Origin of the sequence: Curtobacterium sp. CFBP9011 (genome assembly GCF_034045095.1) — a bacterium.
Lineage (GTDB): Bacteria > Actinomycetota > Actinomycetes > Actinomycetales > Microbacteriaceae > Curtobacterium.
The window spans coordinates 112,490-167,408 of record NZ_JAXCWN010000003.1 but is presented as its reverse complement, the minus strand read 5'-3'; the positions used below and the strand labels follow the sequence as shown (position 1 = coordinate 167,408).

Annotated in this window: 60 protein-coding genes (2 of these 60 cut by a window edge); 26 read left to right on the top strand and 34 right to left on the bottom strand. The window is 71.9% G+C overall.

Going from position 1 to position 54,919, the window contains the following annotated elements:
- A protein-coding gene (locus SOM35_RS08085; protein ID WP_320515025.1) for a 2'-5' RNA ligase family protein crosses the window boundary here: on the bottom strand, positions 1-318 show its 5' portion. It extends 180 nt beyond the left edge of the window; only the first 318 of its 498 coding nucleotides appear in the window; its start codon is at positions 316-318; the stop codon falls past the left edge of the window.
- Between the two features lie 211 nt (positions 319-529).
- Between SOM35_RS08085 and SOM35_RS08080 the strand changes: the two genes are divergently transcribed.
- The 3 genes from SOM35_RS08080 to SOM35_RS08070 are packed head-to-tail and all read left to right on the top strand — an operon-like array spanning position 530 to position 3,197.
- Entirely contained in the window at positions 530-1,492 is a 963-nt protein-coding gene (locus SOM35_RS08080) for a MetQ/NlpA family ABC transporter substrate-binding protein (protein WP_320515024.1), read from the top strand.
- On the top strand, positions 1,492-2,529 hold the full coding sequence (locus tag SOM35_RS08075; protein ID WP_320515023.1) for a methionine ABC transporter ATP-binding protein: 1,038 nt from the start codon (positions 1,492-1,494) through the stop codon (positions 2,527-2,529). Before SOM35_RS08080 ends, SOM35_RS08075 begins: the two co-directional genes overlap by 1 nt.
- Complete coding sequence (locus tag SOM35_RS08070; protein WP_111074671.1) at positions 2,526-3,197, top strand: methionine ABC transporter permease; 672 nt, start codon at positions 2,526-2,528, stop codon at positions 3,195-3,197. Before SOM35_RS08075 ends, SOM35_RS08070 begins: the two co-directional genes overlap by 4 nt.
- A 359-nt stretch (positions 3,198-3,556) precedes the next feature.
- On the opposite strand, the gene SOM35_RS08065 is transcribed toward SOM35_RS08070, so the two are convergent.
- Together SOM35_RS08065 and SOM35_RS08060 are read right to left on the bottom strand one after the other, a co-directional pair.
- Entirely contained in the window at positions 3,557-4,264 is a 708-nt protein-coding gene (locus SOM35_RS08065; protein ID WP_258376697.1) for an endonuclease/exonuclease/phosphatase family protein, read from the bottom strand.
- A gap of 211 nt (positions 4,265-4,475) precedes the next feature.
- On the bottom strand, positions 4,476-5,927 hold the full coding sequence (locus SOM35_RS08060; protein ID WP_320515022.1) for an MFS transporter: 1,452 nt from the start codon (positions 5,925-5,927) through the stop codon (positions 4,476-4,478).
- A gap of 187 nt (positions 5,928-6,114) precedes the next feature.
- Here SOM35_RS08060 and SOM35_RS08055 point away from each other — a divergent pair, with 187 nt between their 5' ends.
- Positions 6,115-7,356, top strand: a complete 1,242-nt coding sequence (locus SOM35_RS08055) for a hypothetical protein (protein ID WP_320515021.1) — start codon at positions 6,115-6,117, stop codon at positions 7,354-7,356.
- An 89-nt stretch (positions 7,357-7,445) separates the two neighbouring features.
- Here SOM35_RS08055 and SOM35_RS08050 read toward each other — a convergent pair whose 3' ends face one another.
- From SOM35_RS08050 to SOM35_RS08040, 3 genes are all read right to left on the bottom strand, one after another.
- A complete protein-coding gene (locus tag SOM35_RS08050; protein ID WP_181439222.1) occupies positions 7,446-7,937 on the bottom strand; it encodes a pyridoxamine 5'-phosphate oxidase family protein in 492 nt (163 codons plus the stop codon).
- Positions 7,938-8,447: 510 nt separating this feature from the next.
- Positions 8,448-9,074, bottom strand: a complete 627-nt coding sequence (locus SOM35_RS08045; protein WP_320515020.1) for a hypothetical protein — start codon at positions 9,072-9,074, stop codon at positions 8,448-8,450.
- Positions 9,075-9,280: 206 nt separating this feature from the next.
- Entirely contained in the window at positions 9,281-10,390 is a 1,110-nt protein-coding gene (locus SOM35_RS08040) for an LLM class flavin-dependent oxidoreductase (RefSeq protein ID WP_320515019.1), read from the bottom strand.
- A gap of 101 nt (positions 10,391-10,491) precedes the next feature.
- Between SOM35_RS08040 and SOM35_RS08035 the strand changes: the two genes are divergently transcribed.
- On the top strand, positions 10,492-11,409 hold the full coding sequence (locus SOM35_RS08035) for an SDR family oxidoreductase (protein ID WP_320515018.1): 918 nt from the start codon (positions 10,492-10,494) through the stop codon (positions 11,407-11,409).
- Between the two features lie 137 nt (positions 11,410-11,546).
- On the opposite strand, the gene SOM35_RS08030 is transcribed toward SOM35_RS08035, so the two are convergent.
- The 3 genes from SOM35_RS08030 to SOM35_RS08020 all read right to left on the bottom strand — a co-directional run bounded on the left by SOM35_RS08030 (position 11,547) and on the right by SOM35_RS08020 (position 13,112).
- Complete coding sequence (locus tag SOM35_RS08030) at positions 11,547-11,855, bottom strand: transcriptional regulator (protein WP_111074679.1); 309 nt, start codon at positions 11,853-11,855, stop codon at positions 11,547-11,549.
- A complete protein-coding gene (locus tag SOM35_RS08025; RefSeq protein WP_320515017.1) occupies positions 11,852-12,283 on the bottom strand; it encodes a chemotaxis protein CheY in 432 nt (143 codons plus the stop codon). Before SOM35_RS08025 ends, SOM35_RS08030 begins: the two co-directional genes overlap by 4 nt.
- A gap of 70 nt (positions 12,284-12,353) precedes the next feature.
- Complete coding sequence (locus tag SOM35_RS08020) at positions 12,354-13,112, bottom strand: NRDE family protein (protein WP_320515016.1); 759 nt, start codon at positions 13,110-13,112, stop codon at positions 12,354-12,356.
- A gap of 74 nt (positions 13,113-13,186) precedes the next feature.
- Here SOM35_RS08020 and SOM35_RS08015 point away from each other — a divergent pair, with 74 nt between their 5' ends.
- The 7 genes from SOM35_RS08015 (at position 13,187) to SOM35_RS07985 (ending at position 18,888) form a co-directional block, all read left to right on the top strand.
- Complete coding sequence (locus tag SOM35_RS08015) at positions 13,187-14,506, top strand: bifunctional phosphopantothenoylcysteine decarboxylase/phosphopantothenate synthase (RefSeq protein ID WP_320515015.1); 1,320 nt, start codon at positions 13,187-13,189, stop codon at positions 14,504-14,506.
- A 71-nt stretch (positions 14,507-14,577) separates the two neighbouring features.
- Positions 14,578-14,979: a DoxX family protein gene (locus SOM35_RS08010; protein ID WP_320515014.1), complete on the top strand. Its 402-nt coding sequence runs from the start codon at positions 14,578-14,580 to the stop codon at positions 14,977-14,979.
- Entirely contained in the window at positions 14,976-15,800 is an 825-nt protein-coding gene (locus SOM35_RS08005; RefSeq protein WP_320515013.1) for a YqjF family protein, read from the top strand. The genes SOM35_RS08010 and SOM35_RS08005 overlap by 4 nt, the downstream gene beginning before the upstream one ends.
- Positions 15,797-16,264, top strand: coding sequence for a DUF1810 domain-containing protein (locus SOM35_RS08000; RefSeq protein ID WP_320515012.1), 468 nt, complete (start codon positions 15,797-15,799; stop codon positions 16,262-16,264). Before SOM35_RS08005 ends, SOM35_RS08000 begins: the two co-directional genes overlap by 4 nt.
- Before the next feature lie 80 nt (positions 16,265-16,344).
- Positions 16,345-16,995, top strand: coding sequence for a GntR family transcriptional regulator (locus tag SOM35_RS07995; protein ID WP_301222884.1), 651 nt, complete (start codon positions 16,345-16,347; stop codon positions 16,993-16,995).
- Positions 16,996-17,183: 188 nt separating this feature from the next.
- Positions 17,184-17,639, top strand: coding sequence for a MarR family winged helix-turn-helix transcriptional regulator (locus tag SOM35_RS07990; protein ID WP_146248127.1), 456 nt, complete (start codon positions 17,184-17,186; stop codon positions 17,637-17,639).
- A 364-nt stretch (positions 17,640-18,003) separates the two neighbouring features.
- On the top strand, positions 18,004-18,888 hold the full coding sequence (locus SOM35_RS07985) for an aggregation-promoting factor C-terminal-like domain-containing protein (protein ID WP_181439223.1): 885 nt from the start codon (positions 18,004-18,006) through the stop codon (positions 18,886-18,888).
- A gap of 76 nt (positions 18,889-18,964) precedes the next feature.
- Here SOM35_RS07985 and SOM35_RS07980 read toward each other — a convergent pair whose 3' ends face one another.
- From SOM35_RS07980 to SOM35_RS07970, 3 genes are read right to left on the bottom strand one after another with little or no spacing between them, the layout of a single operon-like run.
- Positions 18,965-19,333 carry a hypothetical protein gene (locus tag SOM35_RS07980; RefSeq protein ID WP_320515011.1) on the bottom strand — a complete coding sequence of 123 codons (369 nt, stop codon included), beginning with the start codon at positions 19,331-19,333 and terminating at the stop codon, positions 18,965-18,967.
- Positions 19,330-20,022, bottom strand: a complete 693-nt coding sequence (locus tag SOM35_RS07975) for an Asp23/Gls24 family envelope stress response protein (protein WP_320515010.1) — start codon at positions 20,020-20,022, stop codon at positions 19,330-19,332. The genes SOM35_RS07980 and SOM35_RS07975 overlap by 4 nt, the downstream gene beginning before the upstream one ends.
- Complete coding sequence (locus SOM35_RS07970) at positions 20,019-20,585, bottom strand: RNA polymerase sigma factor (protein WP_320515009.1); 567 nt, start codon at positions 20,583-20,585, stop codon at positions 20,019-20,021. The genes SOM35_RS07975 and SOM35_RS07970 overlap by 4 nt, the downstream gene beginning before the upstream one ends.
- A gap of 153 nt (positions 20,586-20,738) precedes the next feature.
- Here SOM35_RS07970 and SOM35_RS07965 point away from each other — a divergent pair, with 153 nt between their 5' ends.
- A complete protein-coding gene (locus SOM35_RS07965; protein ID WP_320515008.1) occupies positions 20,739-21,374 on the top strand; it encodes an MOSC domain-containing protein in 636 nt (211 codons plus the stop codon).
- A 26-nt stretch (positions 21,375-21,400) separates the two neighbouring features.
- Here SOM35_RS07965 and SOM35_RS07960 read toward each other — a convergent pair whose 3' ends face one another.
- On the bottom strand, positions 21,401-21,784 hold the full coding sequence (locus SOM35_RS07960; protein ID WP_221850233.1) for an MmcQ/YjbR family DNA-binding protein: 384 nt from the start codon (positions 21,782-21,784) through the stop codon (positions 21,401-21,403).
- Positions 21,785-21,909: 125 nt separating this feature from the next.
- Here SOM35_RS07960 and SOM35_RS07955 point away from each other — a divergent pair, with 125 nt between their 5' ends.
- Positions 21,910-22,209: an excalibur calcium-binding domain-containing protein gene (locus SOM35_RS07955; protein ID WP_221850234.1), complete on the top strand. Its 300-nt coding sequence runs from the start codon at positions 21,910-21,912 to the stop codon at positions 22,207-22,209.
- A 27-nt stretch (positions 22,210-22,236) separates the two neighbouring features.
- On the opposite strand, the gene epsC is transcribed toward SOM35_RS07955, so the two are convergent.
- The 4 genes from epsC to SOM35_RS07935 all read right to left on the bottom strand — a co-directional run bounded on the left by epsC (position 22,237) and on the right by SOM35_RS07935 (position 26,225).
- A complete protein-coding gene (epsC, locus tag SOM35_RS07950) occupies positions 22,237-22,821 on the bottom strand; it encodes a serine O-acetyltransferase EpsC (RefSeq protein WP_308118792.1) in 585 nt (194 codons plus the stop codon).
- Positions 22,818-23,756: a cysteine synthase A gene (gene cysK, locus SOM35_RS07945; RefSeq protein WP_111074694.1), complete on the bottom strand. Its 939-nt coding sequence runs from the start codon at positions 23,754-23,756 to the stop codon at positions 22,818-22,820. Before cysK ends, epsC begins: the two co-directional genes overlap by 4 nt.
- A 198-nt stretch (positions 23,757-23,954) precedes the next feature.
- On the bottom strand, positions 23,955-24,992 hold the full coding sequence (locus SOM35_RS07940) for a dipeptidase (protein ID WP_320515007.1): 1,038 nt from the start codon (positions 24,990-24,992) through the stop codon (positions 23,955-23,957).
- Between the two features lie 123 nt (positions 24,993-25,115).
- Positions 25,116-26,225 carry a YeiH family protein gene (locus tag SOM35_RS07935; RefSeq protein WP_320515006.1) on the bottom strand — a complete coding sequence of 370 codons (1,110 nt, stop codon included), beginning with the start codon at positions 26,223-26,225 and terminating at the stop codon, positions 25,116-25,118.
- A gap of 36 nt (positions 26,226-26,261) precedes the next feature.
- Between SOM35_RS07935 and SOM35_RS07930 the strand changes: the two genes are divergently transcribed.
- Positions 26,262-26,801: an SRPBCC family protein gene (locus SOM35_RS07930; RefSeq protein ID WP_320515005.1), complete on the top strand. Its 540-nt coding sequence runs from the start codon at positions 26,262-26,264 to the stop codon at positions 26,799-26,801.
- On the opposite strand, the gene SOM35_RS07925 is transcribed toward SOM35_RS07930, so the two are convergent.
- The 8 genes from SOM35_RS07925 to SOM35_RS07890 all read right to left on the bottom strand — a co-directional run bounded on the left by SOM35_RS07925 (position 26,768) and on the right by SOM35_RS07890 (position 36,648).
- On the bottom strand, positions 26,768-27,595 hold the full coding sequence (locus SOM35_RS07925) for a MurR/RpiR family transcriptional regulator (protein ID WP_111074697.1): 828 nt from the start codon (positions 27,593-27,595) through the stop codon (positions 26,768-26,770). The two genes, SOM35_RS07930 and SOM35_RS07925, sit on opposite strands and share 34 nt — an antisense overlap.
- Entirely contained in the window at positions 27,592-28,908 is a 1,317-nt protein-coding gene (locus SOM35_RS07920; protein WP_320515004.1) for an allantoate amidohydrolase, read from the bottom strand. The genes SOM35_RS07925 and SOM35_RS07920 overlap by 4 nt, the downstream gene beginning before the upstream one ends.
- A complete protein-coding gene (locus tag SOM35_RS07915) occupies positions 28,905-30,161 on the bottom strand; it encodes a pyridoxal-phosphate-dependent aminotransferase family protein (RefSeq protein ID WP_320515003.1) in 1,257 nt (418 codons plus the stop codon). Before SOM35_RS07915 ends, SOM35_RS07920 begins: the two co-directional genes overlap by 4 nt.
- Positions 30,162-30,204: 43 nt before the next feature.
- Complete coding sequence (locus SOM35_RS07910; RefSeq protein ID WP_320515002.1) at positions 30,205-31,761, bottom strand: AtzH-like domain-containing protein; 1,557 nt, start codon at positions 31,759-31,761, stop codon at positions 30,205-30,207.
- Positions 31,752-32,822, bottom strand: a complete 1,071-nt coding sequence (locus tag SOM35_RS07905) for an acetamidase/formamidase family protein (protein ID WP_320515001.1) — start codon at positions 32,820-32,822, stop codon at positions 31,752-31,754. The genes SOM35_RS07910 and SOM35_RS07905 overlap by 10 nt, the downstream gene beginning before the upstream one ends.
- On the bottom strand, positions 32,815-34,194 hold the full coding sequence (allB, locus tag SOM35_RS07900; RefSeq protein WP_320515000.1) for an allantoinase AllB: 1,380 nt from the start codon (positions 34,192-34,194) through the stop codon (positions 32,815-32,817). The genes SOM35_RS07905 and allB overlap by 8 nt, the downstream gene beginning before the upstream one ends.
- The gene (locus tag SOM35_RS07895; RefSeq protein ID WP_320514999.1) at positions 34,191-34,952 is read right to left on the bottom strand and encodes an aspartate/glutamate racemase family protein; all 762 of its coding nucleotides are present in this window, start codon (positions 34,950-34,952) and stop codon (positions 34,191-34,193) included. Before SOM35_RS07895 ends, allB begins: the two co-directional genes overlap by 4 nt.
- 136 nt (positions 34,953-35,088) lie before the next feature.
- The gene (locus SOM35_RS07890; protein ID WP_320514998.1) at positions 35,089-36,648 is read right to left on the bottom strand and encodes an NCS1 family nucleobase:cation symporter-1; all 1,560 of its coding nucleotides are present in this window, start codon (positions 36,646-36,648) and stop codon (positions 35,089-35,091) included.
- Positions 36,649-37,012: 364 nt separating this feature from the next.
- Here SOM35_RS07890 and SOM35_RS07885 point away from each other — a divergent pair, with 364 nt between their 5' ends.
- Positions 37,013-37,942: an ABC transporter ATP-binding protein gene (locus tag SOM35_RS07885; protein WP_111074703.1), complete on the top strand. Its 930-nt coding sequence runs from the start codon at positions 37,013-37,015 to the stop codon at positions 37,940-37,942.
- Complete coding sequence (locus SOM35_RS07880) at positions 37,939-38,817, top strand: ABC transporter permease (RefSeq protein WP_320514997.1); 879 nt, start codon at positions 37,939-37,941, stop codon at positions 38,815-38,817. Before SOM35_RS07885 ends, SOM35_RS07880 begins: the two co-directional genes overlap by 4 nt.
- A gap of 181 nt (positions 38,818-38,998) precedes the next feature.
- On the opposite strand, the gene SOM35_RS07875 is transcribed toward SOM35_RS07880, so the two are convergent.
- Positions 38,999-39,736, bottom strand: a complete 738-nt coding sequence (locus SOM35_RS07875) for a FadR/GntR family transcriptional regulator (RefSeq protein ID WP_320514996.1) — start codon at positions 39,734-39,736, stop codon at positions 38,999-39,001.
- A 115-nt stretch (positions 39,737-39,851) separates the two neighbouring features.
- Between SOM35_RS07875 and SOM35_RS07870 the strand changes: the two genes are divergently transcribed.
- The 3 genes from SOM35_RS07870 to SOM35_RS07860 all read left to right on the top strand — a co-directional run bounded on the left by SOM35_RS07870 (position 39,852) and on the right by SOM35_RS07860 (position 43,319).
- Positions 39,852-40,766: a proline iminopeptidase-family hydrolase gene (locus SOM35_RS07870; RefSeq protein ID WP_253463945.1), complete on the top strand. Its 915-nt coding sequence runs from the start codon at positions 39,852-39,854 to the stop codon at positions 40,764-40,766.
- 127 nt (positions 40,767-40,893) lie between these two features.
- A complete protein-coding gene (locus SOM35_RS07865) occupies positions 40,894-42,381 on the top strand; it encodes an APC family permease (protein ID WP_320514995.1) in 1,488 nt (495 codons plus the stop codon).
- On the top strand, positions 42,378-43,319 hold the full coding sequence (locus SOM35_RS07860) for an acetamidase/formamidase family protein (RefSeq protein WP_320514994.1): 942 nt from the start codon (positions 42,378-42,380) through the stop codon (positions 43,317-43,319). Before SOM35_RS07865 ends, SOM35_RS07860 begins: the two co-directional genes overlap by 4 nt.
- A gap of 102 nt (positions 43,320-43,421) precedes the next feature.
- Here SOM35_RS07860 and SOM35_RS07855 read toward each other — a convergent pair whose 3' ends face one another.
- Complete coding sequence (locus tag SOM35_RS07855) at positions 43,422-44,144, bottom strand: VIT1/CCC1 transporter family protein (protein WP_301223418.1); 723 nt, start codon at positions 44,142-44,144, stop codon at positions 43,422-43,424.
- A gap of 151 nt (positions 44,145-44,295) precedes the next feature.
- Between SOM35_RS07855 and SOM35_RS07850 the strand changes: the two genes are divergently transcribed.
- Positions 44,296-45,102, top strand: a complete 807-nt coding sequence (locus SOM35_RS07850) for an SGNH/GDSL hydrolase family protein (RefSeq protein WP_320514993.1) — start codon at positions 44,296-44,298, stop codon at positions 45,100-45,102.
- Positions 45,103-45,129: 27 nt separating this feature from the next.
- Here the strand turns inward: SOM35_RS07850 and SOM35_RS07845 are convergent, their stop codons facing one another.
- The 4 genes from SOM35_RS07845 to SOM35_RS07830 all read right to left on the bottom strand — a co-directional run bounded on the left by SOM35_RS07845 (position 45,130) and on the right by SOM35_RS07830 (position 51,021).
- Positions 45,130-45,654 (bottom strand): GNAT family N-acetyltransferase, encoded by a 525-nt coding sequence (locus SOM35_RS07845; RefSeq protein ID WP_320514992.1) that lies wholly within the window; start codon positions 45,652-45,654, stop codon positions 45,130-45,132.
- A gap of 30 nt (positions 45,655-45,684) precedes the next feature.
- Complete coding sequence (locus SOM35_RS07840) at positions 45,685-47,091, bottom strand: LLM class flavin-dependent oxidoreductase (RefSeq protein WP_308118796.1); 1,407 nt, start codon at positions 47,089-47,091, stop codon at positions 45,685-45,687.
- 131 nt (positions 47,092-47,222) lie between these two features.
- The gene (locus SOM35_RS07835; RefSeq protein ID WP_320514991.1) at positions 47,223-49,694 is read right to left on the bottom strand and encodes a glycoside hydrolase family 3 protein; all 2,472 of its coding nucleotides are present in this window, start codon (positions 49,692-49,694) and stop codon (positions 47,223-47,225) included.
- Positions 49,695-49,752: 58 nt separating this feature from the next.
- Complete coding sequence (locus tag SOM35_RS07830) at positions 49,753-51,021, bottom strand: MFS transporter (protein ID WP_320514990.1); 1,269 nt, start codon at positions 51,019-51,021, stop codon at positions 49,753-49,755.
- Positions 51,022-51,151: 130 nt separating this feature from the next.
- Between SOM35_RS07830 and SOM35_RS07825 the strand changes: the two genes are divergently transcribed.
- From SOM35_RS07825 to SOM35_RS07815, 3 genes are all read left to right on the top strand, one after another.
- On the top strand, positions 51,152-51,742 hold the full coding sequence (locus SOM35_RS07825) for a TetR/AcrR family transcriptional regulator (protein WP_320514989.1): 591 nt from the start codon (positions 51,152-51,154) through the stop codon (positions 51,740-51,742).
- 120 nt (positions 51,743-51,862) lie between these two features.
- Entirely contained in the window at positions 51,863-52,363 is a 501-nt protein-coding gene (locus SOM35_RS07820; protein ID WP_320514988.1) for a GNAT family N-acetyltransferase, read from the top strand.
- A 251-nt stretch (positions 52,364-52,614) separates the two neighbouring features.
- Complete coding sequence (locus SOM35_RS07815; protein WP_320514987.1) at positions 52,615-52,821, top strand: hypothetical protein; 207 nt, start codon at positions 52,615-52,617, stop codon at positions 52,819-52,821.
- Positions 52,822-52,951: 130 nt separating this feature from the next.
- Here SOM35_RS07815 and SOM35_RS07810 read toward each other — a convergent pair whose 3' ends face one another.
- Positions 52,952-53,278 (bottom strand): hypothetical protein, encoded by a 327-nt coding sequence (locus SOM35_RS07810; protein ID WP_320514986.1) that lies wholly within the window; start codon positions 53,276-53,278, stop codon positions 52,952-52,954.
- 61 nt (positions 53,279-53,339) lie between these two features.
- Positions 53,340-53,735, bottom strand: coding sequence for a hypothetical protein (locus SOM35_RS07805; protein ID WP_221850255.1), 396 nt, complete (start codon positions 53,733-53,735; stop codon positions 53,340-53,342).
- A 208-nt stretch (positions 53,736-53,943) separates the two neighbouring features.
- Here SOM35_RS07805 and SOM35_RS07800 point away from each other — a divergent pair, with 208 nt between their 5' ends.
- Together SOM35_RS07800 and SOM35_RS07795 are read left to right on the top strand one after the other, a co-directional pair.
- The gene (locus SOM35_RS07800) at positions 53,944-54,045 is read left to right on the top strand and encodes an Lsr2 family DNA-binding protein (RefSeq protein ID WP_422653318.1); all 102 of its coding nucleotides are present in this window, start codon (positions 53,944-53,946) and stop codon (positions 54,043-54,045) included.
- Entirely contained in the window at positions 54,023-54,178 is a 156-nt protein-coding gene (locus SOM35_RS07795; protein ID WP_414648561.1) for an Lsr2 family DNA-binding protein, read from the top strand. The genes SOM35_RS07800 and SOM35_RS07795 overlap by 23 nt, the downstream gene beginning before the upstream one ends.
- Positions 54,179-54,311: 133 nt before the next feature.
- Here SOM35_RS07795 and SOM35_RS07790 read toward each other — a convergent pair whose 3' ends face one another.
- On the bottom strand, positions 54,312-54,919 hold the 3' portion of the coding sequence (locus SOM35_RS07790; protein ID WP_320514985.1) for a hypothetical protein. 691 nt of this gene lie beyond the right edge of the window; the window shows 608 of its 1,299 coding nt (coding positions 692-1,299); the start codon falls outside the window, past its right edge; the stop codon is at positions 54,312-54,314.

The window sequence follows — 54,919 nt, the reverse complement described above, 5'->3', positions numbered from 1 at the left end:
GCCGCCGGGCGCAGCGCGGTGCACGGCCTCGTGGAACGCGGCGAGCGCGCGGTCGACCACGACGGAGACCCCCAGCACGTGGCGCCCCGGACCGGCCGGGAACAGCAGCAGGCCCGCGGGGCGGATCGCCCTCGGCAGCGGCGCGTCGAAGCCGGACGGCACGGGCAGCGTCTCGCCCGCCGCCAGCGTCACGTGCGGAGCGTTGGTCTCGGACGTGTGTCGGCCCATGCTCGGCAGGTCGGCGGCGACCAGGGCCTCCCAGGCGTCGCGGACCGCCCGTTCGGCATCCGGGTCGAGGAGGAGTTCGATGCTGCGCACGTCTCGAGCCTGCCCGACGGCGAGCGCCGGCGTCACGCGGCGACACCGGCCTGTCATGCAGCGACGCCGGTCGTAACACGACGGAACGTGAATCGACCCGGTCCGTGGCTGCCGGGCACACTCGTGGCTGTCCCCGCCGGGTGACCCCCAGCGTCGGGACCCCCACAGCACCGTCCCTGCCAGCAGGGCGACCCCTTCACGAGGAGCAGCCATGTCCGCGTCCCCCGTCCTGCCCGACCGTCCGCGGCGCAAGCGCCCTCTCGGGTGGATCATCGCCGCGGCCGTCGTCGTCCTCGCGATCATCGTCGCCGTCGTGGTCGTCGCCGTCCGCGGTGGTGGCTCCGACCAGGCCGGAGCCGCCGTCAGCGGTTCGGACCGCAAGGCCCAGACCGTCACGATCGGTGTCGCGGACAAGGCGCTGCCGTACTGGAAGACCTACACGGCACTCGCGAAGGAGCGCCTGAACGTCACCGTCAAGCTGACCAACTTCGCCGACTACTCGCTGCCGAACCCCGCGCTCAAGGACGGGCAGGTCGACATCAACCAGTTCCAGCACATCCAGTACCTGGCGAACTACAACGTCACCGCGAAGGACGACCTGCAGCCGATCGGCTCCACCGCCGTCTACCCGCTCCCCCTCTATGCAACGAAGTACGACAAGACGTCCGCGATCCCCGAGGGCGCGAAGGTCGCGATCCCGAACGACGCCATCAACGAGGCCCGGGCACTGCTCGTCCTGCAGTCCGCGAAGCTCATCGAGCTGCAGGACGGCGGCAGCGCGTTCTCGACCACCGACGACATCACGTCGCACAAGGTCGACGTGCAGCCGCTCGACGCCTCGCAGACCGCGAACGCGCTGCAGCAGGGCTCGGTCGCCGCGGCCGTCGTGAACAACAACTTCGCCACCGCCGCCGGGCTGCCCGCCTCGTCTAAGGTCTTCACCGACGACCCGTCCAGCTCCTCCGCCGCCCCGTACGTCAACGTCTTCGCGGTCCGGAACGAGGACAAGGACAACGCCACCTACCTGGACCTCGCGAAGCTGTTCCAGGACAGTGCCGTGCAGAAGGACTTCACCAAAGACTACCCCGACGCCGTCGCGCGGGACGAGAAGGCGTCCGCCCTGCAGGACGAGCTCGCCACCGTCGAGCGTGACGCGAAGGCAGCAGCCGAGTAGTGGCTGCCCTCGTCGAACTCCGCGGTGTCACCAAGAGCTACCGCCGCGCCGACACCGGAGAGACCGTCACCGCGGTCGAGGGTGTCGACCTCGACGTCCACCAGGGCGAGGTCCTCGGGGTGATCGGGTACTCCGGTGCCGGCAAGTCCACCCTGGTGCGACTCGTCAACGCCCTCGAGCTGCCCACCTCGGGCACGGTCACCGTGGCCGGGCAGGAACTGACGGCGATCCCCGAGCGGGACCGCCGTCAGGCTCGCCGCCGGATCGGGATGGTGTTCCAGCAGTTCAACCTGTTCCGCTCCCGCACGATCGCCGGCAACGTGGCGTACCCGCTCAAGGTCGCCGGTGTCGCGAAGGCCGAACGGGACCGCCGGGTCGCCGAACTACTCGACTTCGTCGGGCTGCTCGACCGGGCGTACGCCTACCCCGAGCAGCTGTCCGGCGGGCAGAAGCAGCGCGTCGGCATCGCCCGGGCGCTCGCGTCGAACCCCGAACTGCTGCTCGCCGACGAGGCGACCAGTGCCCTGGACCCGGAGACGACGTCGGAGGTCCTCGCGCTCCTCCGTCGCGTCAACCGCGAGCTCGGCGTCACGATCATCGTCATCACCCACGAGATGGACGCCGTCCGCCGGATCGCCGACCGCGTCGCCGTGATGGAGCAGGGCCGCGTGGTCGAGGTCGGCGACGTCTACGACGTGTTCTCCGCCCCCACCACCGAGGCCGCACAGCGCTTCGTCCGCACCGCCCTGCACGACCGCCCCTCGCCCGAGACCGTCGCCCGTCTGCACGAGCGCCACCCCGGCCGGATCGTGTCCGTCCGGATCACCGACGAGGCCGGGCTGCAGGGTCGCATCGACCAGGCGTTCCGCGACACCGCGGTCACCGCCGAGCTCGTCTTCGGCGGGGTCAGCGAGATCCGCGAGCGCCGGATCGGGTCGCTCACGTACGAGCTCGGTGGGCGTGACGCCGACGTCGACCGGTCGGTCGGTGCGCTGCGCGCCGCTGGCATCACCGTCGTCGAGGAGGCCCGCGCATGAACAACTCGTTCCAGAGCGTGATCGACACGTTCGACGTGTTCCTGGCCGCGACCCGGGACACGATCGTCATGTCCCTGGTGTCGCTCGTCATCGCCGGCGTCATCGGCCTGGCCCTCGGGCTGCTGCTCTACGCCACCCGGCCGGGCAACCTGCTGTCGAACCGCACGGCGTACACGGTCATCAACCTGGTCGTGAACCTGGTGCGTCCGATCCCGTTCGTGATCTTCCTCGCCGCGATCGCACCGCTGTCGCGTGTCGCCGTGCAGACCACGATCGGCGTCCCGGCTGTCACGTTCGCGATCTCGCTCGCCGCGGCGTTCGCGGTGTCGCGGATCGTGGAGCAGAACCTGCTCGCCATCGATCCGGGCGTCGTCGAGGCGGCACGGGCCTCCGGGGCGCACCCGGTGTCGATCCTGCTGACCGTGCTCATCCCCGAGGGGCTCGGTCCGCTGATCCTCGGCTACACGTTCATCTACATCGGCATCGTCGACATGACCGCGCAGGGCGCACTGGTCGGCGGTGGCGGGCTCGGCGAGTACGCGATCACCTACGGCTCGCAGCGGTACGACTGGTGGGTGGTCTACGTGTCGGTCGCCGCGATCGTGGTCATCGTGCAGCTCGGTCAATTCGTCGGCAACCGCCTGGCGCGGGCGACGCTCCGCCGCTGACGCCCGGCCCGGGTGCCGCCCGCCTCCCCTGCCGCCGCCCCCGGGTGCTGCCCGCCGAGCGGTCACGAATCGTCGTTCCCGGCACGCCGGAACGACGGTCTGTGACCGCTCGGCGGAGCACATGCGGGGTGTCGTGACCGGTGGGGAGTCGGGGTGCCGGCACGCGCCTCCCGTCCGTCCGGACGCACCCGCAGACGCAGGCGCAGACGCGCCCGGCTGCAGTCCGCCGACTGGCCACGAATCGTCGCTCCGGGCACGCCAGAACGACGGTTCGCGACCGCTCGGCGGAGTGCGCGCGGCGCGCCGGACGGGAGGCCCGGGGCGGGCCCGGCACGCCGCCTCCGGCCGGCAGGCGGCCGTCAGGCGACCGCGGACGCCGTCCCGGCAGCCTCGGCAGGCGCCTCGTAGCTCGCGCGCACCAGGATCGGACGGTGGTCGGAGATGCCCGCAGGCAGGGTCTCGACGCCGGCGATGTGCAGCCCGACGCTCGTGGCGAAGTCGAAGTGCCCGGTGAACTTGCGGTAGCGCAGGTACGTCGGCTGGTCCGAGAGGGACAGCGCGAACCCGGACTCCTCGATCTTCCGGCGCAGGTTCGTCTGGAACCACGGGTAGTTGAAGTCGCCGACCATGATCGCCGGGGCCTCGCTCGACAGGTCACGGACGAAGTCGTGCGCGGCCTCGATCTGCTTGCGGCGCAGGGAGTTGGTGGCGGTGAGGGGCGAAGCGTGGAACGAGGCGACGATGACCTCGGCCTCGGCTTCCTTGTCGTAGAGGTGCATGGCGATGAGTCGCTCGTGCGCTGGGGACAGGACCCGGTCGTGCAGGGACTTCTGCAGCGAGTGGATGCCGAAGTCCTGCACGTCGAAACGGTCGTCACGCTTGTAGATCGCGAGGCCGAGTCGGTTCGCCTGGGTCGACGCGGCCAGGGTCAGGCCGCCGACGGAGGTGGCGAGGTCGGTGCTGTCGCACTCCTGCACGCAGAGCACGTCGGCCTGCGACGCCTCGGCCAGGGCGGCGAGCTCGCTGTTCGCGGTGTGCTCGCGGAGGTTGTAGCTCACGACACGCAAGGACCTCTGCCCGACTGCGGTGGTCGGTTCGGTCGATCCCTGCTCGTGTGGCGCCGCCATGCTGCCTTCCGTCCTGGGCCCTGAACGGCCCGCTCTCCTGCCGCGGTCACGGTACTCGGGGATGGCAGCAGGTTGCTGAGACTGTAGCGCGCTGCGCATCCCGGACACGTGACCTGCGGGTGCACGATCGGTGACGAGCCGTGGCCTCCGATCAGCGCGGCGACGCACCCTCCGGCGCAGGTGCCGCCGCGGCCGGCGCACGTCGCGCCGGACGGACCGTCTCCCCCGCGGTCCGGCTCATCAGGAGCCCTTCGACGCAGGCGACGACGAGCAGCACCGCGATGACGACGAACGCCACGGCGTAGGGACCGGAGCCCGCGAGCCCCTGCCCGCCGACCCCGGCGGCGGCCCGCAGCACGACGGCCGCGACGGCGACGCCGAACCCGGCCGCGGTCTGCTGCAGCGTCGAGGACAGCGTGTTCGCCGCGGTCATGTCGGGCTGCTCGACGTCGGCGAACGCGATGGTGTTGTACGCGGTGAACCCGACCGACCGTGCGGCTCCGCTGACGACGAGGAGCCCGACGAGCAGCCAGAACGGGGTCGACGGCGTGAGGAACACCATCGCCACGACGGACAGTGCGGCGACGGCGGAGGACACGACGATCACCGGGCGGTACCCCCACCAGCGGAGGAACGGCGTCGTCGCGGGCTTGATGCCGAGGTTGCCGACGAAGACCCAGAGCACGGCGGACCCGGCCTCGAGCGCCGTCCACCCCCAGGCGTCCTGGAACAGCAGCGGCAGCACGAACGGCACCGCGGAGACGGCCAGGCGGAACAGGCTGCCGCCGGCGTGGGACACGCGGAACGTCTCGAGCCGGAACGCCCCGAGCCCCATGATCGGGTGCCTGGCCCGGAGGAAGTGCCGGATCGCGAGCCAGGTGCAGAGCGCCCCGACGACGCCCGCCAGCACGGCCGGCACGACCGGCACGGTGTCGAGTGCGAGCAGCGACGCCATCACCACGAGGGCACCGAGCCCGAGGCACGCCAGCAGCGACCCGAGCCAGTCGAACGGCACCCGCTCCGGAGCCCGCTCCTGCGGCACGAGCAGGAGCGCCGCGACGAGGGCGATCACCCCGAGGGGGATGTTGACGAGGAAGATCCAGTGCCACGACAGCGTGTCGACCAGGACGCCGCCGAGGAACGGGGCGATGACGGGGGCGGCGAGCGCCGGCCAGGTGAGGATCGCGATGGCCGTGACGAGCTGGTCGCGACCGGCGCTGCGGAGGACCACGAGCCTCCCGACCGGCACCATCAGCGCACCGCCGAGGCCCTGCAGGATCCGCCACAGCGTCAGCTCCACGAGACCGGAGGACGCGGCGCACAGCGCGGACGCGATCGTGAACAGCGCGATCGCGCCGACGAAGACGGTGCGGGAGCCGACCCGGTCGGTGATCCAGCCGCTGACCGGGATGAACACGGCGAGCGTGACGAGGTACGCGGTGATCGCGACACCGACGGCCGCGGAGTCGACCCCCAGGTCCCGGCCCATCGCGGGCGCCGCGGTGGCCAGGATCGTGCCGTCCAGGAGCTCCATGAAGTAGGTGCCGGCCACGAGCACGGCGACCGCCGTGCTGCTCGTCCGTCGTGCCGTCGTCGTCGTCATCGCCTTGGATGCTAGCCCGGCTCACGTCCTGGCCGACGCAGTCCCGTCGCCGACGTGGACCGGACAGCCGGGAGGCCCGGATCACCTCCCCGGGGCGCCACGACGTGGCACGTCCCCTTTCTCCAGGGATCGCCGACTACCGTGGGGCCGTGCAGTCTGTCGTACCCGACCTCCGCGGACCGCGCGCGTGAGCCGCCTGGACAGTGTCCTGACGGGCTCGGTCGCCGCGGGCCGTCGCCGCGTGGTCGACACGGTCGTCAGCATGCCGGCGTGGGCCGCTGTCCTGCTCCTGTGGGCCGTCGGGCGTTTCGTGTCCACGATGTGGCTGATGGCCGCCTACCCGCTGATGGCGCGCGTCCAGCCCGCCAACGCACTGTGGGGCAACGACCAGGGGTTCACGGCGTTCCTGACGTCGTGGGACGGCCAGTACTACGAGGCGATCTCGCTGCACGGCTACCCCTCGGCGCTGCCGCTCGACGCCACCGGACACGTCGCCCAGAACGCGTGGGCGTTCCTGCCGGCGTTCCCCTTCACGATCCGTCTGCTGACGGTCTCCACAGGTCTGCCGTTCACGATCGGCGGGCCGGCCGTCGCCGTCATCGCCGGGCTCATCGCGACGTTCCTGCTGCACCGACTCGTCCAGGAGCACGCCGGCAACACGGCAGCGCTCTGGGCGGTCTTCTTCTTCACGTGCGGTCCGCTGTCGTTCCTGCTGCAGGTCGGGTACGCCGAGACCGCGTTCCTGGCGCTGACGTTCGGCGCGCTGCTCGCGATGGAACGGCGACGGTACGGGCTGCTCACCGTGCTCGGGGTCGTCGCCGCGTTCACCCGGCCGGGCGCGCTCGCGATCCCGCTGACCCTGGGCGTCATCGCCCTCGTGCGCTACGTCGGCGCCCGCCGTTCGGGTGTCCGCACCCTCGACGAGTTCCCGGTCCTGGAGCGCGTCAAGGTCGTCGTCGCCGGACTCGTGATGGCCGCCGCCGGAGCCGCGTGGCCGGTGATCGCGGGCTGGGCCACCGGTCGACCCGACGCCTACCTGGCCACCGAGATGTCCTGGTGGGTGAACTTCATCGGCCGGGTGCACTTCGTCCCGCTGTCGCCGTGGTTCCTGACCACCGCCAAGTGGCTCGGCGTCGGCGGCGTGCTCATGGTCGTGGTGCTGCTCGTGCTCTACCCGATGTGGTTGGCACGCCGGTCGACCCGGAAGCTCGGGACGACGACGATCGTGTTCGCCGCCGGGTACGCGCTCTACGTGTTCGCGGTGTCGCTGCCGATGGCGTCGACCCCGCGTCTGCTCATGCCGTTGGCGCCGCTGATGGGCTCGCCGGGGATCGTCGCGAAGCCCGCGATGCGGTGGACCCTGGTCACCGGAGCGCTGGTGTTGCAGCCGGTGTTCGTCGCGGTGCTCTGGCTGCTCGGACCGCCCTGACGACCTGACGCTCGGCTGACCCGGCGTCTCGCCTCCCGTTGGCGAGGGCGCCGACGCCCGGGCTGGTCGGCCCGGGTGTCGGCGCCCGACTAGACCTCGAGCGTGCCGTGGCTGCCGAGGTCCGGCTGCGACTGGTGCCCGAGCGCGGCCTTGAGGGTCTGCACGAGCGAGCCGACCGGCCCGGTGTCCTGCGTCCAGTACTCGACCGAGACGCCCTCGACGGTCAGCAGGCGGATCGACGGGTCGTCGCGGCCGTCGGGGAACCACGCCTCGGCGAACGGCGACCACAGCTCGTCGATGACGGCACGGTCCTCGCTGACCGTGGCCGTGCCGGCGATGGACAGGTAGCCGCCCTGGGACTCGATCGCGACGTTGACGTGCGGGTTCCGGGCGATGTCCTCGACCTTCTCGCTGCCGTCCTGCACGAGGAACCGCAGGCTGCCGTGGAAGGACTTGTCCTGCACGGCGAGGGGCCGGGCGTGCAGCTGGCCGTCCTCGCTCACCGTCGTGAGGAGGGCCGTGCGGGCACCGTGGACGATGTCGGAGATGGCAGCACGGTGGTCGGTCTGGGTGTCGGTCATGATGCTCCTTTGCGTCGTGCGCCCCGGCCCCGCTGACACGTCAGCCGGGCACCGGGCGCGAACCGTTCCGACCAGTGTGCCCCCGCTCACTGGACGCGCGCGCGGTGCCGGCGCCGGGCCTCCCGTCCGGTGCGCGGGTGCGCGCCGAGGGCCGCCGCGCGCCGAGCCTCGGCTGGACGGACACTCTGCGGCGCCCGGACGGCGCAACCTGTCCGCCAGGCCGAGGCTCGGCCAGCGGCGGCGGCCGCCAGCCGGGCGGCATCGCGCACCGCGCGCTGGCCGCCGAGGCTCGGCTGGGCAGACACTCTGCGGCATCCGGACGGCGCAACCTGCCCGCCAGGCCGAGGCTCGGCCAGCGGCGGCGGCCGCGGCGCCGCCAGTGCGAGCGGCGGCCGCCACGCGTCGCGCACCGCGCGCCGAGGCTCGGCTGGGCGGGCACTCTGCGGCATCCGGACGGCGCAAGCTGTCCGCCAGGGCGAGGCTCGGCGCGAGCGGGCGCCCGCCGACGCGTCAGGCGCGCTCGCGGATCGTGGTCTCGACGTCGACGACCTGCGGGATCCGCGGCAGCGAGGCGAAGCCGAACCGCACCGGCGGGTCGAGCGGCGCGAGCTCGCCGAGCGGCTCCCCCGCCCAGCTGCCTCGGACGCCCACGACGTCGTGCGCGCCGGTGACGCCGTAGTACTCGCGGCGGCCGTTGCCCGCGGTGCCCGCGGTCCCGGCACCCGGGGCGACGAGCTTCGCGACCGGGTCGATCACGGTGAGCCAGCGGGGGTCACGGGCGATGCGCTTGGGGACGATGCGCAGGACCCGGCCGAGCGGCGAGATCCCGCCGACGTCGACCGAGGCGACGAGCGGACCGGCGTCGAGCTCCAGGCCGCGGGTGGTGCGGCGGGCGTCGATGTCGACCACGGACACGGCGTCGAAGCGGTAGGTGCCGGAGACGTAGGCGGCGACGATCTCGTCCGGTGCGAGCAGGACGCTCGAGCCGTCGGGCAGCTCCACGAAGACGTCGGTGAACGCACCGAACGGCGAGGACTCCCACATGCCGACGACGAACCGGACGCCGGAGGTGCTCCCGGCGCCGAGGATCCGCCCGCGGAACCGTCGTTCGGTGGTCTCGTTGCTGCTCGGCGACATGCGCCCGACGCTACCCGCGTCGCCCCGGGAGCAGCCGGGCGGGCGTGCCCCGAGCCTCCCGGCCGTGCGGACGCGACCACGCGGACGGATGCAGAACACCGGTGTTCGTCTGCCGCGCCGCGTGATGACGCGGCGTGACGGACGAACACCGGTGTTTCGCGGCCCCGACCGCGGCCCCGACCGCGACCACGGCCGGGAGGCGCGACTCAGGGAACCGGGACCGGCTCGGCCAGCAGCTCGCGCACCCGCGGCGCGACGCGCGTCCCGTAGAGCTCGATCGACCGCATCATGTCCGCGTGCGGCAGGTGCCCGGTCGCGTACCGCATGTCGAACCGCGAGACGCCGAGGATCCGCATGTTGCGCGCGACCTTCCGGGCCACGGTCTCCGGCGACCCGACGTACAGCGAGCCGCCGGCGGAGAGCCCGGCGCGGTAGCCCGCCTGGTCGATGGGCGGCCAGCCGCGCTCCCGGCCCAGCTGGTCGGTGACGGCCTTGTGGTACGGCCAGTAGCGCTCGGCCGCTTCCTCGTCGGTCTCGGCGATGAAGCCCGGCGAGTGCATGGCGATCGGCTGCTGCGGGAGCTCGAGCTGGTCGAGCGCCTGGCGGTAGAGCCGCGCGAACGGGGCGAACTGCGCGGGCTGCCCACCGATGATCGCGAGGAACAGCGGCATGCCGTACGACGCCGCCCGGATCACGGACTGCGGGGAGCCGCCGACGCCGATCCAGGTCGGGATCGGGCCGTGCTCGAGCTTCGGGAAGACGTCCTGCTCGACGAGTGAGGCGCGCTTGGTGCCCTGCCAGGTGACGGTGTCGCCGCCGCGGAGGGCGCTCCAGAGCTGCAGCTTCTCCTCGAACAGCACCTCGTAGTCGTGCAGGTCGAAGCCGAACAGCGGGAAGGACTCGGTGAAGGACCCGCGGCCGAGGATGACCTCGGCGCGGCCGTTCGAGATCGCGTCGACGGTGGCGAAGCGCTCGTACACACGGACCGGGTCGTCGGAGGACAGCACGGTGACGGCGGACCCCAACCGGATGCGCGACGTGCGGGCGGCGATCGCGGCGAGGACGACCTCGGGGGCACTGACGGAGTAGTCGGCGCGGTGGTGCTCGCCGACGCCGATGAAGTCGATGCCGACCTGGTCGGCCAGGACGGCTTCGTCGATCAGGTCACGGAGGGTGGCGGCGTGGGTCTGCACGCCCCCGTCGGCGGACTCGGTGACGTCGCCGAACGTGTCGAGGCCGAGCTGCACGGGGCCGACGCGGTCCGGTGCGGGGGGCGGGACGTCCGAGGGTCGGTCGGTACCGAAGGCGTTGCTCATGTGACCCTCCCGGATCTCGCAGTCGATCAATGCGAACGCATGAAAACTAGCACGATCCGCACGCCGCCGCACCCCCAGCCCCGCTGTGTACGGTCCGACGCATGGTGCAGTCCTCGAACCTCCCCGACCAGACCGGCCGACGCATCGTCGTCACCGGGTCGAACAGCGGTACCGGCAAGGAGGCCACCCGTCGTCTGGCGGGAGCCGGCGCGAGCGTCGTCATCGCCGTCCGCACGGTGCCGAAGGGCGAGGCCGCCGCCGCCGAGATCCGCCACGAGCACCCCGACGCCGACCTCGAGGTGCGCGAGCTCGACCTCGCCGACCAGTCGAGCGTGCACCGCTTCGCCGACGGCATCATCGCCGACGACCGTCCCCTCGACGTGCTCGTCAACAACGCCGGCGTGATGGCCCCCCGCGAGCGCTTCGAGACCGTGGACGGCTTCGAACTGCAGTTCGCGACGAACTACCTCGGCCCGTTCGCGCTGACGAACCTGCTGCTGCCGACCCTGCTCCGTGCCGAGTCCCCCCGGGTCACGACGATGTCGAGCATCGCCGCGGTGCCCGGCAAGATCCACTTCGACGACCTGCAGTGGCAGACCGGGTACCAGCCGTGGCTCGCCTACGCCCAGTCGAAGCTCGCCGACCTGCTCCTCGGTCTGCACCTGCATCAGGTCGCGGTCACCCGCGGCTGGGAGCTGTCGTCGACGTTGGCCCACCCCGGCTACACCCGCACGAACCTGCAGTCGGCGGGGCGCTCGCTGGGCCGCGACCGTCCGGTGCAGTCGAGCCACCGGGCGATGCCGTTCACGCAGGACGTCGAGCAGGGCACCGAGCCGCTGCTCTACGCCGCCGTCGGCGGGAACGCCGCCTCGGGCGCCTACTACGGACCGGCCGGCCCGTTCGGCCTGGTCGGGCCGGCGACCCTCGCGTCGATCCCCCGCTCGGCGCGTGGCGTCGACCTCGCACGCTCGCTGTGGGCCGTGGCCGAGGACCTCACGGGCACGCGCCTGCCGGACTGACACGGACGGGCCTCCCGACCGGTCGGCACACGCCGCTCCGGCCGGGAGGCCCGCCACACCCCCGTCCCGCTCCCCCGGTCCGGCAGCCGGTCACTCCCGGCGACCAGACCGTGCCGCCGGGCAGTCCGACCTGGCAGTCAGTCCGTCCCGGCGATCTGGCGGAGCGCCGCGAGGTGCGAGCGCCAGGCGGCCCGCCCCGAGCGGCTGAGTACCAGGGTCGTCCGCGGCACCTTGCCGACGAAGCCCTTCTGCACGTCGACGATGCCTGCGGCCTCGAGCGCCGACACCTGCTTGCTGAGCACGGAGTCGCTGACCTCGACCGCGTCCCGCACCTCGGCGAACCCGAGCTTCTCGGCCTTGTCGAGCGCGGCGACGATCGAGAACCGCACCGGGTGCTGCAGGACGTCGACCAGGCGGTGTCGCGGGTGCACCTGCTCCGCGGTCACCGACGGGCCTCGACGGCGGCGCACACGGTCGTGACGAGCAGCACGAGCCCCGAGGTGACGGCCGCCGCGACGACGTTGCCGTGCGCCCAGCCGACGACCGCGATCGCCCCGAGGTAGGTGACCACCCAGGCGCCCATGTAGAGCGACCAGCGACGGCTCCACGAGAACGCCCGTCGACCCTGGATCGTGATGCAGAAGAAGATGATCAGCGCGAACACGGCGATCATCGTGCCGACGTAGGCGACACCGAAGGCCGATCCCTCGGTCAGGGCCATCGCCAGGGTGCCGAACGCGGTGGTCGTGCCCAGCCCCACCAGGAACGTGACGTAGGGCCAGCGGGTCGCGTCGTGGGCCCGGCGGCTGACGCGGTCGGCCTCGTCGAGCAGTCGACGGGCGTCGGTCGGGCTGAGCTGCGTGTGGTCGGTCATGGTGTGCCTCCTTCGGCTGCCTCCAGCATGACCGGTACTTTCCACTTTGGCAACTACTTTCCACAACTTGTCAGCGCGGAGGGAGCTCCCCCGGCTCCGCCAGCCGCGTGTGCCGGAGCACCGTCCGCCCGGGTCCGACCGCCGCGGCCACGATCGACAGCGTCGCGAAGTGCCCCTCCGGCTCGACGGTGTCGCGGAGGATCGCGTCCCGGTCGTCCGGCGCCAGCGCAGTGGACCCGGCGAGTACCTGGAACCACGGCGCCCACCCGTCGTCCGGCGCGGTGCGGAGTTCGTCGGCAGGCTCGGCCGTCGGCGGCCCCGTCGGAGCGGGCACCGCCCGGAAGGCCTCCAGCCACCGTCCGATCCGGGGCGCGGCCGGGTCATCCGGCTCGCCGTGCGTGACCATGTGCACGCCCGGACCGAGCGCCGTCGTCCGGACCGCGGCCCCGTCCCAGGTGACGACCTCGGCACCCTCGGCGGTGGCGCGGACCAGGTTGAACGCCCGACTCGTCGGCAGCGCACCGTCCGCTCCCGGCACGACGTCGTCCACGACCGCGTCCAACGGCAGGGTCCCCCGGGTGCTCCACGTGCCGTCGACACCGGGGGTCGGCTCCCACCGGTTCAGCACCACGGCCAGGCCGGCGCGGTCCGAGGCGGCCAGCCACGCGCCTCCCGCCTGCTGGTCACGCACGCCGACGACACCCGGGTCGCGCTCCGGCCACCAGGCGGCCGGCGGGTCCCACGGCCGGTCCGGGGACTCGTCCCGGAGCGCCAGGACGGTCACGGGCCACGCCGCGCCGGGGTCGACACGGACGACGACGGTGCACATGGGGCCGATCCTGCCACCCGCGCTCCGGGAACCGACCCGGCGGCCCGCGGAGCCGCCCGGGTAGCGTGAGCGCTGTGAACGACGCAGCCCCGCAGCCCGCCCGCCCCCGTACCGTCGTCGTCGGCATCACCGGCGGGATCGCCGCCTACAAGGCCGTCGGCGTCGTCCGCGACCTCGTCAAGCGCGGCCACGACGTGCACGTCGTCCCCACCGAGGGAGCGCTGCGGTTCGTCGGGCTGCCCACCCTGGAGGCCCTCAGCCGCAACCCCGTCTCCACCAGCGTCTGGGACGACGTCGCCGAGGTCCGGCACGTCGCGCTCGGCCGCCGCGCCGACCTCGTCGTGATCGCCCCCGCCACCGCGGACAGCCTGGCGAAGATGGCCGCCGGCCTCGCGGGCGACCTGCTCGGCACCACGCTGCTGGCCACCGAGGCACCCGTCGTCGTCGCGCCCGCCATGCACCCGCAGATGTGGGAGCACCCCGCCACCCGGGCGAACCTCGCCACCCTGCACGCCCGTGGTGTGCACGTCGTCGGACCGGTCGTCGGGGCCCTGACCGGGGACGACGCCGGCATCGGGCGGATGTCCGAGCCGGAGGACATCGTCGTTGCGGCGCTCGCCGTGCTCGAGGCCACCGAGCGCGCCGGCACCACCGGGACGGACGGGGCCGCAGGTCCCGCTGGCCCGGCCACCACCCCGCACTCCGCCGCCCGCGGCGAGCAGGGCGACTTGGCCGGCGTCCGCGTCGTCGTCAGCGCCGGCGGCACCCGCGAGCCCCTCGACCCGGTCCGCTTCGTCGGCAACCGGTCGAGCGGTCGCCAGGGTGTGGCGCTCGCCGCCGAGGCCGCCCGCCGTGGTGCCGACGTCACCCTCGTCGCCGCGAACACCGACCGCGGCCTCACCGAGGGGCTGCCGGTCCGCGTCGTCCGGGTCGGGTCCGCGCAGGAGCTGGCGACCGCCATGCACGCGGCAGCGCCGGACGCGGACGTCCTGGTGATGACCGCCGCGGTCGCCGACTACCGCCCCGCCGAGGTGCTCGAGTCGAAGCTCAAGAAGGAGCAGCAGGGCGACCGGATGACGCTCGAGCTGGTGAAGAACCCGGACGTCCTGGCCGAACTCGTCGCCGCACGCCGGGTCGGTCAGGTCATCGTGGGGTTCGCGGCGGAGACCGAACCCGACCGCGAGGCACGCCTGGCACTCGGACGCGCCAAGATCGCCCGGAAGCCGGCCGACCTGCTCGTGGTGAACCACGTCGGCTGGTCGCACGGGTTCGAGCGCGAGGAGAACGCCATCGAGGTGCTCGTCCCCGGCGGCACGGTCGTCCGCGAGACCTCGGGCACGAAGGCCGAGGTCTCGGCGGCTGTGCTCGACCTGGTCGCGACCGCGCTGGCCTGAACACCCTCGGACCGGGGCACACCTGGGCCGCACCTGGGCGTCGGCGGGGTCCGATCGGGCACGATGGGACGATGCGACGCCGCACCCAACGCGCACGACGTGCCAGGAGGACCGCCGGTGTCCTCGCAGTCCTCCTCGGTGGTGCCGGGGTGACACACTTCCTCCGGCCCGAGCACTACGACCGGATCGTCCCGGACACCCTGCCGCCCCGGACGACGACCCTCGTCTCCGGCCTCGCCGAGCTCGGCGTCGCCGTCGGTCTCCTCGTCCCCGCCACCCGGCGACGCGCCGGCTGGGCGGCGGTCGCCCTGTTCCTGGCGGTGTTCCCGGCCAACGTGAAGATGGCGAGCGACGTGCTCGACGGCACACGGGCCTCCAGGGCGGCACGGCTGGTCGCGGTCCTCCGGTTGCCGCTGCAGGCACCGCTGGTCGCGTGGTCGCTGCGCGTCGCCCGCCACGCTCCCCGGCGATGACCGACGACGGGCGACCGCCAGCCGGACTCGGCTCCGGCGACGACGACCCGCGCACCCGCGCTGCGGTCGCCCTCCGACACCGGCCGGTGACGGTCCACGCGTGGGACGACATCGTCTTCGCGCACTGGCGGTACGAGCCCGCGGCGCTGGCCCGCCTGGTCCCGCGTGGGACCCGGCCGGACGTCGTCGACGGCAGCGCCTGGGTCGGCCTGGTCTCGTACGTCTTCCGGGAGACACAGGTGCCGCCGTTCCCGCCGTCGACCCGGTTGGGGTCGATGACCGAGGTCACGGTCGAGGTCCTCACCGTCGACGACGTCGGCCGACGCGGCATCGCGTACCTGACCGTCGACACCCCGAACGTGCCCGCGATCGTCGCCGCGCACGCCCTGCTCGGCGTGCCGTACACGTTCGCGTGGGCACGGTCGCGCCGCCGTGGCGAGACCGTCAGCCACCGGTCGGTCCGCCACCCGGACCGGGTCCGGCACCCGATCCGCGCGGTCCGGCAGGCCCGTCGGACGGGAGGCACGACCGGCCCCCGCCACGCCGCCTCGGTCCGTGTCGTGGCCGGTGCGGTCGACCGGTCCCCGCTGGCCGCGGAGCTCACGACCCGCGCCGGGATCCACGCACGACTGCTCGCGCAGACGCTGTTCTGGCAGCGGCAACACGCTCCGCTGACCGTCCGCTCGGCCACCCTGGAGCGCCTGGAGGGCGACCTGCCCGCCGCCGTGGGCCTGCCCGGGTTGTTCGACCGGCAGCCGGACTCGCTGCTCGTGGTCGACGGCACCACGGTCCGGTACGCGTGGGGGGACGTGGTCCGGTGAGCGAGGCGGCCGGTCGCCGGGACGGACCGGACCCGTCCGGAGGCGACCCGTTCGACCTCGGCCGTTTCGTCGTCGCGCAGGCCGGCGTCCACGAACAGGCACTGACCGAGCTCGCCGGCGGGCAGAAGCGCTCGCACTGGATGTGGTTCGTGCTGCCACAGGTCGCCGGGCTCGGGCGGAGTGCGACGGCGCAGCGGTACGCGGTGTCCGGTCTGGACGAGGCCCGGGCGTACCTCGCGCACCCCGTGCTCGGACCGCGGCTGCTCGAGGTCGTGGCGACCGTGCTCGACGCTCCGGCCGGCTCTGCCGAGGCACTGTTCGGCGGGATCGACGCGGTCAAGGCCCGGTCCTCGATGACGCTCTTCACCCGGGCGGCCGACGACCCGACACCGTTCACGGCCGTGCTCGACCGCTGGTTCGACGGCGACGAGGACCCGGAGACGCTGCGCCTGCTCGGAGTCTGAGCACGCGTCATGGAGGCGACCGTCCGGTACCACATCAGGTACGGTGAGCGGGCACCCGTCCCGAACCCCGGAAGGTCCCCATGCCGGTCCCCAGCAGCGCCCCGACCGAGCACAAGCTGCTCCGTGACACCGTCCGCCAGAAGATCCACGAGGCGATCATGGACGGCACCCTCGAGCCCGGGGAGCGCCTCAACGACGACGAGCTCATCGCCTGGCTCGGCGTCTCCCGCACGCCGATCCGCGAGGCGCTGAGCCAGCTCGCACGCGCCGGACTGATCGAGATGGCACCGAACCGGTACACGCGGGTCACCACCCCGGACCCGGACGAGGTGATCGAGGCGATGCAGACCCTCGGCGTGCTGTTCGGCGGGGTCGTCCGCCTGGCGGTCCCCCGACTCGGCTCGGCATCGCGCAAGCGGATCCTCAGCGCACTCGACAAGACCATCACCGAGCTCGAGGCGCACGACGTCCCGGCCGTGAACCGTGACGCCCTCGGGGTGTTCGCCCTGTACGTCGACGAGTGCGGCAACGAGAACCTGCAGCGGGTGTGCCAGGACACCATGGACGGCCTGGCCTTCCGACTGCGCTTGCCGAACCTGGACGAGCTGCTCGACTGGGACCAGATGACCGAGGACTTCCGACGGCTCCGGGCAGCCACGGCGGACGGCGACAACATCACCGCCGAGCTCGCGACGGAAGCGATCCACATGCTCCCCGGGGAGAAGCGCTGACCGCTGGTTCCGAAATGTCCTGAACATCCGTACAGGACGCCGCCCGCGACGCTCGTGCGCCGCGGGCGGTCCGCGTTCCGGGGACAGGACGCCCGCCGAGGCGGGGTCCGCCGTGTCCCCCGTTCGACGTGCATTCCGTGACCGCTACGATCGTGCACACCCACCCGATCCCCACCCGCGGAGCGACCATGACCGACCTCGACCCGGACCGCACCGAGGTCGCCGCCCGCCTCGCCGCGGCCGTCGGCCGGATCAACCGACGGGCGCGCACCGACTCCGCCTCGCTCGGCTACGGGATCGTCTCGGCGCTGGCGTCCATCGTGCAGCACGGACCCCTGCGCCCCGGCGACCTGTCGCGGATCGAGGTCGTCACGAAGCCCACGATGACGCGCATCCTCATCGAGCTCGAGCAGCGCGGGTTCATCGCCCGTGACCCCGACCCGCGGGACGGCCGGGCCTTCATGGTGAGTGCGACCCAGGCGGGCATGGACGCCGTCGACACCGCACGGTCGCAGCGCACCGGCATCGTCGCCGAGCTCATCGCCGAGCTGTCCCCCGATGACGTCGACTCGATCGCCCGGGCACTCGACGCCCTCGAGCGGGTCGCCCAGAGTCCGACGACCCCGGCGGCACCGACGCACTGATCGTCACCGGCTCGTTACCGAACCGTTACCGGCCGGTGGACCGACCGTTCTGGCAGCGGTCGCTGACGTGGCGCCCAGCATCACGGGTCATCGTTGCCGCTTCGCCCCCGCGAGTGACGACACCGTCACCGCACCGCGGCGGAACGGACGGGCCCCACATCACCGTCCGGTCCTCCCCCGGCTCGCGGGTCCACGCGACGACGCGACGACTGCAGGTCCCCCACCCTGCTGTCCTTCCCGGTGACCCGGCCGTTCCCCCGACGGCCCACGGACACCGGTGACCGGCGTGCGCACCACCCGTGTGCACGCCGTGCGTCGACGCCCCGACGGACCCGCACCACGAGCCGGCTGACACCCGGAAACGATGACGAGAACCACTCCCCGCACCAGCACCCCGGCTCCCGGCACCCGCCGCGCAGCCCTCGACACCCCCTCCCGCCGGATGCGCCGGGCCCTCCGCAAGCACGGCGTCATGATCGCCGGCAGCGCCGCGGTCGTCGCGATCGCCGGCGGTGCCCTCACCATGACGCAGCCCGCACTCGGCGAGGCGCTCGGCGTCCCCACCGCCAGCGCGACGCCCCGCCTGTCCGGCACGGACCTCGACCGGGCCCAGGCGGCCGCCACGATCTCGACGGCCCGCACCGTCGTCCGTGACGCGAACGACAAGACCGACACCGGGCGGCTCGAGCAGCGGATCGCCTCGCTGTCCGACTACTCCTCGCTGTCCGGAGCCGCGCTGACCGAGCGGATCGCTTCGACGGTCGACACCGTGCAGGACGTCGCCCAGGCGAGCGCCGACCAGGACCACGCCGACGCCCAGGCAGCCGCAGCCCGCGAGGCCGCTGCGAAGCGAGCCGCGGACGCCGCAGCGGCCGCGAAGGCCGCCGCCGAGAAGGCCGCGGCCGAGCAGGCGGCCGCCGAGGCCCAGGCGCGGGCGAACACCCCCGCCGGCGCCAAGACCGCAGCCGCAGCACTGGCGTCGTCACAGTACGGCTGGGGCTCCGACCAGTTCCAGTGCCTCGACAGCCTGTGGACCAAGGAGTCCGGCTGGAACTACCGGGCCGTCAACCCGAACGGCGGCGCGACCGGCATCCCGCAGGCGCTCCCCGGCTCGAAGATGGCCTCGATCGCCGCGGACTGGCAGACCAACGCCGCCACGCAGGTCGCCTGGGGTCTGCAGTACATCAAGGGCTCGTACGGCACGCCGTGCAGCGCGTGGTCGCACTCGCAGGCGGTCAACTGGTACTGAGCGGTCCGGCGGTACTGAGCGGTCCGGCGGTACTGAGCGGTCTGGCGGTGCTGAGCGGTCCGGTCACGGGCTCCGCTCAGCCGATGCGCGCGACGCGGACGTCGATGCGCGTCGGCTGCCGACCCGCTGATCGCGCCGCCGCCAGGACCGCGTCGTGCACCGCGTGCGCGACCGTCGGTGCCGGTGCGGCGCCGTCCGTGCCGATGACGATCCGGAGCGTCGTGCCGTCGACGGCGATGCGAGGCGCGGCCTCCGACGACCCGATCCGACGGACCGCGGCGACCGCACTGCCGACGGCGTTGCCCACCGAGGTCCGTCCGCGGTAGAGGTCGGTGACGCCCGGCACGTCGAGGACGACCGCCTCGACGGCGAGCAGGGCCTCGTCGGTCCAGGGGAGGTCCGGCTCCGGCTGGACGGGCTCGGTGCCCGGGATGTCATCGGTCATCGTGCTGCCTCCTCGTCGGCGTCCGTGCCGGTGCTCGCAGTGCCGTCCGCGGTCGCGACACGGTCCGCGGTCGCGACACGGTCCGCGGTCGTGGGGGCGATGAGGTCCCGCACGAGCACGTCCACGGCCTCCACCGTCAGGTCCGTCTGGGCCGCCAGCATCTCCTCGACCGCCCGACGGACGGAGTCGGCCGTCGGCACGATCCGGTGTCCGGCGACGACGGCGATCTCGACGCTCACCCGGACCGGCGATGCCAGCTCGGTGACGTCGCCGTCCAGGACGCAGCGGGACACCACGACGCCGGGCACCTCGTCACCCGCACGACGCACCAGCGACCGGACGGCACCCTCGGTCATCACCGGGTGCTCGGTCGGTGCCGCGGCGCGCAGCGGGATGTCCCGGCCGGCGCGGACCTCGAGCGAGATGTTCGCCAGGACCCCGCCGATCCAGGACTCGTCGGCCGGCGCCTCGGCCTTCGCGGCCTCGTCCAGGGACCCGAGCGACGCGCTCCGCAGCCGCATGATCGCGGCGAGGGCGTTCTGGCACGCCGGGGAGTCGTCGATCGTGGGGTCCGCGGGCACCATGCCGGCGTCGAGGTAGTCGGAGAGCTCGTCGATCGTGTGCCCGTCGAGGTCCTCGGGTTCGAGGGCCGCGAGGTCGGGCTCGTGCGGTCCGGGTGCGGCGGTCATCGCCATCCCTCCATGAGTCTGATCATGTTCTTCCTGGCGCGGGACAGCAGTCCGCGGACGGTCGAGGCCGGCAGGCCCAACTCCTCGGCGATGTCCTCGTACCGGTACTCCAGCACTTCCTTCATCACCCAGCAGCGCCGTTGGTCCGGCGGCAGCTCGGCCAATGCCCGGTCGACGGCGTCCTCGCGGGACCGTGCCTCGGCGACGCGCTCCGGTGCGCCGTCGGACGGTGCCGCTATCTCGAGTTCGGTGACGTCGTCGTGGTCGCGCCGCGCCCGGATGCGGTCCAGGCACTTGCGGCTGAGGATGCGCATCAACCAGGCCTTCACCCGACGCCGGTCCTCGAGCACGTCGAGGCGGTCCCAGGCGGTGATGAAGGTCTCCTGCACCACGTCGTCGAGTTCGTCGGTCGACCCGAGCGTCCGTCGGGCGTAGGCACGGAGCAGCGGCGTGTGCCGGCGGATGAGCACCTCGAACGCACGGACGTCGCCGTCGGTGGCACGGGCGGCGAGCACCTCGTCGTCGAGGTCGACGAGTTCCGTCCGGTGTTGCTGCGGTTGCACGGTTTCCTTCTACTGGTGACGGGGTCGAACTGCCCGCGTGTCGAGCGCGGACACGGATGGGACGTCCTCCGGGCCAGGATCGTCACACGGCTTCGCGATCATCCAGCCGACTGCCAGGTGCGCGCCGGGTCCGCGGTACGGCAGGGTGGACCCATGCCCCTCGTCACCGCCGTCTGCCGCGTCGAACAGCTGCTCCGGGACTCCGGCACGATCGGCATCACCGCCATCGACAAGCGTCCGGTCGACGGCCCGGTCCGGGTCCGGCCCCTCGGACTGCACGCCGACGTGCAGGCGGACCGGAAGCACCACGGCGGCGAGGACCAGGCCGTCTACGTGTACGCCGATGAGGACGCCGCGTACTTCGCCGAGCAGCTGGACCGGCCGGTCCCGCCGGGACTGTTCGGTGAGAACCTCCGGACGACCGGTGTCGACGTCACCGGCCTGGTCATCGGCGAGCGTCTGCGCCTCGGCGACACCCTGGAGCTCGAGGTCACCATCCCGCGCATCCCGTGTGGCACGTTCGCGCGCCGGATGAAGGTCGACAAGTGGGTCAAGCGGTTCGCCGAGGAGGGCCGCCCCGGCGCCTACCTCCGGGTCCGCAAGTCCGGATCCGTCGCCGCGGGCGACGCCGTGACGGTGCTCGAGCGGCCCGAGCACGGGGTGACGATCGGGCAGATGTTCGCCGGGCTCACCGCTGAGCAGGCGACCGCCCTGCTCGCGATGGGCGACCGGCTCGCGCCGAAGGTCGTCCGGGAGGCCCAGCTCGCCCTCCGGCGCGCAGCCGTCTGACCACAGGTGGTCGCCCGGGTCCGTCGTCAGGCCGGGCCGGTGCCCCGGCCCGGGTCGAACGGCCGCCGCGCTCGGGGCAGGCCGGCGACCACGAGGTCCCAGGCGTTCGCGACGAGGTCCTCCACCATCTGCTCGTCGATCCCCTCGCCCGGTGCGATCGTGATCCAGTGCCGCTTGTTCATGTGCCAGCCCGGGGTGACCTCGGGGTGGTCCCGCACCAACGCGGCGCCGTGCGGCGGGGCGCACTTGAGGTTCACGATCGGCACCCCGCGCAGTTCCGTGGTCATCGCGAACATCTTGTCGACGACCTTGTAGACGTCGGTGCCCTCGCCGAACGGCTGCGTCTCGGTGACGGCCGGCAGCGCCATCGCGGTGCGCGCGACGACCAGCTGCAGGGTGGTCCCGTCCATGCCACCAGGATGCCCGATCCCGCCCGCTCCTGCCTCGTTGTGGGGGTGAAGTTCTCTCACGGATTGGCAGTACCCTCGTCCTGCCGCGTACCCGACGTCGGCGACCACCCCTCCAGGAGGAACCCGTGAAGACCGCTCGCACCCTCGGCATCGCCGCCGTCACGCTCGCACTGACCATCGGCGGCGTCGCCGGCACCGCGACCAGCGCCTCCGCGGCGCCGAAGACCTACGCCAACTGCACCGCCGTCAACAAGGTGTACTCGGGCGGCATCGCGAAGAAGTCCGTCACGAAGAACAAGGTGACCTCCGCCGGGAAGACCACGTACCGCGCGCTGAAGGGCACCGTCAAGAAGGACGACGCGCTCTACAACGCGAACAAGAAGATGGACCGCGACGCCGACGGGATCGCCTGCGAGAAGAGCTGACCGGAGGCCGCGGCAGCACGCTCCGCCTCAGAGTTCCGGGACGCCCTCGCGGCCGGAGCGCGGCCGTGCGGTGCCGGCGACCCCGGTCACGACCGAGTTCGCCGGCACGTCCTTCGTGACGACGGTGCCCGCACCGATGACGGCGTCGTCGCCGACCGTGATGCCGCCGATCAGCGCCGAGCCGGCGCCCAGGACGACCCGGTCACCCACCGTCGGGTGACGCTTGGAACCCGGCCCCGGGCCTCCGCCCCGACCCCCCAGGGTCACGCCGTGGAACACGAGGACGTCGTCACCGACGACCGCGGTCTCACCGATCACGACACCGATGCCGTGGTCGATGAAGAACCGGCGGCCGATGCGGGCGCCGGGGTGGATCTCGATGCCGGTCAGGGTTCGGGCGACCTGCGCCAGGATCCGCGCCACGGTCCGCGAACCGGGCAGACCCTCGGCGATCCAGAGCCGGTGGGTGACCCGGTACGCCCAGATCGCGTGCAGCCCCGAGTAGACGACCGCGTTCTCGAGGTCCCCGCGCGCAGCGGGGTCTCCGCGGCGTGCGGCGGCGAGGTCCTCCCGGACGGTCCGCAGCACACCGCGACGAGGAGCCGTCGTCACGCAGTGAGCCCCTCGTAGAGCACGGTCGACAGGTAGCGCTCGCCGGTGTCGCAGACGATCGCGACGATGCGCTTGCCGGCGTTCTCCGGACGGGCCGCGACCTGCAGCGCCGCGTGGATGATCGCACCGGAGGAGATGCCGGACAGGATGCCCTCCTCGGTCGCCAGCGCCCGCGCGACCCGCAGCGCGTCGTCGAGCTCGACGTCGATGACCTCGTCGATGACGGAACGGTCGAGGACCTCGGGGATGAAGTTCGCCCCCATGCCCTGGATCTTGTGCGGCCCCGCCGTGCCCTTGGTCAGCAGCGGCGAGTCGGCGGGCTCGACCGCGATGATCTGCACGCCGGGCACCCGCTCCTTGAGGACCTGCCCGACGCCCGTGATGGTGCCGCCGGTGCCGACGCCGGCGACGAACACGTCGACGTGCTCCTCGGTGTCGCGGAGGATCTCCTGCGCGGTCGTCTTCCGGTGGATCGCAGCGTTCGCGGCGGTCTCGAACTGGTGCGCCAGGATCGCGCCCGGCGTCTCGTCCACGATCTGGCCGGCACGGGCGACGGCGCCCTTCATGCCCTCGGAGCCCGGGGTCAGGACGATCTCGGCCCCGTACGCGCGGATGACGGCACGACGTTCGACGCTCATCGTCTCGGGCATCGTGACGACGACCCGGTAGCCGCGGGCTGCGCCGACCATGGCGAGCGCGATGCCGGTGTTGCCGGACGACCCCTCGACGATGGTGCCGCCGGGCTTCAGTTCACCGGACTCCTCGGCCGCGTCGATGATCGCGACGCCGAGGCGGTCCTTGACACTGGCACCCGGGTTGTAGAACTCGAGCTTGGCGAGGATCTCGGCCCCGCCCTCCTGGGGCAGTCGGTTCAGCCGCACGAGCGGGGTGTTGCCGAAGGCCTGGGAGATGTTGTCGTAGATGGTGCCGGTCATCCGTTGCGTCCTCACGTCGGTCCCACGGCCTCCATCCCAGGAGGCTCGGTGTGCGGCCCGATCCTAGCGAGCCGACCCGGGGTGCCTCCCTGGTGTGACGTGTGTGGTCCGGGACGACGAGGCACCAGTTCGGGGGTCGGGGTCTGTGCGTGCGTGCGTGGGTGCTTGTGTGCGTGCGTGCGTGGGTGCTTGTGTGCGTCAGCGGACGAGCGCGGTGCGGGCGAACCGGTCGTCGGTCGCCTCGAGCACGCGGAGCACGTTGCCGCCCGCCAGCGCGCGCAGGTCGGCGTCGCCCCAGCCGCGGCGACGGAGTTCCTCGGCGAGGACCGGGTACCGCGAGACGTCGCGCAGGTCCGGCGGCAGCACGGGTGTGCCGTCGTAGTCCCCACCGAGACCGAGGTGCGCCGCACCCGCGAGGTCGCGGGCGTGCTCGACGTGGTCCGCGACGTCGGACACCGTGACGAGGGGCGGTTCCGCGGTCGCGCCGGCCTCTTCCCAGTCGGCCCAGGCACGCGAGACGAACTTCGGCACGAAGGTGATCATCACCACGCCGCCGTTGTCGGTGAGACGCGCGAGCACGTCGTCCGGCACGTTCCGCGGGTGGTCGTCGATCGCGACGGTCGACGAGTGGCTGAACACGACCGGCCGGGTGGCGACGTCGAGGGTGTCCCGCATCGTGGCGGGCGCCGTGTGCGACAGGTCGACGAGCATCCCGATGCGTTCCATCTCGGCGACGACCTGGCGTCCGCGGTCGGTCAGTCCGCCGTGGGCACGGGCACCGGTGGCCGAGTCCGCCCAGGGGGTGTCGTCGTTGTGCGTCAGCGTCATGTAGCGGACGCCCAGGCGCGCGAAGGTGCGGAGGACGGCCAGGTCGTCGCCGATCGAGTGGCCGCCCTCGGCGCCGAGCAGCGAGGCGATCCGGCCGGAGGCGATCGCAGCCCGTACCTCGTCGGCCGTCCGCGCGAGCGCCAGGTCGTCCGGGTAGCGCTCGACCAAACGGTGGGCGAGGTCGATCTGCTGCAGTGTCGTCCGCACCGGGTCGGGCTCGTCGACCGGCACGAAGACCGACCAGAACTGCCCGACGACCCCGCCGGCACGGAGCTTCGGCAGGTCGGTGTGCAGGGAGTCGGTCTCGGAGTCGATGCCCTCGACGCCGGACCCGTGCGTCTCGCGACGCTCCCACGGCAGGTCGTTGTGGCCGTCGATGACGGGGAAGGCGAGCGCGTCGAGGTCCATGCCCCGACCGTACCGGGCGGGGCCCTGCCGGACGGGGCTCTGCCGGACGGGGCCCTGCCGGACGGGGCCATGCCGGGCGGGGCCCTGCCGAGCGGGGCACTGCCGGGCCGGCCCGCCGGGCGGTCAGATGCTGCCGGTGAGGGCCTGCAGTCCGAGGCTCGACAGCGACACCACGATCCAGAGCGACCCGCCGAGGACCAGCGGCCGGAACCCGGCACGGCGGAACCCCGCGATGTCCGTCGACAGGCCGATCGCACTGAGGGCCACGGTGATGAGGAACGCGGCGACCGCAGCGATCGCCGGGTGCGCCGGACCGGGGATGACACCCGTCGAGTTGACGGCGGCCACCAGCACGAAGCCGATGAGGAACCACGGCACGAGACGGAACACGCGGCGCGGGGACCACTTCCCGCGAGGCGGCACGACCGTGGGCTCGATCGCCGCCCCGTCCAGTGCCACGTCGCCGGCTGCCGACCCGTCCCCGGTCGACGCCGTTGCCGTCTTCTCCGCCCGGCGTCCGACCAACCACGCCAGACCGAGGACCACCGGGATGATCATGAGCGTCCGGACGAGCTTCACGACGACCGCGAAGTCCGCCGCCCCGGGCCCGTACGTGCTCGCGGCGGCGACGACCGAGGAGGTGTCGTTCACCGCCGTCCCCGCGAACAGCCCGAACGCGTGCTGGCTCATGCCGAGGGCGTGCCCGACCACGGGGAAGACGACCACGGCGGCCACGTTGAACAGGAAGATCGTCGACACCGCGTACGCCACCTCGATCGACACCGCGCCGATCACCGGGGTGACGGCCGCGATCGCCGACGCCCCGCAGATGCCCGTCCCCACCCCGATCAGGGTCCGCAGGTTCCCGACCACACCGAGGGCACGACCGATCCCCCACGCGGCGAGCAGGCAGATGACGAGGGTGCCGAGCATCACCGGCAGCGACTGCACCCCCACCCGGGCGACCTGCAGGAGCGACAGCTGGGCCCCGAGCAGGACCACCGCGAACTGCAGCACCGTCTTGCTCGCGGTCGTGATGCCCTTACGGACGACCGGTCCGGGTCGCCGCACGGTGCCGAGGACCGCGCCGATCACGACGCCGCTGACCGGCGCTCCGACGACCGGCAGGAACCGCCCGATCACGGTCGCGACCACGGCGATGCCGGTGGCGAGCGCGAGGCCGGGGACGAGCCTCCCGGCACGGTCGAGCGGAGTCAGGGCGGCATCGGTCACGTGACCATCCTGCCGTCCGTGGGCCAGGATCGAGGCGTGAGCGCTGCTTTCCGGATCGTGACCGACCTGCCCGTGCCGCCCGAGCGGGCCTTCGACCTGTCACTGGACATCGGCGCGCACCTGCGGTCGATGGCTGCGACCGGCGAGCAGGCGGTCGCCGGCACGACGGACGGGCGCATCGGGATCGGCGAGAGCGTGACCTGGCGTGCGCGCCACTTCGGCATCGTCTGGCGGATGACGAACGAGATCACCGCACTGGAGGCTCCCCACACGTTCGTCGACGAACAGGTCCGTGGGCCGTTCGCCCGGTTCCGGCACCACCACCGGTTCGACGCCACCCCGACCGGGACGCGCATGGTGGACGAGATCACGTTCCGGGCACCGTTCGGGGTGCTCGGGCGGATCGCGGAGGGACTGGTGTTGCGGCGGTACCTGATCGCGTTGATCCGGGAGCGGAATCGGTCGCTCGCCGCCGAACTCGGGGACGCAGGGACGGGCACGGGCACGGGCACGGGCACGGGCACGGGCACGGGCAGCGTCGGTCAGGGGCCGGCGAGTTCGCCGAGCGTGTCGTAGGCGCTCGCCACGGCCTCCACCCGGGTCCGTCCGGACGGCCCGGAGGCCTCGTAGACGTCGTTCGTGATCGCTGCGACGACCGCGAACAGCGCCGCCAACGAGTCGAACGCCGAGGGTGAGTCGACCGGGCAGAGCACCGCGGTGGTCGCGGGCGCCGCGATGACGGCGGCGGTCGGGTCCCCGATGACGACGACGTCCGCCCCGGTGCCGACGCAGTGCCGGACGACCCGGTCGACCCCGGCGGCGTGCCGACGGACCGTGACGATCACCACGAGGTCTCGACGGTCGAGGTCGGCGACCTCCTCCCCCAGGCGTTGCCCCGGTGCCGGCCCGACGCGGACGTCCGGGCGGACCTGTGCGAGCTGCGCGCGGAGCTGCAGCGCGATCGGGTACGCGCCGCGCTCGCCGAAGACCAGGACCCGGCGAGCGCGGACGATGCGCCGGGCGAGGCGCGGCCGGTCGGCACGGGCGAGGGAGGCGAAGGCGGCGTCGAGGTTCCGGGCCTCGACGGCACGCTGGTCGACGTGCGCGGCGTCCTCGGCGGCCCAGGGCAGGCCGGTCCCCCGAGCGGACATCAGGTTCTGACGGACCTCGGCGGCGTCCTGGAACCCGAGCGACCGGACGAGTCGCGAGACCGTCGCCTTCGAGGTGCCGGACTCGGCCGCGAGCTGCGACGAGGTGCCGACGAGCAGGAGCTCCGGGTCGTGTCGGATCATCGCGGCGACCCGTCGCTCGGCCGGCGAGAGGCGCTCCCAGACCGAGTCGATCCGCCCGCGCACGTCGGGGACGCTCATGCGCCGGCCCCGGCCGTCGTGCTGTCGGCGAGGCGCTGCGCGGCGAGGTGCTGCGCGGCGAGGTGCTCGACCGCTCCGGCGAGCGCGTCGAGTCCGAGGGCGACGTCCGCCGCGGAGACGAACTCGTCTGGGTGGTGGCTGATGCCGTCCGGGTTGCGGAGGAACAGCATCGCGACGTCGGTCACCAGGCCGAGCGACATGGCGTCGTGTCCGGCGCGGGAGAACAGCTCGAGGGGTTCGGGTTCACCGGTGCTGACGATCCCGGCGCGGACGGCGTCCATCAGGTGCGGGGCGCAGAACACCGCCGGTGCCCGGTGCACCTCGGTGGGGGTGACCTCGACGCCGCGTCGTGTCCCGATCTCGCCGAAGGCCTGGGCGATCTCGTCCCAGACCCGGTCGCGGCCGTCGTCGAACTCCCCGCGGAGGTCGACCGCGAACGTGGCGAGGCCGGGGACGACGTTGACCGCTCCGGGCTCGACGGCCATCGTGCCGACCGTGCCGATGTGCTGCTCCGTCCGGCAGATCCGCTCGACGGCCAGGGCGGCCTCGGCAGCCGCGAGCAGGGCGTCGTGGCGTCGTTCGTACGGGGTTCCACCGGCGTGCCGCGCTTCGCCGACGGCACGCACGGTGAACCGGCGGGCACTCGCGATGCTGGTGACGACACCGAGCGCCTGGTCGGCCTGCTCGAGGTACGGCCCCTGCTCGATGTGTGCTTCGAGGTACCCGACGAGGGACGCGGGGTCGACGGCGGCCTGCCCGACCTGCGTCGGGTCGAGCCCGAAGGACTCGAAGGCGGCTCGGAGGGTGGTGCCGTCGCCGTCGCGGAGGTCCCACCACGACTCGTCCCACACCCCGGCGACCGCGGAGGAGCCGAGCAGGGCCTTGCCGAACCGGGTGCCCTCCTCGTCGGAGAAGGCGACGACCTCGAGCGCGAACGGCAGTGCGGCACGGTCCTGCTGCAGGCGTGCGGCGACCTCGATCGCCATGAGGACCCCGACGACCCCGTCGTACCGGCCGGCGTCGACCACGGTGTCCAGGTGCGACCCGAGCAGCAGGACGGGGGCCTCCGGATCGCTGTGCCGGGTCCGGCCGTGGAGGTTGCCGGCGGCGTCCTGCCACGTCTCGAGTCCGGCGTCGTTCATCCAGGTCCGGACGACGGCGTTGGCCCGGGCGTGCTCGGGCGAGAGGTAGACGCGGGTGATGTGGCCAGCGGTCTCGCTGATCGTGGCGAGCTCGTCGCAGCGGGCGACGATCCGGTCGGCGGCGGCACGGGCCACCGCGCTGGCGACGGGCAGCTCCACGGCCGCACTCACGCGCGTGCCCCCGCCGGGAGCCCGACCTCGAGCGCGGCGCCGCGTCCCGCGTAGACGTCGAGCGCAGCATCGACCCCACCGCCCTGCGGCACGGACTTCCCGCCGCGACGCAGCGCCTGTTCGAGGGCGGAGAGCGTCGTCACGACGGTGTCCTTCCGGGCGTTGTAGCCCATCGTGCCGATGCGCCACACCCGTCCGTGCAGCGGGCCGAACGAGGTGCCGATCTCGATCCCGTGGTCCTCGAGCATCGCGGAACGGACCGCGTCGCCCTGGACCTCGTCGGGGATCTCGACGGCGACGACGTTGTGCATCTTGTGCCCGACGTCCCCGAACACGGTGAGCCCGAGGCCGCGGACCCCCTCGAGCATGGCGCGGCCGGCGAGGGCGTGCCGCTCGACGACGGCGTCGCGGCCCTCCTCGAGCAGGATCCGCGCGCACTCGTTCGCGGCGTAGAGCATCGATGCCGCTTCGGTGTGGTGGTTGAGGCGGCGGGGACCCCAGTAGTCGATGATCATCCCCAGGTCGAGGTAGTTCGACTGGATCGGGTGGTCGGACACGTCGTCGCCCGGTTCGCGGATGCCGGCCTCGACGCTCCGACGGCCGTCGAGCACTGTGACCGCCCGGGGCGAGAGCGACAGGGGTGCGCTGCCGGACGGGCCGCCCAGGCACTTCTGCAGCCCGGCGCTGACGGCGTCGATGCCCCACGCGTCGACCTCGAGCGGGTTCCCGCCGACGGAGGCCGTGACGTCCGTGTAGAACAGCACGCCGTGCCGTTCGCAGATCGCCCCGAGCTCGTCGAGCGGCTGGTTCATCGTCGTCGAGGTGTCGCCCTGCACGACGGCCAGGAGCTTCGGGCGCACCCGCACGATGGCGTCCTCGATCACGGAGGCCGGGAACACCTGGCCCCACTCGGTCTCGATCGTGTGCACCGTCGCTCCGGCCCGTCCGGCGATCTCGGCGAGCAGGTGCCCGAACCGGCCGAACACCGGGACGAGGACGCTGTCTCCTGGCGCCAGCAGGGAGACGAGCGCGGCTTCGATGCCGGCCCGGGAGGTGCCGTCGACCAGGACGGTGGCCTCGTTCCGGGTGCCGAACACCTGGCGGTACAGCTCCTGCGTCTGGTTCATCGTCTCGGTCATCCACGGGTCGTACTGCCCGACCAGCGGGGTCGAGAGCGCGCGGAGGACGCGGGGGTCGGCGTCGATCGGGCCGGGGCCCATCAGGAGACGTGCGGGCGGGTTCACGGGGTGCATGGTTGATCCTTCCGTTCCACGATCAAGGGTAATGGAACGCGCGTTACGAACGTGTTGCAGGGGTGGTGGACAGGTCGATCGCGAGGTCGACCAGCGCGAGGTCGGCACCGGCCGGTCCGACGAGGCACACCCCGACGGGGGCGTCGTCGACCCGGAGCGCCGGGATGCTGACGGCGGGCAGACCGCCGACGCCGGCGACCGACGTCATGCGGAGGGTCGCTCGACGGGTGACGAGCACGGCGGCGGTGTCGGCCGTCCGGTCCGGAGCGGGCCCCGGCACGGTGGGGAACGCCAGGACTCCGTGCCCGACCACGCGGCGGAGCACGGTCCGGAGTTCCACGAGGCGGGCACGCGCTGCCGACTCCTGCTCGGCGGTGACGGCTGCCGCTGCGGCGAACCGCTCGGCGACGTCGGCTCCGACGGCGCCCGGGTGTTCGGTGACCCAGTCGCCGTGGTTCCGGTGCGCCTCGGCGGCCTGGACGACCCGCAGCGTCTCGGCGAGGTCGTCCAGGTCCGGCAGCACGACCGACCGCACCGGACGACCGACCCGTTCGACCCAGGCGAGGAACGCGGTGCGGGTGTCGGGTTCGGCGGCATCGAGCAGCGCGTCGCTCAGGAGCAGCGAGTCCTCGGCCTCGCGCTGCCGTTCCGCTGTGCCGCCGATCGCGATGCCGACGACTTGCCGGAGCAGCTCGGGGTCGCGCGTCAGCCACCCGACGGTGTCGAAGGTCTGCGCGAGGGGCAGCACGCCCGTCCGGGACACAGCGCCGTGGGTGGTCCGCAGCCCCCAGAGCCCCTGGTAGGACGCGGGGACCCGGAGGCTGCCCGCCGTGTCCGTGCCCAGACCGAGGTCCGCCTGCCCGAGTGCGACCGCCGAAGCCGACCCGGACGTCGAGCCGCCGCCGATCCGCCGGGGGGCCGCTCCGTTCGGCGTCGTTCCGGAGTGGGCGTTCCGGCCGGCGAGGCCGTACGCGAACTCGTCACTCCGGGCGATGCCGGTGACTTCGGCTCCGGCGTCGAGGAGCATCGCGACCGCGGGGGCGTGCTCGTCCTCGATGTCCGCCTGGGCCCGCCAGGTCGGGTTGCCCGCGCCGATGACCTGCCCGCGCACCGCGATGAGGTCCTTCACCGCCACGCGGACGCCGGCCAGCGGACCGGACGCGCCGCCAGGACCGGAACCGCTGCCGGGGACGAGCGGGGCGCCGAGCACGCGCCACACTGACCGGTCGAACGCCGGCGCGCGTCCGGTGACGTGCGCCGTCCGGATCCGCCAGGTACCGTCCGTCCGGCACCAGAGCTGCGTCTGCAGACCACGTCCACCGTCGAGGAACCGGGACTCCCCCACGACCAGCACGGCATCCGGACCGAGGACCTGCACGTCCACGCCGATCAGGACCCGACGGGCGACGCCACCGCGGGCGGACCGGAAGGCACTGATCTGCTCGTGTCCGCGGAGCAGTCCGGCACCGTCACCACGGAGCGTGTCCGGCCCCGGTTCGAACAGCGCGTCGAGCACCGCGGTGTCGTCCCGCATCAGGGCGTCCTCGTACCGGTGGAACGCCGACTCGAGGCCGGCGGGCCACGTCCCGGTCAGTCGCACGTCGCCACCGCGTCGAAGTCCGCCTTGCGGATGGTCGCGTGGGCACCGCAGACGAGGTCGACGACCTGCGAGATGCGGAAGTCCGTCGCCGCGCTGAGGTACGCGTAGGCCAGGTGCTCGTCGACACCCCACCGTGCACGGAGCAGCGTGATGGCCGCTCGGACGCACCGCCGCACGGCTTCGTCCAGGTCGGCGTCCATGCCGGTGGGCACCAGGAACTCGGTGGTCTCGGCGACCGGACCGAGCAGGGCACCGAACCGTCGGAGCGCGGTGGCGCGCGGGACGACGTCGAGGCGCAGGGTCAGGCGGAGTGAGGCCTCCATCGCGGTGAGGGCGACCTCACCGTCCCCCTGGGCGAAGTGCGGGTCGCCGACGTACACACCGGCGCCCGGCACCTGCACGGGCAGGTGCAGGGTCGAGCCCGCGGTCAGCAGGGCGATGTCGATGTTCCCGCCGTGCGGCCCCGGTGGGACGGAGTGCGGTCGGACGTCGCTGTCAACGGTGACGCCGAGGATGCCGGGGAACGGCCGGAGCGGGAAGGTCACCACGCGGGGACCGCCGTCCACCACCGGCAGGCGTCCGTGGTCGACGCCGTCGCGCGTGACGACGTCGGCGAACACCGAGACCGGGTCCGCACCACGCGGGAGCTCCCCCGGCAGCGCACCACGGCCGTGCCGGTTCGAGATCACCCCGTAGGGCACGCGAGGCAGCGCCGCCAGGATCGACACCGACAGGACGTCGCCCGGTTCGGCCCCGGCGACGGCGATCGGTCGCGACACCACGTGCGGGCCGTCGGCGTCGTCGTTGTGGAGGTCCCGCACGATGTCGATCGCGTCCGGCAGCACGCCGCCCGGATCGACGCCGTGTCGCCCGAAGAACGCCACCGGGTCGGAGCCTTGGTCGGGCAGCAGGCCCTCGTGGCTGACGGTGTCGATGGTCACGGCCGAGCCGGGCGCGACGGTGCGGACGGCGGCGTCGTGGCGACTCGGCAACCGTCCCCAGAGGACGTCGTCCGGCGTCGAGCCGAGGTGCACGTCGGCGGCGGTGCGCGTCTCAGCCACGGTCGACCAGCTCTCCGGCGACGAGGTCGACCGTCGTGGTGCCGTCGGTGGTGCCGGTGATGCGCTGCCCGCGCAACCACGTCTGCGTCACCCGGCCGCGGACCTGTAGCCCGTCGAACGCGGACACCCGGTTCCGGTGCGCCAGCGCGTCGACGTCGATCGTGGACTGGGCGTCGGGGTCGAACACGGCGAAGTGCGCCAGCGCCCCCGGCACGATCCGGCCGCGGTCGGCGAACCCGGCGAGCGCCGCCGGCCCGGTCGTCACGGCGGGCAGGAGGGCGTCGAGGGGTAGTCCGCGACGCGCGCCCTCGGTCCACAGCGCACGGAACCCGACCTGCAGGCCGGCGATGCCGCCCCACGCGAGCCCCCAGTCGTCGACCTTCAGGTCAGCGGTCGAGGGCGAGTGGTCCGAGACGACCATGTCGATCGTGCCGTCGAGCAGCCCGGCCCAGAGGGCGTCGCGGTTGGCGTCGTCGCGGATCGGCGGGCAGCACTTGTACGCCGTCGCGCCGTCGGGGATCGAGCCGGACTCGAAGGCCAGGTAGTGCGGGCACGTCTCGACGGTGAGGCGGACGCCGTCGTCCTTCGCGGCGCGGATCATCGGGAGCGCACCGGCGTCGGAGAGATGGAGGACGTGCACCCGGGCACCGGTCTCCCGCGCACCGTCGATCACGCGGGCGATGGCGGACCGTTCGGCCTGGACGGGTCGGGTGTCGAGGAAGTCCTGGTAGCGGACCCCCAGTGCGTCGTGGTCGACGAGGTGGTCCGGGTCTTCGGCGTGGACGATGAGGAGCGCGTCGAGTGCGGCGACCTCGGCGATCGCGGCACGCAGCTGCGTCGGGTCGAGGTGTGGGAACTCGTCGACGCCGGACGGCGCGGTGAAGCACTTGAAGCCGAAGACCCCGGCGGCGTGCAGGTCGGCGAGGGCACCCGCGTTGTCGGGGACGGCTCCGCCCCAGAACCCGACGTCGACCGCGACGCGTCCGGCGGCGCTGGCCTGCTTGACCCGGAGTGCGGGGACGTCGACGGTGGCCGGGATCGAGTTGAGCGGCATGTCGATGATCGTCGTCACCCCGCCGAGCGCCGCCGCGCGGGTGGCGGATGCGAAGCCCTCCCACTCGGTGCGTCCGGGCTCGTTCACGTGGACGTGGGTGTCGACGAGTCCGGGCAGCAGGACGTGGGCGTCGGGGACGGTCTCGTCGTGGTCGGCGAGGACGTCGGTGTCGATCGGCTCGACAGCTGCCACCCGTCCGTCGCGGACCACGACGGCGGCGGGCCGGAAGGCGCCGTCGACCCAGGTCCTGCGAGCACGGAGCACGAGGTCGGCGGGCGCGACGGTGTCGGCGACGGCGGCCGTCCGGAGGTCCGTCATGCGTCCGCCCCGACCATCGCGCGGGCAGCGTCGAGCTCGAAGGAGGCGAGCACCCCCGTGAACCGCTTGGGCGGCGGCGCGGCGTACTCGCCGTGCTTGCCGGTGGTCAGTCCGAGTCGGACGAGCGTCTCGGCCAGGAGGGTCGTGGCGCTGACCCCGTCGACGACCGGTGCACCGATCTCGTCGGACACTGAAGCGCAGAACTCGGCCATGCCCGCGCAGCCGAGCACCACGGCGTCGGCACCGTTCGCGATCACCCGGCGGCACTCGTCGACGACGAGTTCGCGGGCGCCGGAGCACGGGTCGTCGAGCTGCAGCACGGGCACCTCGCACGCCCGGACCTCGGTCAGCAGGGACGCGCAGCCGTAGCGGTCGGCGAGTTCCCGCGCACGACCGGTCGTCCGCTCGAGCGTGGTCACGACGCCGAACCGCCGACCGAGCATCGCGGCGGTGCGGAACGCGCCTTCGGCGATGCCGATCACCGGGCCGCGGGCGATCTCCCGCGCAGCGTCGATCCCCGGGTCCCCGAAGCAGGCGACGACGGTGGCGTCCACGCCGACCTGCTCCCCCGCGAGCACCTGCTCGAGGAGTCCCGGTACGGCCAGCGCTTCCTCGTAGTGGCTCTCGATCGACGCCGGACCCATGCTGGGCTGCACGGCTTCGATGACCGTTCCCGGTCCGGCGACCGCGGCCGCGGCACGACCGATGGCCGCCGTCATCGACGCGGTGGTGTTGGGGTTGACGACGCGGATGCGCATCGGGGTCCTTCCGGTGGAGCGGGTGGAGCGTGGGTGGTGACGATCCTGGCGGGGTGGTGGCGGGCCTCCCGGCTGTCCACAGGGGCACCTGCCGGAGTCGGTGCGGCGGTGCCCCTGTGGAGGAGATGTCCCCCGGTCAGGCGCGACCGAGGGCGGCGCCGTCGTCGACCGTCGGGTCGTCGGCGTCGAGCAGCGGCATGGCCGGCGACCGGCGTTCGAGCGCCCAGAAGACGACGAGCCCGAGACCGCAGCCGATGAACCAGCTGTAGCTGCTCAGCCACGGGACGACCCCGAGCGCCGGCGGCAGCACGGCGCTGGCGACCGACACCGCCCCGGTGGTGACGAGGGTCCAGATCGCGTTCGGGTTGAAGCCCTTCCGGTACCAATACCGACCGGCCGGGTCCTTCGAGTACATGTCGTCGACGGCGACCCGCTGCTTGCCGACGATGTAGTAGCCGGCGATCAGGATGCCGAAGAGCGGGCCGATCAGTGCCCCGAGAACGCCGAGCGTGTACAGGATCGCCTGGTCGTTGCCGTACCAGTTCCACGGGGTGAGCAGCACCGAGCCGACCGCGGCGATCATGCCGCCCATCCGCCAGCTGATCCGGCGGGGTGCGACGTTCGAGAAGTCGAACGCGGGGCTGATGAAGTTGGCGACGATGTTGATGCCGACCGTGGCCGTGACGAACGTCAGTCCGCCGAGCAGGATCGCGAACGGTGCGCCGATCGCCTGGACGGTCTCGATCGGGTCGGTGATGAGCTTGCCGAACACCGGGACGGTCGCGCTGGCGCACAGCACGGTGAGGATCGAGAAGAACAGGAAGTTGAGCGGCAGTCCGAGCAGGTTGCCGCGCTTCACCGCGGCGAAGGACTTGCCGTACCGAGAGAAGTCGCCGAAGTTGAGCATCGGACCGGAGAAGTAGCTGACGACCAGGGCGATCGCCGACACCATCACCGGGATGCTCGCGCCGAACGACATCGGGGCGCCGACCGAGAGCGTCAGCGAGATGTTGCCGAGGCCGGCGGTGGCGACGAGGTACACCGCGAGCGCGATCATCACGACGTACACGGCGGGGCCCGCCCAGTCGATGAACTTCCGGATCGCGTCCATGCCCATCCAGAACAGGGCACCCTGCGCGACCCAGAGCACGGCGTACGAGATCCAGCCGAGCGCGTTCAGCCCGAGGAACGACGGCTCGAGGAGTGCGGCCGCCCCGGGGATGAACTTGAGGAACACGATGTTCAGCGACTGCGCGGCCAGGAAGGTCTGCACGCCGTACCAGGCCATCGCGATGAGCCCGCGGATGATGGCGGGGACGTTCGCGCCGAGGACGCCGAAGACCGCGCGGTTGATCACCGGGTACGGCACACCGGTGCGCTGCGAGGGCTTGGCGACGAGGTTCGCGAAGACCTGCACGATGAGGATGCCGACGACCAGGGCGACGAGCACCTGCCAGCTGGCGATCCCGAGGGCGAAGAGCGACCCGGCGGTGACGTACCCGCCGACCGAGTGCACGTCCGACATCCAGAACGCGAAGACGTTGTAGCTGGTCCAGGTCTGCTTCCGCAGCGGGGCGAGGTCCTCGTTGGTGAGGGCCGGGTCGTACCCGGGCTTGATCAGACCGGCGCCCACGGGGGCGGCCGGCGTGAGGGGGGCGTGGGGCGCTGCGACGGGTGCCGCGACTTCTGTTGCCATGACGTCCTCCGGAAGGGAGAGGGGGTGAGGTCGGCGTCTGCCTGGGCACGAAGCTACGGACCCCGGTCGCGCCGCCCGTTTCCCCCGTGTGACGACCGTGTGACATCACACCCGTCTTGGAACGATCGTTCCGAAATGGGCGTGGGACTTGCTGCAGAACACCGGTGTTCGTCAGTCGAACCGCGCATGGGCGCGGCGTTTCCGACGAACACCGGTGTTTTGCCGGGGTGCCGCCCGGAGCGCCGCCCGCCGGGCACCGGCGGGCCGACGAACGGGAGGCTGTCGGCAGGATGACGAGGAGGGGTGCGATCTCCGCCTCCAGGGGGAGGCGGCCGCATCCGCGGCCCCCGTACCGTGGGCGGCGATGATCGAAGTACAGCACCTCTCCAAGCGCTACGGCCCCAAGCTCGCGGTCGACGACGTCTCGTTCGTCGTGCACCCCGGCAGCGTCACCGGCTTCCTCGGCCCGAACGGCGCCGGCAAGTCGACCACCATGCGCATGATCATGGGGCTCGACCAGCCGACCTCCGGCACGGCGACCGTCAACGGCCGGCCGTACCAGAGCTTCCGCGACCCGCTCCGACAGGTCGGCGCGCTGCTCGAGGCGAAGGCGGTGCACTCCGGTCGGAGCGCGTACAACCACCTCCTCGCGCTCGCGGCGACGCACGGCATCCCGAAGCAGCGGGTGCACGAGGTCATGGACATGACCGGCATCGAGTCCGTCGCCCGCAAGCGCGTCGGCGGCTTCTCGCTCGGCATGGGCCAGCGACTCGGCATCGCCGCAGCGCTGCTCGGCGACCCGCAGACCCTGATCCTCGACGAGCCGGTCAACGGCCTCGACCCGGACGGCGTCCTCTGGGTCCGGCAACTCGCCCGCCGGATGGCCGGTGAGGGCCGCACCGTGTTCCTCTCCAGCCACCTCATGAGCGAGATGGCCCAGACCGCCGACCGCGTCGTCGTGCTCGGTCGCGGCAAGGTGCTCGCCGACGCCCCGATCGCGGAGTTCGTCGCCGGCGCCGGGGGTCCCTCCGGGCAGGTCAACCTGGCCCGCGTGGTCGTCCGCACCCCGATGCCCGACCAGCTCTTCACGGCGATCGGCCCGAACGCGACGGTCACCCCGCGTGACGACGGCTCGTTCCTGGTCGTCGGCCCGGACGCCCCGACCGTCGGCGACATCGCCGCCCGCGCCGGGGTCGTCCTGCACGAGCTCACCCCGACCGGCGCGAGCCTGGAAGAGGCCTACATGGCCCTGACCCGCGACGACGTCGAGTACCGATCGGAGGGAGCACGATGAGCGCCCCGCAGAAGACCGACCAGCCGACCGCCCAGCAGCACCGCCACCGTGGGGACCTGTCCTCGCGCGACGTGCACCTCGGCTACACCCGACTGGTCCGCAGCGAGTGGATCAAGTTCCGGAGCATCCGGTCGACGTTCTGGTGCTACGCCGTCATCGCCGTCCTGACCCTCGGCCTCGCGGTCCTGCTCGGATCCGTCTCGGAGCCGTCCGGCGCCGAGCAGACCGCGGTCGGCGCGAACGCCACGATCGTCAGCATCAACACCGTCAGCGTCTACCTGACCGCCCTGGTCGTCGGCGTGCTCGGCGTGCTCATCATCACCGGCGAGTACGCCACCGGACAGATCCGGTCGACCTTCACCGCCGACCCGGGCCGGACCGGCGTGCTGCTCGCGAAGGCGACCGTGCTCGCGGTCACCACCTTCGTCGTCAGCGCGGTGGCCAACTGGATCGGCGTCGCGATCTCGACGGCGCTGCAGGCCGGCAAGGGCCTGGAGCCCGACCTGGCGGACCCGTCCGTCTGGATGCCGATCCTGGGTGCATCGATCGACGTCACCCTGCTGGCACTCCTGGCGTTCGGCATCGGTCTGCTGGTCCGCTCGTCGGCCGGCGGCATCGCGATCACCCTCGGCATCCTGCTCGTGCTGCCGGTCGTCATCAGCCTGGTCGCCGGGTTGGCGAACCTGGACTGGCTGAACGACGTCACGAAGTTCCTGCCCGACGCGGCCGGCGCGAACCTGTACCAGTTCGACTCGGGCGCCCCGGCGCCGAAGGGCCTCACGCTCAACGGCTGGAGCGGCGGCGGCGTGCTGCTGGCCGAGGTCCTCGTCGTGAACGCCTTCGCGATGATCGTGGCCAAGCGCCGCGACGTCTGACCCAGACGGCACGAGCCGCACCCCCAGCACCACCAGCACGACACGCACGACCAGCACCACCAGCTCGACACGCAGCACCAGCACGACCCGCACCACCAACACGGGAGGCCCGTGGCGACTCCGCCACGGGCCTCCCGTCGTCCCGACCAGACCAGACCACACCACCGATCACACCACCCGGTCACACCGGCCGGGTCGGCACCTGTCCCGCCCGGAGCATCGCCCGCTCCAGCAGCTCGACGTCGATCCCCACGTGCTGCCGCGCGATCCGCCCCGCCTCGGCGACCCGCCCGGCACAGACCGCGTCGACCAGTTGCTCGTGGTCCCGCATCGCCCGAGCCTCCATCGCCGCCATCCCGTCGACGCTCCCCCACAGGTGCGCCGGCGCCGCGATCGAGATCTGCGACTCGAGCGACGCCAGGGTGCTCCGCAGTGCGTCGTTCTGCGCCGCGTCGATGATGCTGCGGTGCAGGACCGCGTCGGCCTGCTGCTTCGCGAAGCCGGAGGTCGCGGTGCGGAAGGCCTCGAGCCGTTCGCGGAGCCCGGCCGCCTGCTCCGCGGTGATCCGTTCGGCTGCGGCGGCCGCGAGCGCCCCGTGCAGGATCGCGATGGCGTCGGCAGTGTCCTGGATCCCCGCCCACCGTGCCAGCAGGGTGCGGCCGACCGAGTCGGAGGCGGCGCCGGCCTCCTGATCGCGGACGAAGGTCCCGCCACCGCGGCCGCGACGGGTCTCGAGCAGACCGCGGTCGACGAGCCGGGCGAGGGCTCCGCGGACGGTGACGCGGGCGACCCCGAGCAGTCCGGCGAGCTCGCGTTCGGGTGGCAGCCGGGAGCCGGGCAGGTACTCGCCGACGGCGACGGCGGTCACGAGCCGGTCCTCGACCTCGTCGACCCGGGTCTCCGTCGCGCGATCCGTCACCGGCACCCCTTCCGCCGTCCAGCCTGACCCCGGTGGGCCGGGTTTCCTGTTACGGCCACGTTAAACGAGCAGGAAAGGTCTTGCCTGGGACCTTTCGACGGGCCATGCTCACCCCATGTCCCGCATCACCGAGAGCACGATGCCGTTCCAGGACGGCGAGACCTGGTACCGGATCACGGAACCCGACCACCCCGTCGCCGGCGCGCTGCCCCTCGTCGTCCTGCACGGCGGGCCGGGGATGGCGCACGACTACGTCCGGAACCTCGAGGCCTTCGCCGACGAGACCGGTCGCACCGTCGTCCACCACGACCAGTTCGGCTGCGGCCGGAGCAGCCACCGCCCGGACGCCCCCGCCGACCTGTGGCAGCCGCAGCTGTTCGTCGACGAGTACCTGGCGCTGGTCGCACACCTGGGGCTCGGCGAGCACCACGTCCTGGGCCAGTCGTGGGGCGGGATGCTCGGCGCCGAGATCGCGGTCCGTCGTCCGGGCGGCATCGCGAGCCTGTCGATCTGCAACTCCCCCGCCTCGATGCAGCTCTGGGTCGAGGGGGCCGCCGAGCTCCGCGCCCAGCTGCCCGCCGAGGTGCAGGACGCCCTGACCCGGCACGAGGACGCCGGCACGGTCGAGGACCCCGAGTACGTGGCCGCGACGCAGGTCTTCTACGAACGCCACGTGTGCCGGGTGGTGCCGATGCCCGCCGACTTCGTCGCGTCCGAGGAGCAGATGGAGGCCGAGCCGACGGTCTACCACACCATGAACGGACCGAACGAGTTCCACGTCATCGGCTCGCTGCGCGACTGGTCGGTGATCGACCGCCTGCACCGGGTGGACGTGCCGACGTTCGTCGTCGCCGGCGAGCACGACGAAGCCACCCCCGCCACCTGGCAGCCGTTCGTGGAGCAGATCCCGGACGCCCGCCAGCACGTCTTCCCCGGCGCCAGCCACTGCACACACCTGGAGCAGCCGGAGGAGTTCCGCCGCGTGGTCGGCGCCTTCCTCGCCGACCACGACACCCAGCCCACCGGCTGACCCCGCAGCACCCGGAACCACCCACCCGGCCACGCACCGGACGGGAGGCACGTCACCGACCCGTGACGCGCCTCCCGTCCGGACCCCCCACCCCTGCACCGTCCCTCCTCCCCGAAACGGAACCGACATGTCGCAGCAGCACAGCGAGCTCTCCGCACAGCAGCAGCTCGAGGCCTACGGCTACAAGCAGGAGCTGAAACGCTCCGTCTCCACCACCGACCTGCTCGTCTACGGGCTCGTCTTCATGGTGCCGATCGCCCCGTGGGCGATCTTCGGCACCGTCTACAACGCGTCCTCCGGCATGGTGCCGCTGGTCTACCTGGTCGGCCTCGTCGCGATGATCTTCACCGCCCTGGCCTACGCGCAGATGGCGAAGTCGATCCCCCTCGCCGGCAGTGTCTTCTCGTACGTCGGCCGTGGCATCCACCCGACGGCGGGCTTCTTCGCCGGCTGGGCGATCCTGCTCGACTACCTGCTCGTCCCGACGCTGCTCTACGTGTTCGCGGCCGAGAGCATGGTCGGCATCTTCCCGGGCACCCCGCGGTGGCTGTGGGCGCTGGTGTTCGTGGCGATCAACACCGTCATCAACCTGGCCGGGGTGTCGTCCCTGAAGCTGGCGAACCGGATCTTCCTGCTCATCGAGCTGGTGTTCGTGGTGATCTTCGTCGTCATCGCGATCGTCGCCCTGACCGGCGGCACGGTGCCGGGGGCCTCGTTCAGCACCGACCAGGTGTTCGACCCGGCGAAGGTGTCGGCGCCGTTGATCGCCTCGGCGCTGTCGATCGCGGTGCTGAGCTTCCTGGGCTTCGACGGCATCTCCACCCTGTCCGAGGAGTCCACCGGACGCCGGGGTGGTGCCGGTCTCGCGATGATCCTGGCGCTCGTCATCGTCGCGTTCCTGTTCGTCGTGCAGACCTGGCTCGCCAGCGCCCTGGCCGCCGGACGCGACTCGTTCTCGGACAGCGAGGCGGGCAACGCGTTCTTCACCATCGTCCAGCAGGCGTCGTCGAGCGGCTGGGCGACGGCGTTCTTCGCGGTCAACGTCCTGGCCGTGGGCATCGCGAACGCCATGGCAGCGCAGGCCGCGACGAGCCGCCTGCTGTTCTCGATGAGTCGTGACCGGCAGCTGCCCGCGTTCCTGCACAAGCTCAACGGCCGCCTGGTGCCGCAGAACGCGATCCTGGTCGTCTCGGTCCTGTCCGCGATCCTGGTGCTGTTCTTCGTCGGGCAGATCGACACGATCTCGTCGCTGGTGAACTTCGGCGCCCTGTTCGGCTTCATGCTGCTGCACGTGTCGGTGTTCGTGCACCACATGGTCAAGGGGAAGTCGCGGAACTGGCTGCTGCACCTGGTCGTGCCGCTGATCGGGTTCCTGATCATCGGGTACGTGCTGCTCAACGCCGCGGTCGAGGCGAAGGTCGGCGGCATCATCTGGCTCATCGTCGGTGCCGGTGTCTTCCTCTACTACCGCTCCACCGGCCGTTCCACCGAGGTCGGTTCCGAGGAGCCGGGCACGCTCGGCGAAGGCGACCCGACCGGCGCCCCCGCCGGCCCGACCGGCGCCCCCGCCGGCCCGACCGGCGCCCCGCTCTCGACGGACAAGGACCCGCGATGACCCCCGACCACCACCTGCCGAACACGCTCGGCCGCCCCGGCTACACCGCCGACCGCGAGCCGGTACTGACCATCGCCCCGGGCACCGGCGAGACGATCGGCTTCGAGACGACCGACGCCGTCTACGCCGAACTCGACGACCACAACGACATGGCGCAGCTGCAGGCACCGATCAACCCGGTCACCGGCCCGGTGTACATCGAGGGCGCGGAGCCGGGCGACACCCTGGCGGTGACGATCCACGACATCCAGCTGACGACGCACGGCTGGTCGGTCTCACTGCCCGGCTCCGGCGCACTGCAGCACGTGATGGGCGACCGGGTCTTCACCCGCCGCTGCCCGATCGAGGACGGCGTCGTCCGGGTGTCCGACCGGCACACGTTCCCGGTCCGGCCGATGATCGGCTGCATCGGGACCGCTCCGGCCCAGGGCGAGAACTCCACGATCATGCCCACGTACGCCGAGGGCGGGAACATGGACGTCACCGAGGCCCGCCCCGGCTCGACGGTCTACCTGCCGGTCCGGGTGCCGGGAGCGCTGCTGTCGATCGGCGACATCCACGCGATCATGGCCGAGGGCGAGTCCTCCTTCGTCGCGATCGAGGCGCAGGGCACCGCGATCGTCTCCGTCGACGTCGTCAAGGGCGGCCCCACCCTGCGGGCACCGCGCATCGAGACCGACGACGAGTGGCTGTTCGTCGGCCTGGGCGAACCGGTGCAGGAGAGCATCCGCCGCGGGTACGAGGACGCCTTCGCGTTCCTCGTCGACGACCACGGCTGGTCGGCCGACGACGCCTACGCCGTGCTCAGCGCGGTCGGTGACTCGAAGCTCGGCGGCCCGACCGGGTCCGGTGCTCCGGACCCGTTGCACCCGTTCGACGCAGTCGGAGCGGTGACCCTGCACCGGGTCCCGAAGGCGGTGCTGACCGCCGGGGACTGACCGGACGCCGTACCGGACGGGAGGCCCGGATCACGTGACCGACGTCGGCCACGTGATCCGGGCCTCCCGTCCGTCGAGCACACCCGACAGGCCGCACCTGCGTCAGGACGCGTGCGCCCCGAGCAGCGTGCCGGCGCCGTAGGTGGCGGCGAGGGCGAGCGCTCCCCCGAGCACGACGCGGATCGTCGCCCGGCCCCGGGGTGCGCCGCCGAGGGTCGCGCCGGTGGTGCCGGTGACGGCGAGCGCGATGAGGACGGCGACGACGGTGACCATGATCTGGCTCGACGCCGGAGCGAGGAGCATCGCGAGGAACGGCAGCGCGGCACCGACGGTGAAGGTCGCGGCGGAGACCCAGGCTGCGCGCCAGGGGCTGACGACCTCGTCCTCGGCGTCGCGGAGGGCTGCGGCGGCCCGGCGGTCGCGCACCTCGGGGCGGACGAGTTCGGCGGCGACGGTGTCGGCGACATCGGCGGAGACCCCGAGTCCTCGGTAGTGCGCGGCGATGGTGGCCTGGTCCTCGGACTCGGCTTCGAGCTGCGCCTGGTGTGCGGCCTGTCCGGTGCGCTGGGCGTCGCGCGCCCCGCTGACGGAGACGTACTCGCCGAGGGCCATCGACACCGCACCACCGACGAGGGCGGCGGTGCCCGCAGCCAGGACCGGCCCGGCCGCAGCGCCGGTGCCGGCGACGCCGACCAGGACGGCGGCGACGGACACGATGCCGTCGTTCGCGCCGAGGAGGCCGGCACGCAGCCAGTTCAGGCGGGCGGCGCTCGTGGCGTCGTCGTGCTCGGTGGCGGGGAGCGCGAGGTCAGCTGCGGTGGACATGAGGAAAGGAAAGCACTTGTCAGCTGATCGCACCAGCAAGGGAAGGCTGCCCTGACCGGGGCTTTCGTGGTGAGGCAAGCCTTCCCTCAGCGCGGTTCCACGCGGAGGAGCACGATGGAGACCGCACCGATCCCGTTCCCCGAGGAGGACCATGTCCGCCGTCCCCGCCCGCACCGACCCCGTCCGCTACGTCGCCATCGGGGACAGCTTCTCCGAGGGCGTCGGCGACGACGGCGACGTCCCGTTCCCCGGCTGGGCCGGACGTCTGGCGGTCGGCCTGGCGGACCACCTGCCCGGACCGGTGTCGTACGCGAACCTGGCGATCCGCGGCCGTCTGCTCGCCGGGGTCCTCGACGGGCAGCTCGACGCGGCCCTCGCCCTCGACCCGGCACCCACCCTGATCACCTTCTGCGGCGGTGGCAACGACATGCTCCGCCCCGGCTACGACGTCGGCGTGCTGCTCGGACGGCTGGCCGAGGCCGCGGACGCCGTCGCCGCCCGTGGGATCCGGCTCGCGCTCCTCAGCCCCGCCGACCCGAGCGCCCGGTTGCCCCTCGGCCGGATGATCAACGCACGCGGGGACGCCTGGGCCGAGGCGCTGACCGGCTTCAGCCGGGAGCGCGGGCTGCCGTTCGTCGACGTCTCGCGCGACGCACACCTCGGCCGCGCCGAGTTCTGGTCCGAGGACCGTCTGCACATGAACCCGCTCGGACACCAGCGGGTCGCGGACCTGGCCCTGCACGCGATCGCCGACGGTCCCGAGGCCGCCGTGCCCCGCGTGCCGGACGCGACGAGGACGTCGGTCGCCACGGAGCTCCGGTACTACCGCGACCACGTCGTCCCGTGGGTCCGGCGTCGGGTGACGGGTCGGTCCTCCGGGGACGGCCGGGTCGCCGGGCAGGGCGACTGGGCGCCGGTGGCGCCGTCCCGACCGGGAGGCCCGGGTCGACTCACGTAGGCCGGGTCCGGCTTGGCGGTGCCTGGTTCAGACCACGTAGGTGCGCGTCGGACGGCCGCTCAGCGCGTGCGGGAACGGCTCGCCGACCGGCCGGAACCCCGCGCTGCGGTAGAGGCGGAGGGCCGGGGCGTTGTCCTCGAGCGCGTGCAGCATGCAGTGCTCGTGTCCGGCGGCCCGGGCGGCGTCCACCGCCGCGACGAGCAGCGCCCGGCCGAGGCCACTGCCCTGCGCCGTGGGATCCACGGCGAGCAGGCTCAGGTAGGCGGCGTCCGCACGGCCCGCTCCCCCGCCGGTCCCTGGTGCCGTGACGAGCGCGAACCCCCGCACCGTGCCGGCGTTCCCGGTGTCGTCCGCTCCGGGGGCGACGACGAGTGCGACCCGGTCGGCGGCGAACTTCGCGGCTGCCCGCACGCGGACGGCCGGGTCCTCGGCCAGGCCGTCGCGTGCTGCGACGGCAGCGGCCCAGAGGTCGATGCAGGCGCGGTCGATGCGGTCACGGTCCCCGGTGTCCCGGGGTTCCGCGACCCGCACGGCTGCCGTGGACTCGATCACCCGACCACCCTACGACCGGGCTGCTGCGCGTCAGGCCGAGGCCGCCGCGGACTCCCGCACCCGGAACGACGCACCGCGGTGCTCCTCGGGCAGACGGTCGCCGCGACCGAGCAGCTTGTTCCGGAGCGACCCCTCGCGGTAGCCCTCGGGGTAGGCGCCGCGGGCCCGGAGCTCGGGGATCACGAACTCGATGACGTCCTCCCACGTCCCCGGGGACACCGCGTACGCCAGGTTGAAGCCGTCGACGTCGGTCTGCTCCTGGATGTCGACGAGCCGCTGCGCGATGGTCGCGCCGCTGCCGACCTCGACCGGACCCAGGCCGCCGATGGCCGTCTGCCGGGCGATGTCCCGCACGGTCCACGTCGTGCCGTCCTCGCCCGTCGCCGCGGACAGGTTCGCGGCCGCCGACTGGATCGCGTTCGACTCGATGTTGCCGAGCGGCTCGTCCAGGTCGTACTGCGACAGGTCGACGCCCATCCAGCCGGAGTTGAGGACGAGCGCGCCCTCCTCGGACGCGTAGGACAGGTAGTCGCGGTACTTCGCCTGGGCGAGCTCGTCGGTCTCGTCGGTGATCACGGTGAGCAGCGTGTAGACCTTGGCGGCGTACCGGTCGCGACCAGCAGCCTCCAGGGCGTCCCGGATCTTCGCGACCGTCGCGGCCAGCTGCGGCAGGGTCGGGGCACCGACGAAGACGGCCTCGGCGTTCTCGGCGGCGAAGCGGATCCCGCGCGGCGACGCGCCGGCCTGGTAGATGACCGGCGAGCGCTGCACGGACGGCTCGGACAGGTGGATGCCGGGCACGTCGAAGTGCGTGCCGTGGTGCTCGATCGGGTGCACCTTCGCGGGGTCGGTGAAGACGCCGGTCTCGCGGTCCTCGATGACGGCGTCGTCCTCCCACGAGCCCTCCCACAGCTTGTAGAGGACCTCGAGGTACTCGTCGGCCACGTCGTACCGGTCGTCGTGGCTCAGCTGGTCGGTCTGGCCCATGTTCCGGGCGGCGCTCGGCAGGTACCCGGTGACGACGTTCCAGCCGACGCGGCCCTTCGTCAGGTGGTCGAGCGTCGAGATCCGTCGGGCGAACGGGTACGGGTGCTCGTAGGCGGTGCCCGCGGTGATGCCGAAGCCCAGGTGCTCCGTGACGGCGGCCATCGCGGACACGAGCAGGATCGGGTCGTTGACCGGCACCTGCGACCCGGTGCGCAGCGCGGCCTCGTTCGTGCCGCCGTAGACGTCGTACGTGCCCAGGACGTCGGCGATGAAGATGCCGTCGAACGCCCCGCGCTCGAGCGTCTTCGCCAGGTCGGTCCAGTACGACAGGTCGTTGTAGTGCCGGGAACGGTCGCGCGGGTGGCGCCACAGCCCGGAGGACTGGTGGGCGACGCAGTTCATGTCGAACGCGTTGAAGCGGATCTGCCGGGGTTCGCGGTTCGTGGTCACGACGCGACCGTACGACGGGGACCGTGCGTCCGTCACGGACCGTGACGCCACGTGACGCCGGGGTCCCTCAGCGCCAGGGCGACTGGGTGCCGGGGTGCCGGGGCGCCTGCGCCGCGCCCCGGCGTCACGCGTCATCCCAGTTCGACGGTCGTCGTCCCGGCCTCGTCCAGCACGGAACTCCCGACGTGCAGGGTGAACCGTCCGGCCTCGTACCGCCACGAACCGTCCCAGTGTGCGAACGCCCGGGCGGGGACCTCGATCGAGACCTCGGTGGACTCGCCCGCTCCGAGCCGGACCGGCGCGAAGCCCACCAACCACCGGACGGGGCGGTCCACCTCGGACGCCTCGCGCGAGGCGTAGACCTGCACGACGTGCTTGCCGGCACGGGCGCCGGTGTTCGCGACCGTCGCCGTGACGATGACCGCATCGCCCTCGGACACCGTCGGCGTGGCGGTGACCCCGTCGATCGTCCACGTCGTGTAGCCGAGTCCGTGCCCGAACGGGTACGCCGGCTCGGTGCCGGCGCGGAGCCACGCCCGGTAGCCGATGTGCACGCCCTCGTCGTACGACACCTTCCCGTCGACCGGCGTGACGTCGAGTACGGGGACGTCCGCCATCGCGACCGGCCAGGTGGTGGGCAGGCGTCCACCGGGCTCCTGCGCTCCGGTGAGCACGTCGGCCAGGGCGTTGCCGTACTCCTGCCCGCCGAACCAGGTGAGCAGGACCGCGGCGACGTCGTTCCGCCACGGCATCTCGACCGGCGAACCGGCGTTGACGACCACGATCGTGTTCGGGTTCGCTGCGGCGACCGCTCGGACCAGGTCGTCCTGGTGCCCGGGCAGTGCGAGCGACGATCGGTCGTAGCCCTCGGACTCGACCTTGGAGTTCGTGCCGACGACCACCACGGCGACGTCGGCCGTGCGGGCAACCTCGACTGCCGCGTCGATGAGCACCGACGGGTCCTCGTCGGACGGCTCGGTGCCGAACTGGTAGGCGAGCACCCCGCCGAGCGTCTCGTCCTGGATGACGTCGTACTCGATGCGGATCGCGAGCTGCTGCCCTGAGGTCACCGACACGGGCACCGAACGGGCCGGCGGGTTGAGGAACGCCGCACCGAGCTGGTCGCCGTCGAACGGCACGTCCTCGTCGAGCACGAGCTCGCCGTCGATCCACATCCGCGACCGGCCGGCCGCACCGATGCCGATCCGCACGGTGCCGGTGGACTCCGCCGTGTAGGTCGTGGTGATGTCGAGCCGGTCGGCCTCACGGGTGGGGGCGTCTCCGCCGAACCAGAACAGTGCCGTGGCTCGACGGTCCTCGACGTACAGCTCCTCGCCGTCCTTGACGAAGGCGACCCGGGCGCCGGGCTCCCCCGTCGCCGGGTTCGTGATGGTGGACAGCGGGAACTCCGCGATGCCCTCCTGCACGACGGCGCCGATGGCGTGGTCGACCGTGGCGCCGGGGAACGCCGAGCGGATCCCGTCGAGGGGTGACACGACCTGGGAAGGCACGACCGTGGCCGAGCCGCCGCCCTGCGTACGGGCCTGATCGGCGTTGTGCCCGATCACGGCGATGCGCGACACCGCGGAGGCGTCGAGCGGCAGGACGCCGGTGTTCCGGACGAGGACGGTGCCCTCGGCCTCGGCCTCGCGGACGAACGCGACGCCGTCCTCGACGTGCACGGGCTGCGCGGCGACCGGCTCGAAGCCCTCGAGGGCGCCGACCCGGGCGGCCAGGGTCAGGATGCGGCGGACCTTGCGGTCGATCGCCTCGATCGGGACGTCGCCGGACTGCACGGCGGCGAGGAGCGGGCCCTCGCTCCACCACGGGTTCGGGCCGGGCATCGCGACGTCCTGCGATGCCTTCGCGGAGTCGACCGAGCGCACGCCGGTCCAGTCGGACACGACGATGCCGTCGAAGCCCCACTCGGAGCTCAGCGGCGTCTCGAGCAGGTCGTTCTCGGACGCCGTGACCCCGTTGACCGAGTTGTACGACGACATGATCGCCCAGGCGTGTGCCTCGGTGACGGCCTTCTCGAACGCCAGCAGGTACAGCTCGCGCAGGGCCCGGTCGGAGACCTCGGTCGACGCGGTGAAGCGGTCGGTCTCGTAGTCGTTGGCGATGTAGTGCTTCGGCGTCGCGGCGACGCCGTTCTCCTGCACCCCCGCCACGTACGACGCCGCGAGGTCGCCGGTGAGCACCGGGTCCTCGCTGAACGCCTCGAAGTGCCGGCCGCCCAACGGCGACCGGTGCAGGTTGATCGTCGGACCGAGCACGACGTCGACCCCCTTGCGACGCGCCTCCACCGCAGCCGCAGCGCCGTAGCGCTTCGCGATCGCGCGGTCCCACGACGCGCTCAGCGCGGTCGCCGACGGCAGGTTGAGGGACGGGTCACGCTCGTCCCAGACCTCGCCGCGGACCCCGGAGGGCCCGTCCGACATGAGGATCCGGCGCAGCCCGATCTTCTCGATCGGCCAGGTGGTCCAGAAGTCACGCCCGGTGAGCAGCTGCACCTTCTCGTCGGTGGTCAGCTCGGCGAGCAGCGCGTCGATGCGCTCCGCCGTCGGACTGGAGGCGGTGGTGGCGGTGTGCAGGTCGGTCACGGTGATCGGTCCCTTCGTCGAGAGCAGTGGAGAGCAGGCGGGTCAGCGGGTCAGCCGGTCAGCGGACGCCGCGGATGCGCGAGACCGAGAAGATCCCGAGCAGCCCGATGACGGCGCCGGTGATGAAGAACCCGGAGTACCCGCCGGTGACGGCGATCACGCCGGGAGCGGCCGCTGGCACGAGCGACTGCGGAAGCGCCTGGGCGATGTTGACCACACCGAGGTCCTTCGCGTTGTCCTGGTCGGACGGCAGCACGTCGGTGATCAGCGCGAGGTCGACCGCGTAGAAGACGCCCATGCCGGCCCCCATCACGAACTCGCCGACGAGGACCATGCCGAGCGACGGGGCGATCGCGATGATCACGAGCCCGGCGATGCCGACGATGCCGGCCACCGCGACGAAGAGCTTCCGCCGACCGAGCCGATCGGAGAGCCAGCCGGCCACGAGCGAGGTCAGGACGATCCCGATGACGTTCCAGAGCGTGCCCTGGAACACGGCGTTCGCCAGGTTCGTCTTGTCGACCCCGATGTCGTCGCGCAGGAAGTAGGTGAGGTAGCTGACCGCCGTGTACTGCGCCGCGACCATCATGAACCGCGTCAGCCACGCCCAGCCGAGGTCCGGGTGCTTCCGGGGGTTGAACACGAACGACCCGAACAGCTGCCCGATCCCGAGCTTCGACGTCGGCTTCGCGGCGAGCACGCGGTCACGGAAGACCACCGCGTAGAGCACGACCACGACCGAGCCGATCGCCCCCGGGATGATCATCTGCGACGCCGACGTCGAGAAGAGCTGCACCAGGAAGGTGCCGCCCACGAGTGCGAGGTTCTGCGCCAGCCCGAGCAGTGCCGCCACCCGACCGCGCTGCGACCGCGTGACGTGGTCCGGCAGGACCGCCGTCAGCGCCGCGATGGTGGCGTTGTAGGCGATCTGCGCCACGGCCCACCCGATCACGAGCACGACGGTGGACGTCGTCGTCGCGACGACCACGAGGGCTGCGAACCCGACCACCGTGCCACCGATGATCCACGGACGACGCATGCCGAGCCTCCCGGCAGTCCGGTCGCTGAAGCGACCCGCCAGGGGGTTGGCGACCATCGCGGCGAACGCGCCGATGCCGAGCGCCAGGCCGAGCACGCCCGCCTGGTCCTCCGGAGCGATCTCGGCGACCTTGAGCGCCATCGCGACGAGCACGGGTGGCAGCAGGGCGATGTACAGACCGAACATCGCGAGCGGCATGCCGATCGTGTACATGAGCGGGCTTCCACGTCCGACGGTGGGAGCCACCGCGGTCGGGGTGTCGGGGACGAGTCGTGCGTCGTTGGCCACGGCAACCTCTTCTCGGGAACGCCACCGCCATCGGTGACTCGCACGCCTCCGTCGGCGGCTGTCGCCACCGTAACACCAAAACCGACTAGCACTAGGTTTTTGTCGGCAGTCCGAGCGGTACAGTCCTGCCATGGCACGACGAGGTTCGTACGCGAAGGGCATCGCGAAGCGCGAGGAGATCCTGACGGTCGCGCTGGACCTCGTCGCCTCGCAGGGTTTCCGACGGACGAGCATCAACGACATCGCCGCAGCCGTCGGGCTCACCCAGGCCGGCCTGCTGCACTACTTCGACTCGAAGGACGACCTGTGGGTCGAGATCCTCCGACGCCGCGACCAGCTCGACCTGGAGCACGACTGGCACGCCTCGGACCCCGCGGCATTGCTCATCGCGATCGTCCGGCACAACGTCGAGGTCCCCGGTCTCGTGCAGATGTTCGTCAACCTGTCCGCGGCGGCCGCCACCGACCCCGAGCACCCGGCGCACGCCTACTTCCGGGAGCGCTACGAGCGCAGCCGCCGTGACCTGTCCGCCGACTTCCGCGCCATGCAGCAGGACGGCTTCCTCCGACCGGACGTCGACCCGGTCGAGCTGACGACCGTGCTGCTCGCGGTGTCCGACGGCATGCAGCTCCAGTGGCTCTTCGACCCGTCGTACGACATGGCGCGGCACGTCGAGCTGGTCGCGCGGCTCGCGATCGCACAGGCGGTTCCTGCCGGCTGAGGTCGGGCCCCGATCTGGAGGCGCGGCTCGCGTCCGGCAGGACGGGGACGGGCCGCGCGCGACGCGGTCGATGATCTTGGACGCCTCCGACGACCGACCGGCGGCCGGTACGGTGCTGAGATGCTCCCCGCTCCCACCACGCGGCTCCGCTTCCGTGAGATGACCCCGGCAGACCTCGACGACATGGCCGACCTGCTCGGAGACCCGCAGGTCATGGAGTTCTACCCCGCATCGAAGAGTCGCGACGATGCCGCGCGATGGATCGCCTGGAACCAGGACAACTACGCCGCCCACGGCTTCGGACTCTGGATCATCGAGACGCACACCGGGCAGTTCGTCGGTGACTGCGGACTGACCTGGCAGGACGTCAACGGCGTCCCGATGCTCGAGGTCGGCTACCACGTGCGCGCGACGCTCCACGGGCAGGGCTACGCAACGGAGGCAGCGGCTGCCTGTCGCGATTTCGCTCGTGCTGCACTCGATGCGGCCGAACTCGTCGCGATCATCCATCCCGACAACGCTGCCTCTGAGCGGGTCGCGCTGAAGATCGGGATGACGCGACGAGCAGACGACCATGGCGGGCCCATCGCTGTTCGCACGGTGCTGGGGATGATGCTGTGAACGTGTCTCGGTGGGCGATCCGGGAGCCAGAACAGGTGTCCGGCGAACAGCACGGTGCCGGTGACGATTCTGGGACGTGCCAGCACGCTGCCGTGCGCGTGGCATGAAGTTCGTCCGAGGAATCATCGCCGGAACGTCATGCGTGAATTGCAGACCTGTCCGGATGGCGGCGAAACCGACAAGGACGGCGATCAAGACAATCTGAAGTCCCGGGCTGGTCGCTGCGGTCGTTGTTGAGTCAAGATACGTGGATGACCTTCCCGTTGTTCAGCCTTGTGCTCGGTGCCTTGGTGCTCGTGGGTGGCGTTCTGCTCCTCACTCCGCTCGGACGACAGCGTCGCACTGTCGTGACCGTGGCGATCGTGCTGTTGAGCGCGGTGGTGCTGGCAGGCCTCGAGATCATGGCGTTGTTCCTCGGCGTCCTCTCCAGTTCAGATTGGCTGCCCGACCAGAATTAGCGGGTGCCGGCACTTCCATGATCTTCCGCGCCAGACAGAGGCACGGAGATCGATGCCCGTCCGGTGACCGGAGAGTGTGTACCCGAAGTCGGCGCCCCCGTGACTCGGGCGTAGATCACCGTGCGGAGACCTAGAACACCGGTCGGTCCGCGGTGGACACGATCACTGCTGCGAGTACGGCGAGAACGCAGACCGTGCCAGACACACCCCACTGCCACCGCGGCACTGTGCGCCGTGTGACGACGAGGAGATGCGCGAGAAGCGCCAGGGTGGCGAGGGCAGAAACCACGGTGCCCACGATCGCTGGTTCGAACAGTGCGATCTGCTTCATCGCGACTCCGCTGGCGCCAGGTGCGGAGTACCGCGTCAGGCCGATCTGGCTCGCGGCGACGACCAGTGCGAGAGCAGCAGCCAGGAGGAAGCCGGAGGCGATGATGATGCGCTGAGAACGGGGCATTGCCTCAGTATGGAGATCTCGACGGTCCGCACGCCGCGTCGCTCGTGCTGGACGTGAGACATCAGCTCAGGTTCTTCGGCAGACCGCGACTCATGCGCAGCTTCTGCGCACGTCGCTCCCGCACGTAGTAGACCCACGACCACACCGGGAAGACGTAGAAGACAAGGACGAAGAACCACATCACCGGATCCAGGCTGGTGTCACCCGGAGTCGGTTCGATCAGTCCGAGACTCTGCGCGACCAAGAACCCGATGCCGACTGTGACCCCGACCATGATCACGGTCAGCACGATGGAGATGATGAGCAGCCCGGATGCAGAGTTGACCGGGGGCACCGCGCTCCCGACGCTGCCTTTGTAGACGCCGTACTCCTCCGAGCTCAAGCCACGGCGCTTGGCGTCTTCCTGGGCCAGCCGCTCGTAGTAGCCCGGTCCGTGTTCCATCGGCTCCTCGGTCATGGCGAGCAGCTTCGCACACCCGCGGCAACATCTCGCCAGGTAGCCGTCAACTCTCTCCCGCAGGAACGGGACACACCAGGCCTCGTCTCGCTAGCCGATCCGATTTTAAGAGTGCGAGTTGTGCACGAAGCACCGCTCCGCGTCAGATCTCAGAAGGGGGTCCGCATGACAGCCCACCGCCGGTGACGGTTCTGCGACACGCCAGGAGCTGGGCAAGATCCGCGAGTGGGCCGCAGCCAACGGCCACGAGGTCTCCTCCCGCGGCCGGATCAGCCAGGCCGTTCGCGATGCGTACGACGCGGCACACTGACGCCACTCCCCCACCTACGGCATTCGAAGAGCTCGGCAAGATCCGCGAGTGGGCAGCAGCGAACGGCCACGAGGTCTCCTCTCGCGGCCGGATCAGCCAGGCAGTCCGCGACGCATACGACGCGGCGCACTGACGCCATTCCCCGCAGATGGCAATGGCCGGCCGTCGCCGTACGCGCCGATAGTCGTCTTTTATGTCGACTGCCCAGTGCGATTTCATCGACGCAACCTGCAATCGTCCCTCGCAGATGCACGCCGTTCCTGCAGTTATGCCGGCACAATGAGGGCAATCACGCCAACGGCAACATAGGTCGCAGGCAGCACATAGTTCATCAGCGTGGTGAAGCGCTCCGCTGACTTTATTGCGGCGAGGCTTAGCACCTCGTTGCGCTCCTCAATGCTAAGCAGATCAGCTATCGAACCGATGTCCTGTCGAAAACTCCTCAATGGAGCGCGCGCAGGTAATGACTCGAACAGCAGACTCCAAATAGCCAGCCCGAAAAGAAATAGTGCAATTAGGAGCTGTAGGCTCTCTGCCTGAGACTCTGAAAGAGCAGCAACCGAACGCCCTGCAATAACTCCACCCACGGCGAGCAAAGATGCAATGCATCTTTCTGCCGTGTTTTTGACCATCGTCGACGTTCGTTCCGACGCTTGCTCCGCGGCCGCGATAGCGGTTGAGCGTGCGGCGCGGCGGGCCAAGAGCACCTCACCAATGGTATTGCGGCGAAGGGTGGCGCACACATCCCTCGCTGCCTGCAAAACATCGACGGCGCTAGCCCATGGTGGATCATCTCGGTAAAGACTGGCCACCTGATCGATGGCAATTTGCTGATCCACCGCGTTAGGTTCACTTGCCCAGTCGTATAAGTCGA

Excerpts from the sequence above, each read along its gene's own strand:
- SOM35_RS07890 (WP_320514998.1), bottom strand. The coding sequence starts at position 36,648 with ATGGCAACAGAAGTCGCGGCACCCGTCGCAGCGCCCCACGCCCCCCTC.
- SOM35_RS07880 (WP_320514997.1), top strand. The coding sequence starts at position 37,939 with ATGAGCGCCCCGCAGAAGACCGACCAGCCGACCGCCCAGCAGCACCGC.
- SOM35_RS07980 (WP_320515011.1), bottom strand. The coding sequence starts at position 19,333 with ATGACCGATGACATCCCGGGCACCGAGCCCGTCCAGCCGGAGCCGGAC.
- SOM35_RS07865 (WP_320514995.1), top strand. The coding sequence starts at position 40,894 with ATGTCGCAGCAGCACAGCGAGCTCTCCGCACAGCAGCAGCTCGAGGCC.
- SOM35_RS07995 (WP_301222884.1), top strand. The coding sequence starts at position 16,345 with ATGCCGGTCCCCAGCAGCGCCCCGACCGAGCACAAGCTGCTCCGTGAC.
- SOM35_RS08060 (WP_320515022.1), bottom strand. The coding sequence starts at position 5,927 with ATGACGACGACGACGGCACGACGGACGAGCAGCACGGCGGTCGCCGTG.
- SOM35_RS08070 (WP_111074671.1), top strand. The coding sequence starts at position 2,526 with ATGAACAACTCGTTCCAGAGCGTGATCGACACGTTCGACGTGTTCCTG.
- SOM35_RS07825 (WP_320514989.1), top strand. The coding sequence starts at position 51,152 with ATGGCACGACGAGGTTCGTACGCGAAGGGCATCGCGAAGCGCGAGGAG.
- SOM35_RS07895 (WP_320514999.1), bottom strand. The coding sequence starts at position 34,952 with ATGCGCATCCGCGTCGTCAACCCCAACACCACCGCGTCGATGACGGCG.
- SOM35_RS07885 (WP_111074703.1), top strand. The coding sequence starts at position 37,013 with ATGATCGAAGTACAGCACCTCTCCAAGCGCTACGGCCCCAAGCTCGCG.
- SOM35_RS08035 (WP_320515018.1), top strand. The coding sequence starts at position 10,492 with ATGGTGCAGTCCTCGAACCTCCCCGACCAGACCGGCCGACGCATCGTC.
- SOM35_RS07965 (WP_320515008.1), top strand. The coding sequence starts at position 20,739 with ATGCCCCTCGTCACCGCCGTCTGCCGCGTCGAACAGCTGCTCCGGGAC.
- SOM35_RS07960 (WP_221850233.1), bottom strand. The coding sequence starts at position 21,784 with ATGGACGGGACCACCCTGCAGCTGGTCGTCGCGCGCACCGCGATGGCG.
- SOM35_RS07820 (WP_320514988.1), top strand. The coding sequence starts at position 51,863 with ATGCTCCCCGCTCCCACCACGCGGCTCCGCTTCCGTGAGATGACCCCG.
- SOM35_RS07940 (WP_320515007.1), bottom strand. The coding sequence starts at position 24,992 with ATGGACCTCGACGCGCTCGCCTTCCCCGTCATCGACGGCCACAACGAC.
- SOM35_RS07990 (WP_146248127.1), top strand. The coding sequence starts at position 17,184 with ATGACCGACCTCGACCCGGACCGCACCGAGGTCGCCGCCCGCCTCGCC.
- SOM35_RS08025 (WP_320515017.1), bottom strand. The coding sequence starts at position 12,283 with ATGACCGACCACACGCAGCTCAGCCCGACCGACGCCCGTCGACTGCTC.
- SOM35_RS08050 (WP_181439222.1), bottom strand. The coding sequence starts at position 7,937 with ATGACCGACACCCAGACCGACCACCGTGCTGCCATCTCCGACATCGTC.
- SOM35_RS08080 (WP_320515024.1), top strand. The coding sequence starts at position 530 with ATGTCCGCGTCCCCCGTCCTGCCCGACCGTCCGCGGCGCAAGCGCCCT.
- SOM35_RS07795 (WP_414648561.1), top strand. The coding sequence starts at position 54,023 with ATGCGTACGACGCGGCACACTGACGCCACTCCCCCACCTACGGCATTC.
- SOM35_RS07985 (WP_181439223.1), top strand. The coding sequence starts at position 18,004 with ATGACGAGAACCACTCCCCGCACCAGCACCCCGGCTCCCGGCACCCGC.
- allB (WP_320515000.1), bottom strand. The coding sequence starts at position 34,194 with ATGACGGACCTCCGGACGGCCGCCGTCGCCGACACCGTCGCGCCCGCC.
- SOM35_RS08010 (WP_320515014.1), top strand. The coding sequence starts at position 14,578 with ATGCGACGCCGCACCCAACGCGCACGACGTGCCAGGAGGACCGCCGGT.
- SOM35_RS07805 (WP_221850255.1), bottom strand. The coding sequence starts at position 53,735 with ATGACCGAGGAGCCGATGGAACACGGACCGGGCTACTACGAGCGGCTG.
- SOM35_RS08045 (WP_320515020.1), bottom strand. The coding sequence starts at position 9,074 with ATGTCGCCGAGCAGCAACGAGACCACCGAACGACGGTTCCGCGGGCGG.
- SOM35_RS07850 (WP_320514993.1), top strand. The coding sequence starts at position 44,296 with ATGTCCGCCGTCCCCGCCCGCACCGACCCCGTCCGCTACGTCGCCATC.
- SOM35_RS07855 (WP_301223418.1), bottom strand. The coding sequence starts at position 44,144 with ATGTCCACCGCAGCTGACCTCGCGCTCCCCGCCACCGAGCACGACGAC.
- SOM35_RS07815 (WP_320514987.1), top strand. The coding sequence starts at position 52,615 with ATGACCTTCCCGTTGTTCAGCCTTGTGCTCGGTGCCTTGGTGCTCGTG.
- SOM35_RS08005 (WP_320515013.1), top strand. The coding sequence starts at position 14,976 with ATGACCGACGACGGGCGACCGCCAGCCGGACTCGGCTCCGGCGACGAC.
- SOM35_RS07810 (WP_320514986.1), bottom strand. The coding sequence starts at position 53,278 with ATGCCCCGTTCTCAGCGCATCATCATCGCCTCCGGCTTCCTCCTGGCT.
- cysK (WP_111074694.1), bottom strand. The coding sequence starts at position 23,756 with ATGACCGGCACCATCTACGACAACATCTCCCAGGCCTTCGGCAACACC.
- SOM35_RS08040 (WP_320515019.1), bottom strand. The coding sequence starts at position 10,390 with ATGAGCAACGCCTTCGGTACCGACCGACCCTCGGACGTCCCGCCCCCC.
- SOM35_RS07860 (WP_320514994.1), top strand. The coding sequence starts at position 42,378 with ATGACCCCCGACCACCACCTGCCGAACACGCTCGGCCGCCCCGGCTAC.
- SOM35_RS07925 (WP_111074697.1), bottom strand. The coding sequence starts at position 27,595 with ATGAGCGTCCCCGACGTGCGCGGGCGGATCGACTCGGTCTGGGAGCGC.
- SOM35_RS08020 (WP_320515016.1), bottom strand. The coding sequence starts at position 13,112 with ATGTGCACCGTCGTCGTCCGTGTCGACCCCGGCGCGGCGTGGCCCGTG.
- SOM35_RS07975 (WP_320515010.1), bottom strand. The coding sequence starts at position 20,022 with ATGACCGCCGCACCCGGACCGCACGAGCCCGACCTCGCGGCCCTCGAA.
- SOM35_RS07870 (WP_253463945.1), top strand. The coding sequence starts at position 39,852 with ATGTCCCGCATCACCGAGAGCACGATGCCGTTCCAGGACGGCGAGACC.
- SOM35_RS07915 (WP_320515003.1), bottom strand. The coding sequence starts at position 30,161 with ATGCACCCCGTGAACCCGCCCGCACGTCTCCTGATGGGCCCCGGCCCG.